The sequence below is a fragment of the Stenotrophomonas sp. YJH_SMC_27 genome (genome assembly GCF_059369815.1).
In genome coordinates this window covers 54,874-111,698 of the sequence record NZ_JCAFTA010000015.1, presented here as the reverse complement: position 1 = coordinate 111,698, position 56,825 = coordinate 54,874, and the positions used below count along the sequence as shown (strand labels likewise).

Sequence of the window (56,825 nt, the reverse complement as noted above, 5' to 3'; positions counted from 1 at the left end):
ATGCGGCCGGGCTGGACCGCCGCGAACTGGCCCGGCGCGGCGCCGGCATCGTGTTGAAGATGGTGTTGGAGGACGGCAGCTTCCACGCGGATCCACACCCAGGCAACATCATCTACCTGCGCGACGGCCGCATCGGCGTGATCGATTTCGGCATGGTCGGCGCGCTGTCCGAGGTGCGCCGCTTCCAGGTCGCGCAGCTGCTGCACGGGCTGGTCGAGCAGGACCCGCAGGGCGTGGCCGACGTGTTGCTGGACTGGGCCGGTGGCGTGGAAGTGGACGAGAACCGGCTGCAGCACGACATCAGCCAGTTCGTCGACCAGTACCGCGGCGTGCCGCTGAAGGACCTGCGTATCGGCCTGATGCTGGGCGATATCACCCAGCTGCTGCGCAGCTACAGTCTGACGTTGCCGGCCGATCTGGCGCTGATGATCAAGGCCTTCCTGACCCTGGAAGGCATGGGCCGCCAGCTCGACCCGGATTTCGACATGGCCAGTGCCGCGCGCCCGTTCCTGGAGCGGGTAGTGCTGCAGCGCTATGCGCCCAGGGCGCTGCTCAAGCGTGGCCGCCGCAGCCTGCTGGGGCTGTTCGACTTCGCCGGTGAGCTGCCGCGCGACCTGCGCAAGCTGGTGCAGGCGGCGCGCCGCGGACGACTGCAGCTGAAGGTCGAAACCACCGCGCTGCAGGGCTTCGGCGAACAGGTGAACCGTGCGGCAAACCGGCTGGTGGTAGGCGTGATCACGGCTGCCCTGATCATCGGCTCGTCGATCGTGATGCACAGCGTCGGCGGGGTTTCCAGCCGCTGGCTGCTGGCGCTGGGCGTGTGCGGCTTCATCGGCGCCGGCTTCTGTGGTGTGTGGATCCTGTTCTCCATATGGAGGAGCGGCAAGCACACATAGTGTGCTTGCCGCAGCGGTTCCCCATCGGAACCGTGGAATCGCTGCGCGATTCCTGTAGGGCCGACCGCTGGTCGGCTGCTTTTGCTTTTGCCTTTGCCGCCCGGCCATTGGCCCAACTGCCGAGCATGGCTCGGCACTACAGATCCCCATCACCTGTTTGTCGTACCCGGCACTTGCAGTTGTGTGCGTTAGTAGTAATACTACTAACCATGGACCTGACCGACACCCAGCAGGCGATCCTGCAGTTGATCGCCGAGCGTATCGAGAGCGAAGGCGCACCGCCCTCGCAGACTGAAATCGCACGTGCGTTCGGCTTCAAGGGCGTGCGCGCGGCCCAGTACCACCTGGAAGCCCTGGAGCAGGCCGGTGCGATCCGTCGCATCCCGGGCCAGGCCCGCGGCATCCGCCTGGTGCAGGCGCCGCCGGTCGAGAAGCTGGCCGAGCCGGGCCTGCCCGACAGTGTGCTGCGCCTGCCGGTGCTGGGCCGGGTTGCGGCCGGCCTCCCGATCGGCGCCGACATCGGCTCGGACGATTTCGTGGTGCTGGACCGGGTGTTCTTCTCGCCAGCGCCGGACTACCTGCTGAAGGTGCAGGGCGATTCGATGATCGACGAGGGCATCTTCGACGGTGACCTGATCGGTGTGCACCGCACCCGCGACGCCCATTCCGGGCAGATCGTGGTGGCCCGCATCGATGACGAGATCACCGTCAAGCTGCTGAAGATCGCCAAGGACCGCATCCGCCTGCTGCCGCGCAATCCCGATTACAAGCCGATCGAGGTGCTGCCGGACCAGGATTTCGCGATCGAGGGCCTCTATTGCGGCCTGCTGCGGCCCAACCGTTGACCCGTTCCATAGCGCATTACCCCGCGGTCTTTTGTGGCGATTCTCTGGTTCCACTGAGGTTGGTACGGATGTCCGATAATTCTTTTCAGAGCGCCGGGCAGAATCTCAGCCTGTGCGATACGTCCGACTTAAAGTGAACCCATGGCAAAGAAGACCCCCAAAGACAGCACCCCCAACGACATGACCTCTGCAAGGACCAATACGATGGACGAGAACAAGAAGCGCGCCTTGGCTGCTGCTCTGGGCCAGATCGAGAAGCAGTTCGGCAAGGGCTCGGTGATGCGCATGGGTGACCGCGTGGTCGAGCCCGTCGAAGCCATCCCGACCGGTTCGCTGATGCTCGACATCGCACTGGGCATTGGCGGTCTGCCGAAGGGCCGTGTCGTTGAGATCTACGGGCCGGAATCCTCGGGCAAGACCACCCTGACCCTGCAGGCCATCGCCGAGTGCCAGAAGATGGGCGGTACCGCAGCTTTCATCGACGCCGAGCACGCGCTTGACCCGATCTATGCCGCCAAGCTGGGCGTGAACGTGGACGACCTGCTGCTGTCGCAGCCGGATACCGGTGAGCAGGCGCTGGAAATCGCCGACATGCTGGTCCGTTCGGGCTCGGTCGACATCCTGGTGGTCGACTCGGTCGCCGCACTGACCCCGAAGGCCGAAATCGAAGGCGAGATGGGTGACCAGCTGCCGGGTCTGCAGGCCCGCCTGATGAGCCAGGCGCTGCGCAAGTTGACCGGCAACATCAAGCGCTCCAACACCCTGGTGATCTTCATCAACCAGCTGCGCATGAAGATCGGCGTGATGATGCCGGGCCAGAGCCCGGAAACCACCACGGGCGGCAACGCGCTGAAGTTCTATGCCTCGGTCCGCCTGGACATCCGCCGTATCGGCGCGATCAAGAAGGGTGACGAGATCATCGGCAACCAGACCAAGATCAAGGTGGTCAAGAACAAGCTGGCGCCTCCGTTCAAGCAGGTCATCACTGAGATCCTGTACGGCGAAGGCATCAGCCGCGAGGGCGAACTGATCGACATGGGCGTGGATGCCAAGCTGGTCGAAAAGGCCGGCGCCTGGTACAGCTACGGTGAAGAACGCATCGGCCAGGGCAAGGACAACGCCCGCGGCTACCTGCGCGACAACCCGACCGTCGCTGCAAAGCTCGAGGCAGAACTGCGCGAGAAGTTCCAGCCGGCCGAAGCGGCCCGCGAGGATGGTGACGACGAAGGCGACGACGAGTAAGGCTTGCTGTGGGGCAGGGCGGCGCCGTCAGTGACGTCGCCCTGTCCCGCAGGTTCGAATCGCCCATGGATGGGCTGGGTGCCACGGATGGCGCCACCCTTGGAGTACCCATGTCCGACGCCGAAGACATTCCGACCGGCCGCAAGCGCCGACCGCGTGAGCAGACTCCCGTGCAGCGGGCGCTGGGCCTTCTGGTCCGCCGCGAACACTCGCGCAAGGAACTCACCCGCAAGCTGACCGCCTGTGGCATTGAAGACGAAGCCGCGCAGGCCGCTGTCGCCAAGCTGACCGAGGCCGGCTGGCAGGACGACACCCGCTTCGCTGAGAACCTGGTGCGGATGCGCGCCAACACCGGCTATGGGCCGATCCATGTCCGCGCCGAGCTTGGCACCCACGGCCTGGACAGTGCCGCGATTGCCGCAGCGATGGACAGCTACGAAGGCGACTGGCAGGAAAATGCTCGCGATCTGGTCCGCAGGCGCTTTGGCGAGGCCGGCCCGCAGGACCTGGCGCAGCGGCGCAAGGCCGCCGATCTGCTGGCCCGACGGGGCTTCGACGGCGACAGCATCCGCCGCGCGACCCGCTACGACCCGGATGACTGAGACTGGCGGCGCCGGGCCTGATACCCTTTAGGTTTTCGGCGGTCCCTCGCGACCCTGGCCAACGCGGCCGGTGGTCCGGGTCCGCCGGCCCGCAGACTGCCAGCCCCCAATGAACGCATCCGCCAAATTCACGACTTCCCAGATCCGCAGCGATTTCCTTGAATTCTTCAAGGGCAAAGGCCACACCATCGTGCCGTCGGCGCCGCTGGTGCCGGGCAACGATCCGACCCTGCTGTTCACCAACTCCGGCATGGTGCAGTTCAAGGACGTGTTCCTCGGCGCGGAAAAGCGCAGCTACGTGCGCGCGGCCGATGTCCAGCGCTGCCTGCGCGCGGGCGGCAAGCACAACGATCTCGACCAGGTTGGCTACACCGCACGCCACCACACCTTCTTCGAGATGCTGGGCAACTGGTCGTTCGGCGATTACTTCAAGAAGGACGCGATCGCCTGGGCCTGGGAGCTGCTGACCCAGGTCTGGAAGCTGCCGGCCGAGCGCCTGCTGGTTACCGTGTACCAGACCGACGACGAAGCCTACGAACTGTGGCGTGACATGGTCGGTGTGCCGGAAGAGCGCATCGTGCGCATCGGCGACAACAAGGGCGCACCGTTCGCCTCGGACAATTTCTGGCAGATGGCCGACACCGGTCCGTGCGGCCCGTGCACCGAGATCTTCTATGACCACGGCGACCACATCGCCGGTGGCCCCCCGGGTTCGCCGGATGAAGACGGCGACCGCTTCATCGAAATCTGGAACCTGGTGTTCATGCAGTTCGACCGCCAGCCCGACGGCACCCTGGTGCCGCTGCCGGCGCCGTGCGTGGATACCGGCATGGGCCTGGAGCGACTGGCGGCGATCCTGCAGCACGTTCACACCAACTACGAGATCGACCTGTTCCAGGCGCTGATCCGCAAGGCCGCCGAGCTGACCGGCACCCCCGACCTGGAAAACAAGTCGCTGCGCGTGATCGCCGATCACATCCGCGCCTGTTCGTTCCTGATCGTCGATGGCGTGCTGCCGTCCAACGAAGGCCGTGGCTACGTGCTGCGCCGTATCATCCGCCGCGCCCTGCGCCACGGCTGGATGCTGGGCGTGCGGCAGCCGTTCTTCAGCAAGCTGGTGCCGACCCTGGTCGAGCAGATGGGCGAGGCCTATCCGGAACTGCCGGCGGCGGTGGACACCGTCACCCGTGCGCTGCAGGCCGAAGAAGAGCGTTTCGCCGAAACCCTCGATGCCGGCATGAAGATCTTCGAGGACGTGGCCGGCAAGGCCAGCAACGGCGTGATCCCGGGCGTTGACGCCTTCCGCCTTTACGACACCTACGGTTTCCCGCTCGACCTGACCCAGGACATCGCCCGCGAGCGCGACCTGACCGTCGACATCGCCGGCTTCGACGCCGCAATGGAGCAGCAGCGCGAGACCGCCCGTGCGGCCGGCAAGTTCGGCGGCGGCGTGACCCTGCCGGCCGAGCTGGTGGCAACGCTCAGCCCGACCCTGTTCCTGGGCTATGACCGCCTGCAGGCCGATGGCCTGACCGTACTGGCCCTGCTCAAGGACGGCCGTCCGGTGCAGTCGGCCGATGCCGGTGATTCGGTCATCGTGATCACCAACCAGACCCCGTTCTACGCCGAATCCGGCGGCCAGGTCGGTGACACGGGCGTGCTTGCCGGCACCGGCGTGCGCCTGGTGGTGGAAGACACCCAGAAGTTCGCTGGCCAGTTCCATGGCCACGTCGGCACCCTGTCCGACGGCGGCCTGAAAGTGGGCGATGTGCTGTCCGGCCAGGTCGATGGCGAGCGCCGCGGCGCCACCATCCTCAACCATTCGGCCACCCATCTGCTGCACGCCGCCCTGCGCGAAGTGCTGGGCACCCACGTGCAGCAGAAGGGCTCGCTGGTCGCGCCGGACCGCCTGCGTTTCGACTTCTCGCACTTCCAGCCGATCAGCGCGGAAGAGCTTGCCGTGATCGAGCGCAAGGTCAACCAGCAGGTACGCGCAAACAACGCGGCCGAAGTCCACAACATGGGCATGCAGGAAGCGCTGGACTTCGGCGCGATGGCCCTGTTCGGCGAGAAGTACGGCGAGCACGTGCGCGTGCTGAAGATGGGTGACTACTCCACCGAGCTGTGCGGTGGTACCCACGTCAACCGTACCGGCGACATCGGCCTGTTCAAGATCACCTCCGAGGGCGGTGTCTCGGCCGGCGTGCGCCGTATCGAGGCGGTCACCGGCCAGGGCGCCCTGGATTACGTGGACGCCGAGGAGGCCCGCCTGGCCGAAGCCGCTGAACTGCTCGGCGGCAGCGCCGCCGACGTGGTCGAGAAGATCCGTGCCCTCGGCCAGCGCCAGAAGCAGCTGGAGCGCGAACTGGAGGCCGTGAAGGCCAAGGTCGCCGCCGGCGCCACGGCCGACCTGTCCGGCCAGGCCGTCGAGGTTGCCGGCGTGAAGGTGCTGGCCGCCCGCCTGGAGGGCTTCGACGCCAAGGCCCTGCGTGACGCCATGGACCGCCTCAAGCAGCAGCTGGGCGACGCGGTGATCGTGCTGGCCGGCGCCCAGGACGGCAAGGCCGCCCTGGTTGCGGGTGTGAACGGCAGCGCAATGGGCAAGGTCAAGGCCGGGGAACTGTTGTCCCATATCGCCAGTCAGATCGGGGGCAAGGGCGGCGGACGCCCGGACCTCGCCCAGGGTGGTGGCGAGGACGGGCCCGCCCTTGCCACCGCGCTGGCTGCGGTCGTCGAATGGGTCAGCCCCCGCCTGTGATGAACCTGGCCGTCCCCCTCCTTGTAGGAGCGGGACGGCTGACGGTACCATTGCGAATCTTTTCCCTTTGTCGTGGTAGCGCTTCTTGACGGAGCGTCAAGCCGGTGGGGGATACCCTTCCACACGGTTCCATGGAGACTTACAAAAATGTTGATCCTGACTCGCCGCGTCGGCGAAACCCTGATGATCGGTGACTCGGTGAGCGTCACCGTGCTTGGCGTCAAGGGTAACCAGGTGCGTATCGGCATCACCGCGCCGAAGGACGTCGCTGTGCATCGCGAAGAGATCTATCAGCGCATCCAGCGTGGTGATGAAGCCGGTGGCACCGGTAGCGAAAATTCTGCCGAATAACGCTTTACCTTCGCACTCGATTAACGTTATGATTCACGCCCCGCTGAGGTGCAACGCACCAGACGCGGAGAAAACCCCGGAGTGATGCCCGAGTGGCCGAAGGGGCTCCCCTGCTAAGGGAGTATAGGGTCAAAAGCTCTATCGAGGGTTCGAATCCCTCTCACTCCGCCAGATATAAAGAAGCGCCTGCAGATCCTCGATCTGCAGGCGTTTTTCTTTATCCGACACCCGCAGCGTGGAGCTGACTATCCTGGCTGATCGGTGCGGGTGGCAGGCATTGGCATGGGCGTCGTCGCTGGTGCCGGAGCGGGCGCACCCGGCAGCTGTGGCGGTTTAATGTGACGAGGTGGAATTTCCCGCCACAGCAACGCAAGCGTGCAGTCGTTGGCACGTTCCCTGCACATTCTTTCGGCCTTCCGCTGCGCGGCGTCCGCAGTCTTCTCACCCAGTGCAAAGCCCAACGCAATCGTGCCGGTCGCTATGGCCGAATAACCTTCGCCGATGGTGCTGGCGGACTGGCCGCAATTGCGCGATCGCGCTGCGCAGTAGTGCAGCGACTGCTGCATCGCAGTGGTGAGGGAAGACTGGTTCATCGAATAGCCGTAGCGGCCATCCTTGTCGTAGGTGATCGCAGACGCAGCATTTGCGGCTGATGAAGCGGACAACAACAGCGCCAGTGAAACCGCATGCTTCCAGTTCATCACGCTCTCCTGTTTTGCCGATGGTGAATCAACCGGTGAATGTGGCGCAACCCCGCAGGGGGCGGGGGAGAACGCCTGCAGGCCATTTGCCCGCAGGCGCGTACCGACGCGTTCGATCGTCAGAGCCTCACCGTCACCCCCACCTGGAAACCACGCCCCGGCAACGGCGCGATGTACTTCAACGGCGAGTTGTGCGGGCGTGCTTCTTCATTGAGCAGATTGCTGCCGTTGACGAACACCTCCATGCCGGCGATGTAGCTGTTGCGTACCGGCAGCTCACGGCTGACCTGCAGGTCGACCAGGTTGAAGGCATCCAGTGGCACTTCCTCGCTGACGTTGCGGCCGAGGTACTTCTGCGTGTCGTAGTAGGTGCTGGACAGCTGCGCCTTCCAACCCTCGCGTTGCCACTGCAGATTGGCGCCGTAGCGGTTGGTCGGCATGTTCGGCAGGTACTCGCCGTCGTTGTGGGCACGCAGCGAATCGGGGTGATCGGCCTTGTTCTTCACCAGGTCGGCGAAGGCGGAGATGTTCAACGTGCCATAGCGGCCAAGGTCCAGGGCCTGCGATGCGTCGATCTCGAAGCCCTTCACCGTGGTGTCGGTCTGCTTCCAGTATTTCAGCGGCAGGCGGTTGGCGGTCTGCACGCCCGAGTAACCCAGGTACAGATAGTTCTCGTACTTCATCCGATACGCGGTGGCCGACAGTTCGAACCCTCCGACATGGAACAGGCCGGTCAGCTCCAGGTTTTTCGCGCGCTCTGGCTCGAGGTTCTGGTTGCCTTCTTCCTGGGTCATCACCGAGTAGTGCGCGTTGCTCGCATACAACTCATTGATCTCCGGTGCGCGCTGCGAGGACGAGTAGCGCACCTTGGCGGCGAACAACGGACCGAGCTCGACATACGATCCCAGGCTGTAGCTGTTGAGCCGGTAGTCGCGGTCCTGCAGTTTCGTGTTGGCGGCATTGCGCGCGGTCTTGAAGCGGCTTGGTTGCAGGTCATGGTCAACGCGCTCGTGGCGCACGCCAGCGTCGAAACTGGCCCAGCCGAAGTCCAGCGTCTCCTTCAGGAACATCGCGTTGCTGCGGGTGTCGACGTCAGGCAGGTAGCGCAGCGAGCCGCTGCCGGTGACATCACGCGACTGGTGGCTGTAACCGAGCAGGCCGCTGAGCGGACCGACACGCTGATGGCTCAACAGCAGTTCGGCCTGGGTGCTCTCGAAATCGTAGTCGTTGGCCCGGGTGGCACCCAGCCGTTCGCCCGAGGTGTTGTCCAGCTTCGAAACACGCAGTTCAGCGCGCTCGAACCACGGCAGCGGGTCGCGCAACAGGGCTTCCAGTGCGTAGCGTTCCTGCTTGATCACCACGCCCACCGGCAATGCGTTGGCGTAGTTGGAACCGAACGACAGGTTCTGCATCGAGAACCCGGGCACGCCGTATTCGCTGTCCTTGGCATCGATGCTGACACCCACGTAACCACGGTCGAAGAACAGGGTCGACCCGAACGCCACCTGCGAATTCCTCGCGTAACTGTTGCCCAACCGGTGATGGTAATCGGGCGTCACATCATTGTTGATCTGCTTCTGTACGTATGACGGCGCGCCGGCGACATAGGCCGGATTGACCGGATTGATATAGGTACGGCGTTGCCAGACCGAAGTCGGGTTGTTGGTGTAGAACGAGAAATCACCATCGGCCCAGTCCGGGTTCTCGGTCATGAACTGGTCGATGTAAGGTTGCGAGGCCTTGTTGTAGGTCTGCTGGACCCGCGCCTCCTTCTGGCAGCTGTCGGCCAGCGCCGAGTTGACGCCGCCGGTGGGCGGGAACAGCGCGGCGTTGCAGACACTGGCTTTGCTGTTGCCGGGGATGTCGTAGTGCGAGATGCGCTGCCGAGAGACCTGCAGGTTGGTCGAGACGTTGCGCTGGTTGTTGAAGTTCATGCGGAAGCCCTGCGCGTCCGCAGCATTGAAGCCCTTGCGCAGGACCAGTTCCATCGACTGGTCCTTGTCTTCCATGCTGCGCGAGATCAGGCCCGGATCGATCTCCACGCTGCCTCCGATCGCATTGCCGCCGTAGCGCACGGTGTCGGAGGACTTGTTGACGGTCACACTGGGTACGAACAGCGGATCGAACGGAATGTTGATGTCGCCGCTGATCGCGTTCATGCCGAGGATGGACTGGCCGTCCTGCAGGATCTGCACGCGGTTGCCGCTGAGGCTGCGGATGACCGGAGCGCCCGCGTTTGGCCCGAAGGCGCTGCTCTGCACGCCGGAGACGTGTTCGAGCAGGCCGCCGAGGGTGCGGTTCTGCGCTTGTGGGTTGTCGACAGTGACCCGGGTGTCGATGCGCGAGGGCTGGGAGGCCTGGACCTGGAGGGTGGGGAGGGTGGGTTCGTCTGCGGCCTGGGTGGTGTGGACGGCGAACAGAATGGCAGCAGCAAGCAGATGGCGACGCATGACACGCTCCGTGAAGATTACGTGAAATGTTATAACGTAACTCTTGCAGGCAACAAGGGCGTTTGGGCTCTAGTCGCGAGGCCGAACGCACGGGAGGCGCGAATGAGGTTGCCGGCCGTTCAGCGCTCTGCCTTGTGCGGGGCGCCGATGCTGTGCACGATCCGGATGCTGCGCCCCACAGCGCTTCACGCAGCATCTTCTTCACGGAAACGGAGCAACGTATGAAGCTGCTGTCCGCTGTGTTGTTGTCTGCGCTTTCGCTGGCCGCCGTTCCGGCGCTGGCCGTGGAGGCTTCGCCCTCACCGCTGCTGGGACGCTGGTCGCTGGACATTGCCACCTCGGCGCTGCCCGAGGCGCAGCGCCCGAAACAGGTGGTGCTGGAATTCAAGGATGCCGGGGGTGGACGCTGGAGTTCGCACGTCGACATCGTGCTGCACGACGGCAGGACCATGAAGTCCGATGGCACGCTGTCCCTCGACGGTACGCCGGGGCCCTTGTCCGGCACCTACGGCGCGGACAAGGCCAACCTGAAACTGCCGGCGCCGAACACCCTGGTGATGCAGCTGGTGGACCACGGCACGCCGGCCTCCACCCGCATCTATACCGTGGCGGCCGACCGTACGACGATGACCGAGACCAAGGCGTTCTACGGTCACGACGGTACGCCGATCCTGCAGACCAATCTGTTCAAGCGGATACCGTAGCGGCGCCGCCTGCACCACGCCCGCACAGCGGGCGTGGTGAATGCAGCAGGCTTATACCGCGGCCGGGTCGCGCTTGCCGGCGTCGATGCCGTACCTGTCGATGGCCTCCTGCATCCGCGAGCGTTCGATGCGGCCTTCGTCAGCCAGTGATTTCAGGGCGGCCAGCACGATGAAGTGGCGATCCACTTCGAAGAAGGTGCGCAGCGATTCACGTGTGTCGGAACGGCCGAAGCCATCGGTGCCGAGTGCGGTGAAGCGGCGGTCGTTGATGAAGGGACGGATCTGGTCGCCTACGATCTTCATGTAGTCGGTGGCGACCACCACCGGGCCTTCATGGCCCTGCAGGCACTGCTGCACGTAGGCTACGCGCGGCTCCTCGGCCGGATGCAGCAGGTTCCAGCGTTCGGCGGCCAGGCCGTCGCGGCGCAGTTCGGTCGGGCTGGTGGCGCTCCATACATCGCTGGCGACGCCGAAGTCCTGCTGCAGCAGTTCTGCCGCGGCTTCCACTTCGCGCAGGATCGAGCCGCTGCCCATCAACTGCACGCGTGGCTGCGAGGCGCTGTCGGCCGCTGCCGGATGCAGCAGATACAGGCCCTTCAGGATGCCCGCTTCCACACCCTCCGGCAGTGCCGGCTGCGGATAGTTCTCGTTGAGCACGGTGATGTAGTAGTAGATGTCTTCCTGGTCGACATACATGCGGCGCAGGCCGTCATGGATGATCACCGCCAGCTCGTAGTTGTAGGTCGGGTCGTAGGACACGCAGCTGGGAATCACCGATGACAGCACGTGGCTGTGGCCGTCATCGTGCTGCAGGCCTTCGCCCATCAGTGTGGTGCGGCCGGAGGTGGCACCCAGCAGGAATCCACGGGTGCGCGCATCGGCGGCGGCCCAGGCCAGGTCACCGACGCGCTGCAGGCCGAACATCGAATAGAAGATGTAGAACGGGATCGTGGCCAGGCCGTGGTTGCTGTAGGCGGTACCGGCCGCGATCCACGAACAGATCGCACCGGATTCGTTGATGCCTTCCTGCAGGATCTGGCCGTCCTTGGCTTCCTTGTAATAGCTCAGCTGGCCGGCGTCCTGCGGGGTGTACAGCTGGCCCAGGTAGGAGTGGATGCCGATCTGGCGGAACAGGCCTTCCATGCCGAAGGTGCGCGATTCATCGGGCACGATCGGAATGACCCGCTTGCCCAGCTCCGGGTCCTTCAGCAGGCGGGTGAGGATGCGCACGAAGCCCATGGTGGTGGACTGGCCGCGATCGCCGCTGCCCTGCAGCTGGGTGTTGAAGATCGACAGCGGCGGCAGCGGCAGCGGATCGACCTTCGCCAGCCGCGCCGGCAGCTGGCCGCCCTGGATGCGGCGGCGCTCGGCGAAGTAGGCCGCCTCGGGGCTGCCCGGCTCCGGTCGCAGATACGGCATGTCCTCCAGCTGCTCGTCGCTGACCGGCAGGTTGAAGCGATCGCGGAAGGCACGCACCGCATCGGCGCTCATCTTCTTCAGCTGGTGGTTGATGTTCTGGCCTTCGCCCGCTTCGCCCATGCCGAAACCCTTGACCGTCTTGGCCAGGATCACCGTCGGCCGGCCGCTGGTGTTCACCGCCTGCTGGTAGGCAGCGAAGACCTTCTGCGGATCATGGCCGCCACGCGCCAGCGCCCAGATATCGTCGTCGCTCATGTGCGCGACCAGTTCCAGCAGCTCGGGGTAGCGGCCGAAGAAATGCTCGCGCACGTAGGCACCGCTCTGCGACTTGAAGGTCTGGTAGTCACCATCCACGCATTCCATCATGCGCTGGCGCAGCAGGCCGCTGTGGTCGCGGGCCAGCAGGTCGTCCCAGCCACTGCCCCAGATCAGCTTGATCACGTTCCAGCCGGCCGCGCGGAAGGTGCCTTCCAGTTCCTGGATGACCTTGGCGTTGCCGCGCACCGGCCCGTCCAGGCGCTGCAGGTTGCAGTTGACCACGAACACGATGTTGTCCAGCCGCTCGCGGCCGGCCAGCGAGATCGCCGCCAGCGATTCGGGCTGATCCATTTCGCCATCGCCGAGGAAGGTCCAGACCTTGCGGCCCTGGTGCTCTTTCAGGCCGCGGTATTCCAGGTAGCGCATGTAGCGCGCCTGGTAGGCAGCGGTCAACGGGCCCAGCCCCATTGACACGGTGGGGAACTGCCAGAACTCCAGCATCAGGCGCGGGTGCGGATATGAGGACAGGCCTTCGCGGCCGGCTTCGCGGCGGAAGTTGTCCATCCGTGCCGGATCGATGCGGCCTTCCACGTACGCGCGGCCGTAGATCCCTGGCGCGGAGTGGCCCTGGATGTAGATCATGTCGCCGTCGAAGGTGTCGGTACGGCCACGAAAGAAATGATCGAAGCCCACGTCGTACAGCACTGCCGCCGACTGGTAGGTGGCGATGTGGCCGCCGACGTTGGAACGCTTGCCGGCACGCAGCACCATCACCATCGCGTTCCAGCGGATCATCGCGTTCAGGCGGCGCTCGATGGCCAGGTCACCCGGGTAGGCCGGCTGGCGCTCGGGCGGGATGGTGTTGACGTAGGCGGTCCAGGCACGGGTATGCAGGTCGCCGTGCTGCCGGGCGTCCAGATCGCTCAGCTGGTCGATCAGGTAGTGCGCGCGCGGCCGGCCGCCGGCCTGCATCACCGCCTCCAGCGATTCACGCCACTCCTGGGTTTCCAGTGGATCGGTATCGAAGGGAATGAGGGCTTGGTTCATGGCTGTCTCCAGAGGGCGCCGGTCGGAGGTCTGCCTGGGCGACAACACCGGCAGGGCGCACAGCACTGGAGCGGGGTCGCAATGGCGGGCGCCGTGACGCGAAGGGCGACCGTGGCGGCCACCGAGAAGACAAGCGTAGGCCTGCCCCCCACGCCTCGATAGGCGGGCGGGGCTTGGGTCTCTGGCAAGCAAGGGTTGGTGCCGCGCGCCGTATCATGGGCCGATGCGCTGGGCGCGGCCGCTGATCAGGCCGGGGACAGCCCCGGCAGGAACACCGGGATGATCGCCACGCCGATGCCCAGCAGGCACCAGGCGACGACGGGCAACCAGCGCGCCAGGCGTTGGGCGGGTTCCGGTGCACGACGACCGCCGATCCACAACAGCAGCGTGAGCACACCTAGCGCATAGGCGAGGACGACGATTACCGGATGCACATGGATGACCCGGCTGGGCGGCCACATCTGCTGCTGGTAGGCGGTGGTGTGGGCGACCAGCAGCAGGAACAGCAGGCTGCTGAGGGTGTTGATGGCGGTGCGGGCGTTCATTGCGGGGCACTCCTTGTGCCGGCTGCCGGGACATTGCAGGGGCCGCATTCTAGCGGCTGCCTGCCGGTCGTTGAAACGCCACTGTCATCGATGGCGGTCACCCTGCGGGGCTTTCCAGCCTCGGGGTGGTTGGCCGGCCGTGAACAGCGTGAGGATCTGGGAGAAAAGCTACGCGCTGCGGCGCCGGCTGCTGCGTGGCTTCTTCCTGCGTCGCGGTTCGGCCAGCGAGGATGCCGAAGACCTGGCGCAGGAGGTCTACCTGCGCCTGCTGCGCAGCACCGGCGAAGATGCCGATGCGGTCGAGAACCCGGAAGCCTACCTGTTCACCGTGGCGGCGAACCTGGCGCGCGAGCATGCGCGCGCGCGGTCGTCGCTGCCGCCGCTGGAAGACGTCGACCTGCTGGCCGAAGTGCTGAAAAGCGAAGAAGACATCGAAGGTGATTTCGAGCGTGCGCAGCGCTGGAACGATATCCGCAGCACCATCGCACGACTGCCGGCAACCACGCGGCGGGTGATGGAGCTGCACTACCGCGACGGACTGGACTGCCCGGCAATCAGCCGGCAGCTGCAGGTGTCGGTGCACATGGTGCGCAAGCACATCGGCAAGGGGCTGGAGGCCTGCAGGAAGGCGCTGGGCGCCAGGGAGCTCACATGAACCGGACCTCATCGCCCGTGGCCGACGACACGATCGCCTGCGAGGCCATGGACTGGTTCCTGGGCAACCGCGAGGGGCCGTTGGATGAGGCCGGGCGCCTCGCGTTCCTGGACTGGATGAAGCGCTCGCCGGAGCATGTGCGCGCCTACTTGCGCGTGCTCTCGTTGCACCAGCAGGTGGGCGAAGCGCTGCAATCGTCGTTGGCTGACGAGGCGCCGCCGCTGCGGGAGGCGACGTCGGCCAAGGTGGTGCCGCTGTTCGGTGGCGTGCACGCGCCGCCGCGCGCTGTGCCGCGGCGCGGTCGTGCGCGCTGGTGGGTGGCAGCTGCCGCAGCCTGTATCACCTTGCTCGGCGCGGGCCTGGTTCCGCAGGTGATGCCCACCGAGCAGCTTTACAGTGCCGGACAGGGCCAACTTCGCGACCTGGTGCTGCCCGACCAGACCCAGGTGCGGCTCAACGCGGACAGCCGCCTGCGGGTACGCATGGGCTGGTTCAGCCGCAAGGTGGAGCTGCTGCAGGGTGAGGCCACGTTCGATATCGCCCGTGACCACCGTCCGTTCGAGGTGCAGGTGAACGGCCTGGAGATCCGGGACATCGGCACGGTGTTCGATGTGTCCCGACGGTTGCAGAGCACGCGCATCGGCGTGGTTTCCGGCGAGGTGGAGATCTGGAGCCAGGGTGCGGACGCCCGGCGTCTTGCGCAACTGGGCGAAGGCCGAGTGGTGCAGGTCGACGCGGGCAGCCATGCGGTCGAGTCCTTGGACCTGCCATTGTCGATGCTGCTGGATTGGCAGCAACGCAAGGTGTCCTTCCTGGATGAGCGGCTGGACGAGGTGGCCGCTGCCTTCAACCGGCACAACCAGGTGCAGGTCCGCGTGCTGGACGAAGGCGCGGCATCGGCACGGTTGTCGGGCAGTCTCGATGCGCATCGCATCGGTGCACTGCAAGCCTTCCTCGAACGCGACCCGCGTTTCGTGGTGAGGCGCGAAGGCGACACCGTGCGGGTTGGCAGTCGCTGAGGCCGACATGGCCGTGGACTGTCAAAAAAAATTCATCGAATCCGCGTTCTCCACTTCGGTGGATGCGGGCTCTTACTTGGGAGAAGCCGCTGCCGAGCCACGCAGCGGCGCCTGCTGCCTTCTCTCTCTTCCAAGGACCCGTGATGCGCAACACGCTCTACCTGTCGATCATCCTCGCCCTGTCTCCCTGCAGCGTGCCGCTGGCCTTCGCCGCCGGTGCCGATGGCCTGGAGGCGCGTGTATCCACGCCGATCGCGGCGCAGCCGTTGGCGCGTGCGCTGGAGCAGTTGTCGCGCAGTTCCGGGGTGCAGTTCCTGTACTCGGCCGGCGGTGATGCCCGCATGGCCGGTGCGGTGCCGCGCGGTGCCACCGTCAGGCAGGCGCTGGACGCGCTGCTGGCCGGTACCGGCCTGGGGTACACCGTGGTGGATGGCAATGTCATCGCCATCGATCCGGCGCCAGCACGCAACCAACCGAAGCCGGCCGCGCCGAAGCCGCGCGAGGCCGAGGCAATGGTGGCGCCGACCCTGGACACGGTGAAGGTGATTGCTGCACATGAGGTCATCGACCAGAAGAAGCGCTCACCGGTGATCAAGGATTCGGTGGTGTACGACGAGATGGACAGCTACGGCGACGAGACCCTGGCCGAGAGCCTGATGGCCGCTCCAGGCCTGAGTGCGGTGGAGGATGCCGGCGAGCCACGTTACGTGACCGTGCGCGGCGTACAGGCCAACCTCAACTACACCACCATCGATGGCATCGCGATTGCCAGCGTGGGAGGCAGTGGCTCCGGCGAGCGAATGAACAACCTGCAGCTGATTCCCAGCGACATCGGCACCCGTACCGACATCTACAAGAGCTTCAGTGCGGAGCAGGCACCGGATGCGATCGGCGGCGTGATCGACATCATCAGCCGCAGTGCTTTCGACCGGTCCGGCAAGTACGTGTTTGCCGATGTGGCGGGCATCTATTCCACCGCCGAGACCAACGTCGAGCGCAGCGCAGGCGGCAACCACGAGACTCTGGGCCACTTCGGCAAGAGCGCCAAGATGGTGTTCTCCAACCAGTTCGGCGCCGACCAGGAGTTCGGCATCGTTGCGGTGGCACGCTACGAGCAGCGTTCACGCAACAGCGTCAAGCGCTGGGTGGAGTCGAACTACTACTACAACGACGCTGGCAAATACCTCACCGACGGTACCACCGGTCCGGACGAGGCCAAGGGCTGGAACGGGCTGCGTGCGCCTGGCAACTTCAGCACCGGCACCTATACCAACTTCATCACCAACTTCGGTGGCTCCGCCAAGCTTGAGTGGAAGCCCTCGGATGATCCGTTCTACGCATCGCTGCTGCTGTACTCGTACCGGTTCTACGAGAACTCGACGATGAACAAGACCGATCTGTACGGCAATGCCAAGTTCCCGATCCGCAACCAGACCGAGGACAGCGGCACCACCCAGATCAACAGCATCTACATCAAGAACCGTCACGACCGCTGGGACCGCAGCAACCGTGGTGCCATCGCCAGTTTCAACTGGGACATGGGCGACCGTTCGCGGCTGACCCTGCGTGGCGGACATACCGAAGAGACCTTCCACAACAACCAGGTCTACTGGGGTGTGCGCGCCTACCCCAGCAATCTGTTCGTCGACTACGAGAACGACAGCCATGGGTTCCCCAACGCGGTGGCGGTGTCCGATTCCAGCCTGCTGACCAGCTCCGCGTTCAAGCTCAATCCGGCGCAGGCCTACGTCTCCCCGCGCGATGCCAAGGAGAGCATCGACAACCTGCGCGCCGATTTCAGCTACAACATCGACGCCGATGCGCGTGGCTTCGGCCTGGCCACCGGCGCCGAGTACCGCCACCTGAAGATCTGGCAGGACATCGACTTCGACTACTTCAAGAGCAGCGCCACGCTCAACGACTACCTGTATCCGGGTTCGACACTGCTGGGCAGCGTGCCCGGCTTCCCGCTGATCGACAACCGCAAGTGGACCGAGGAACTGCTGCCGAAACTGGGCAGCAACAATGCGGCGTATCCGAATGCCAACTTCACCAGCGACTACAAGTACGTGGAGGACATCACCAATGCCTATGTATCCGCGCACTACGCCTGGGACCGGCTGCTGCTGATCGGCGGCCTGCGCTACGACCACACCCGCTTCGATGCCTACAGTCCGTTCAGCGATGATGGCGGCGCTACCTATAGCTCTGCGTTCCGCAACACGAGCGGTGGCTACAACAACCTGCTGCCCTCGTTGAACGCAACCTTCAAGCTCACCGAGGACCAGCGCCTGCGCTTCTCCGCCAGCCGCACGCTGGGCCGGCCGACGCCGAGCAACATCGCCCAGGCCACCAGCACCAGCTGTGGCGATGACGAGGAGGGCAGGGGCTTCTGCACCATCAAGCAGGGCAATGCCGATCTGCAGCCGCGCCGTTCCACCAACATCGACCTTGCATGGGACCTGTACTTCAACGGCAACAACGGCCTGGTCTCGGTGGCGTTGTTCGACAAGGTGATCAAGGACGACATCTACACCCTGACCACCTTCGAGAACGTGGGTGATACCCACTATCGGGTCACCCAGCCGATGAACACCGATGAGTCGAAGCTGCGCGGTGTCGAGTTCGCGGTGGCCAACCGCAACCTGCAGTGGGGCCGCCAGCGCTTCGACATGTACTTCAACGCCACGCGGCTGGAAGGGCAGACCGACTACCGCATCAGTGATGGCACCGCGCGCCGCCTGGATCGCCTGCTGTACCAGCCGGACTGGTCGCTCAATGGTTCGGTGATCTGGCGCATGCCGTGGAGGAGCGCGCAGCTGCGCCTTTCCGGAACCTACCGCAGCCGGATGCTGGTCGACTTCGGTGACACCGAATGGCTGGATTCGTACTACGACCCGTACATGACGTTCAACATGGCCTTCAGCCACAAGGTCGGCAGGCACGTGACGCTGAAGTACGAAGCCAAGAACCTGTTCAACACCCAGCCGACCTACAGCACCGGCCCGAATGGGCGCTTCCGTACCGAGATCGACGACTACGGCCGCTTCTTCTACTTCCACATCATCTACAACTGAGGGCAGCGCCGTGGATACGATCAATCGCAGGCGATTCCTGGCCCTGGCCGGCCTGTCTGCTGCCGGCGCCTGGATGGGCACGGCACACGCGCTGGCCGCGCAGGCCGATGCCACCGCGCTGAACCCGCGCAACCTGCTGGCCAAGCCGCGCTTTGCCAACACGCCCTTCACCCTGGGCGTGGCCTCGGGTGATCCCTCGGCCGATGGCATGGTGCTGTGGACACGGCTGGCGACCGAGCCGCTGGTGTTCGGCGGTGGCATGCCTGCCCGGCCGATGGTGGTCGAGTGGCAGCTGGCAGCAGACGAAGGCATGCGCAGGGTGGTACGCCAGGGTTCGGCAATGGCGCATCCCGAACTTGGCCACGCGGTGCACGTGGAGCTGGACGGGCTGGCGCCCGGACGGCCCTACTGGTACCGCTTCACCGTAGGCGGCCACGCCAGCGCAGTGGGTTGCACGCGCACGCTGCCGGCAGCCACGGCAGCGGTGGATCGCGTTCGCTTCGTGGTGGCCGGTTGCCAGCATTACGAAGAAGGCCACTACACCGCGTGGCGACGCATCGCCGAGGAACCACTCGATTTCGTCTTCCACTACGGTGACTACATCTACGAAGGCGAAAGCCAGCCGGGCCTGCGGAAGATGAACGGACAGCCGTTCACCAACCTGCGCAACCACGTCGGCCCGCAGATCTACACGCTGGATGATTACCGCCGCCGCTACGCCCAGTACAAGAGCGACGCCGACCTGCAGGCCGCGCATGCGGCGGCACCGTGGTTCGTCACCTTTGACGACCATGAAGTGGACAACAACTGGGCCGGCGCCGAAGACCAGGATGACACGCCCAGCGAAGTATTCCTGCTGCGCCGCGCACAGGCGTTCCAGGCCTACTACGAGAACATGCCACTGCGCCGTTCGGCATTCCCGCGCGATGGCCACATGCAGATGTACCGGCGCGCACGCTACGGCACGCTGATGGATCTGCACCTGCTCGACACCCGCCAGTACCGCAGCAAGCAGGTGAGCATGGCGCTGCGTGAGGAAGTGGAATCGCCGGAGCGCAGCATTGTGGGGGCGAAGCAGGAGCGCTGGCTGTTCGACGGCTTGGCCGATGCCGCACCGCGCTGGCACACCATCGCCCACCAGGTGGCGCTGGGCAACTACATGCGCGAGAAGGATGGGGTGGTGCAGTCGTCCGACGATCAGTGGTCGGGCTATCTGGACAGCCGCCGGCGCCTGCTCGACCACATCGAGAAGGTGGGCTTCGGCAACGTGGTGACCGCCTGCGGCGACGCGCATCGCCACTATGCCAGCGATCTGGTGCAGGACCACCGTGACTCGGGCGTGGTCTCCAGCGAGTTCCTCGCCACGTCGATCACCTCCGGCGCCGATGGCCAGGGTGTGGACGCGTATGCCAGGAACCAGCTTGCCCACAGCCCCTACCTGAAGGCGACCACCGACAAGCGTGGCTACGTGCTGTGCGATGTCACCCGCGATGCGTGGATCGGCGACATGAAGACGCTGGATACGGTGATGCGACCGAACGGTACCATGCAGAGCTGGAAGCGCTACGCGGTGGAGCACGGCCGGCCGGGGCTGCAGGAGGCCTGAATCTACCGGTCTGCGCTGTAGAGCCGAGCCCACGCTCGGCTGCTTTTTTCGGGGCAATGCGACCAGGGCGAAAGCAGCCGAGCATGGGCTCGGCTCTACACGGATTCTTCAATCGTGCTCGAACCGCAGCGGCTCGGTGCCCATCGCCGGGTCACTGGTGCCGGGGCGCCCATCCTCGGCGCGGCCGGCCAAACGCAGCACACTCCCACCCGCGCTGACGCGCAGGTCATACCAGCCGGCGGTAGGCGTAGCATCCCACGCCAATGAAGTCTGCGCATGTGCGGGCAGCGCCAATGTCTGTTCGGGCATGTGTCCTGCATAGGCGCCGCCGTGCACGCGCACCTGCTGTGCACTGTCACCCAGATTGCGCAGGCGGAGCCGCAGTTGGTCATCGACGCGATCGATTGAAGCCTGCACGGCAGGACCCGTGGCCGCTCCCTGGAAGTGGCGGTGGAAGCCGTTCGGGCCGAGCAACCACAGGTCATAGCGGCCCTGGGCATCCAGCGGCCAGCGCTCGCGCAGCGGCCTACCGGGCAGCAGCGTGTAGCGGCGTGGCACCGCATCCAGCCGCAGCCGGTCGTAGACATGCAGCACAGCCGCTGCGCCTTCGCAGGACAACGTCAGGTCCACGCCCGCAGCGTCGACCGCAGCGATCGATGCCTGCGGCCGGTAGGGCAGGGCACGCGCCGGGCGTACACCGCTTTCCTGTTTCGCTGGTTTCAGCCCCTCTGGCAGCGTGGGCACGGTGCGTCCCGGCAGGGCGGCGGCACGCGCGGCCACCGCGCTCATGTCCGGCAGGCCGCGCACGAACGGACGGGTATCACGCTGGGCGAAGTCGAACGCGTTGCTCAGATCCCCGCAGACCGCACGGCGCCACGGCGAGATGTCCGGTGCGGCCACGCCGAAGCGACGTTCGATCAGGCGTATGACCGAGGTGTGGTCGTACACCTGCGAATCGACCCAGCCGCCGCGGCTCCACGGCGAAATCACGTACAGCGGCACACGCGGACCGAGACCATACGGGCGCCCGCGCAGTTCGGCGGCATCGTACTTCTCGTCGCCCGGTGCGGGATGACGGTGATACTCGCCCTCGGTACTGACCGACGAGGCACCTGCCCATCCACCGTTCACCGGTGAGGGAGGGGCCGGTGGCGGCATGTGGTCGAAGAATCCGTCGTTCTCGTCGAACATCAGCAGCAGGGCGGTGCGGCTCCACACTTCCGGATCGGCGGTCAGCGCATCCAGCACGCGCGCGGTATAGGCCGCGCCCTGGGCCGGGCTGGACGGGCCGGGATGTTCGCTGCCGGCGGCATCGGCGATGATGAAGCTGACCTGAGGCAGGCGCCCGTCGAGTACGTCCTGGCGCAGCTGTGGCAGGCCACGGGTGCTGACAGCGCGTGCGCGCAGCTGCGGATCATGTCCGGGTGCCGCGCTGTAGGCACGACGGAACGCCTCGAAGCCGGCCAGCGGGTTGTCGGTGAAGTTGTCGGCCATGTCCTGGTAGATCTGCCAGGATACGCCGGCGTTCTGCAGGCGCTCGACATAGCTGGTCCAGCGGTACGACGCCGGATGCCCGCCGTGTTCGGGGAAGTTGTCATGCGAGTTGGCGATCACCGGGCCACCGGCACGGGCCTGTGCATCGTTTTGGCCGGTCCACAGGAACACCCGGTTCGGGTTGGTGCCGGCCTGCATGGCGCAGTGGTACGCATCGCAGATCGTGAAGGCATCGGCCAGCGCGAACTGGAACGGCAGGTCGCTGCGCTGGAAGTAGCCCATCGAGTGGTTCTGCTTGGCCTTCGGCCAGTGCCCCATGCGCCCGTGGTCCCAGGCACGCTGGGCGTCTGGCCAGGTGTGCGGCGTGCCTTCCACCCGCATGTAGCCGAAGTGCGCGGCGGTATCCAGCGGGAACGGTGCGATCGCCCGCGTGCCACTGGCATCGGGTTGCAGCCACAGGCTGCGGGTGCGGCCACCTGCTTGCAGCGCGGCGGCCGGGGCGACGAACCGATCACCGAAGCCACGTACCCCCGGCAGCGTGCCGAAGTAGTGGTCGAACGAACGGTTCTCCTGCATGAACACCACGATGTGCTGCAGGTCTTCGAGGCTGCGCGTCTGCGCGGCAGGGGCGATCGCTGCGGCCCGGGCGATGCTGGGCAGCAGCGGAGAAAGGCCGGCGGCAACGCCGGCCTGCAACAACCGGCGTCGGCCGATATCGGTCACGGGCTCACTCACAGGTCCACGCGGAAGGAGATGCCGACGGTGCGCGGGGCGCCGATGAAGGCGTTGTCGCGGCCGTCCACCCCTGCAAGATACCGCTTGTCGGTGAGATTGCTCACCACCAGGTTGGCACCCATGCCCTTCAGGCGCGGCGACAGCCCCTGCAGGTCGAAGCCGATGTTGGCGTTGAACACGGTGGCCGAGGGCAGCGTGTTGACGTTGGCGGCATCAAGGTAGCGCGTGCCCAGGTAACGGCCGGACAGGCCGAAGTTCCAGTTGGCGCCCTGCCAGTCGGCCGACAGCACCAGGGTGTTCTCCGGCTGGCCGATCACCTTGGCGCCGTCGACGATGCCCAGCTGGGCATCACGCGCGGCACTGCCGCTGCCCAGGTACTTGGAGCGGTTGTAGGTGTAGGCCGCGTTGATCCGCCAGCCGTTGTTCCACCCATAGCCGAACGCGGCTTCCAGGCCGTTGCTTTCCACGCCACCGAAGTTCTCATAGACGCCGTCGGTCTCGCCCAGGTAGTCGATGCCGCTGACGAAGCCCGCCGGCAGGTAGACGATGCGGTTGTCGAACTTGATGTTGTAAAGCGTGACCGAGGCGGTCAGCGGCCAGCGGCTGATGCGCATGCCCACTTCGATGTTGTCGGCGGTCTCCGGTTCGACATTGCGGAAGCGCTGCGGGTCGGTCTCGCCAAGTACGCCTGAAGGAATGGCGGCGAAATTCTGCGAGAAGCCGGCGAACAGCTCCATGCCTTCCACACCCGGTGCCCAGGTGACGCCGGTGGACAACAGTGGATCGGACCTGGAATCGGATTTGACGTGCTCGCTGGCACCGATCACGCGGCGGCGCGACTGGTCGACGAAGAACTGCTTCACGCCCAGGCGGGCACTGAACGGCCCGAAGCGGGCCACGTCCTCGACGTAGTACATCTGTTCGTCAACCTTGTACTTGTCCTCGAACTGCACCCAGTACGGCTGGTGGTCGAAGGCGATATCCTGGCCGACGTTGAGCAGGCGGTGCCAGTCACGGCGTGCCGAACGGTCCAGCTTCTCCACCCACAGGCCGCCACGCAGCGTGTTGTCGACTGCGCCGAAGGTCTGCCGCCATTCGACGTCGGCAGTCACGCCCATGCGGTCGTTGTCGTAGTGGGTGTGGCGGTAGGACTGCGCGCCCAGCACGTTGCCCGCGTAGCAGTTCGGATCGTACTCGGCGGTGAAGCCCAGGCGCGGGGTGCAGCTGGCCAGGCGCTGCGCGGCGCTGCCATCGGGATTGACGAAGAAGATCTGGCCACGGTTGCTGCCGCCGGACACGGTTTTGCCACCCAGATATTCCGATTCGGGGCGGCCCGCACCCTCATCGCTGACCTGCGCCAGGTAGGGTGGAAGCCAGTCGCCACGACCTTGCATGCGGTGCCCGTAGGCGGCCACCGAGGCCTTGAACCCGTTGCCGCCGTCGAAGGCCGCACGCAGGTAACCGAAGGTGTTCTCGCGCAGCGCACGCGAGCCCGAACGGAAGTTCTGGTCCAGATAGGGAATGCCGGTGAGGGTGCCGACCAGGTTGTCGCGATCCGGATGGGTGGCAAAGCCCTTCGGCGAAACACTGGTGTATTCGGGCTCGTCGGCATCGTTGTAGGACAGGTAGCCGGCCAGCGTCCAGCGATCCAGTTCGGTGATGAACTTGCCGGCGATGTGGTTGTTGCTGGCGTGGCCGGTGCCGTCGATCCAGTCGTGCACCTTCGACGAGGAGGCGCTGACCCACGCGCGGGTGTGGCCGCCGAGCAGGCCGGTGTCGTAGCGCACGTAGTACTTGCGCGCCTCGTTGTCACCGGCACCGACCACGAAGCGCAGGCGGCTGTCCTGCAGCGGGTCGCTGGTAAGGAAGTTGAGCGTGCCGCCCAGTGCTTCGTTCGAGCGCGAGGAGATGTCAGCGGTGCCCTGGCTGACTTCCACCGTCTCCAGGTCGAGGGTGTCGATGTAGCGGTTGGCCAGCGAGCCGCCACCGTAACCTGAGCCGCCGTTGGGCAGGCCGTCGATGGTGGTGCCGATCTGCTGGGTATCACGATTGGTGACGAAACCGCGCATGCTGATCTGCGTGCCCCACACCGACGAGCCGGTGGCGTCGGCCTCGCTGACCACCACGCCGGGTACTTCGTTCAGCGCATCGTTGACGCTGCTCATCACCGTCTGCCGGTTCAGTGTTTCTGCGCGCACCGACGTCTTGGCGTAGCTGGTGGCCTGGCCGATCACCTGTACCTGGTCCAGGGTACGGGCATCGCTGCTGTGCGCTTCGCCCGTATCGCCCTGCGGTGCTTCTGCGAGGGCGTCCAGGGCGGGGGCGATCAGCACGGCAAGCAGCGAGATACGGGGAAAACGCGCAAACGTTCGCATTGAAACCGGACCTTCAGGGGAGGGAAGCCCCGGAGTGTCGGCAGCGCCCATGACATCGGCATGACGCGGCGAAGCAGGAACCGTGTTGTGTGACGGCCGGTTCCAATGGCTTCTGCTCAGTACCGCGCGTCCTTGGGTTTCGGGTCGCGCGGCCAGTCCTTGGCCTTGTTGGCGAAGTCCGGGCGTGGCTGGTTGATGAAGTAGCTGGCGATGTCCACCGCATCCTGGTCGGGCATCACCTGCTGGCCCAGTGGCGGTTCACGGGTCACTGCCGGCGGCATGTTGTGTTTGACGAAACCGGCGGCCTTGTACAGGCGCGCCATGCCGGCGCCGATGTTGAAGCTGTGGTCGCCCCATAGCGGCGGGAACGCGATGTCACCGCTGGCGTCGCGCCGGCCTTCACCATTGTCGCCATGGCAGGCAGCGCACTGCACGGCGTACAGCGCCTGGCCACGGATCGGGTCCGGGGTTAGCGTGCTGTCGATGGGCCCCTCACTGGGGGCAGCCACCCTTGCACCCACTGGCACAGGGCTGCTCAGCCACGCCATGTAGTCGAGCATCGCACGCATCTGCGGCGAGTCCTTCGGCAGCGGCTTGCCGTTCATTGAACGCTGCAGGCAGCCGTTGATGCGCTCGGTCAGCCCGATCACCTTGCCCGGACGCGGCATGTAGCGCGGATAGGCGCCGCCGCCGGTGTTGAAGTAGTGATTGCCGAACGGCCGCTTGCCTTCGGCCATGTGGCACGAGTTGCAGTTCAGATCGTTGCCGACGTTGTCCGGCAGCAGCCGTGCGGTCTCGTTGAGGAGGCGGCGGCCGAGCATCACCGACTCGGCATTGCCGAGCCCGGCGATTTCTTCGGCGCTGGGTGCACGGTAGTGGCCGACCACCTTGCCCTGTGCATCGAGGATATCGATCGTGCTGGCCACGGCGGTATCCAGGTCCGGGTACAGATGGCGGTAAGCGAGGGTACCGGCGCCGGCCAGCAGCACGAGGGTGATCGCACTGCCGATCAGCAGGCGGGAGCGTTTGCGCGAACGTTTCATCGTGCGGACTCCTGCGGAACGTAGTGCACTGGCTTGTCGCGCACCACCCGGCGCATGCGTGCCACGTCGACCTCGCTCACTGCGCTGGCCTGGTTGCCCCAGCTGCTGCGGATGAAGGTCAGGATCTGTGCCAGCTGCGCGTTCGGCAGCTGTTCGAAGCCGGGCATGGTGAAGGCCATGCGGTCGTGCGGGGTATGCGGCGTGCGGCCACCGATCAGGGTCACCTGCACCAGCGAGCTGGGATCGTCAGCGAACACGATCGAGTTGCCGGCCAGGGCCGGATAGACGCGCGGCATGCCGCGCCCGTCGGCGCGGTGGCAGGCCTGGCAGTGCTCGGCATAGGCCAGCGAACCGGCCACGCGGTAGTCGCCGCTGCGCAGTGCGGCGGTGGTCGTGTCGCTGCCGGGCGACCACTGTGCGCTGCGTCCTTCGCGGGCGGGCAGCTGCTTCAGGTAGCGGGCCATCGCCAGCAGGTCAGCGTCGGACAGGTACTGCGTGCTGTGCTCGACCACGTCGGCCATGCCACCGAAGGCCGCCGACCGATCGGTGCGTCCGGTGCGCAGGAAGTCCACGATCTCGCCCTCGCTCCAGCTGGCCAGGCCGCTCGCTTCATTGCGCAGGTTCTTCGCATACCAGCCTTCCAGCACCGAGCCGGAAAGGAACTGCCGGCCCCCATCATCGGCCATGACCTTCTCCTGGAAGGCCAGGCCGCGTGGCGTGTGGCAGGCGCCGCAGTGGGCCAGGCCTTCCACCAGTTCGGCGCCGCGCTGCTGGCTGGCATCCAGCGACGGATCCGGGTTGAACGTGCGCGGGCGTGCGAACAGCAGCTGCCACCAGGCCAACGGCCAGCGCATGTTTGCCGGCCACGGGATCGTGCTGTCGGCGTTGTTCTGCTTCACCGGCTGCACCGAGCCCATGAAGTAGGCGTACAGCGCCTTGATCTCGGCGTCGCTGGCGATCACGTACGAGGCGTACGGCATGGCCGGATACAACGGCTGGCCATCGTGACGGATGCCGCGACGTACCGCGCGCTCGAAGTCGGCGTAGTCGTAGGCACCAATGCCGGTGTCCGGATCGGGCGTGATGTTGGTCGAGTAGATCGTGCCCATCGGCGTCTGCATGCCGAGGCCACCGGCGAACGGCTTGCCACCCGGTGCGGTGTGGCAGGCCGCGCAGTCTGCGGCGCGCGACAGGTATTGTCCCTGCGCGATCAATGCCGGATCGTGGATGTCGACCTGCGCGGCCTGTCGCGGTGCGAACCAGTAGGGCGTGGTGCGGGCGACGCCGTAGGCGGCGGCCAGCGTGGCGACCAGGGCAATGGCGAGCTTGAACGAGGTGCGCATGGCGGCACTGTGGGCAATCGTGCCGGCGTATTCATTGATCCGGATCAATGCCGAGGTCAATCGCGCCATTGTGACAACCTGAATCGATCCCGGATTGTCATCAAGCCGTCATCTGCGCGCGATAGATGGTCCACGCCCGCGTCGCTAACCTGCCACGCTGTCGCACCCATCCTCGATTGCCCATGAAGCGCCTGCTGCTGTTGTTGCTGGCGTGCGCCGGCCTGTGGCTGGCTGCATGCTCCTCCTCGCTCAATGCCTCGTCCACCTCGCTCGCCGATCGGCTGATCGCGCCAGGTGGCGTGTCGACCCTGCTCGATCGCCCGCGCATCGCCGCGGCCATCGCCGAATTGCCCAACCGCCACGGCTTTGCGCGGGGCCGCGATGGCGTGCCGATCTTCTGGCGTGTGTTTGATCCGGGCGATTACGGCGCGCGTTACCACTACCTGCCGCAGCGCCACGAGAACGGCCTGCCGCTGGATACCGGTCTGAGCCTGGCGGTACCGCGGCCGTTCCGCGCGCAGGCACCGCGCGGTACCGTGGTGCTGCTGCACGGCTGGATGATGAACGGCGATTCGATGTTGCCGTGGTCGCTACAGTTGGCTGAATCCGGCTACCGCGTGGTCACGCTCGACCTGCGCAATCATGGCCAGTCCGGTGCGGGGCCGTCCGGCTATGGCACTTACGAATCTGACGATGTGGTCGATGTGATCGGCGAGCTGCGCGCACGCGGTGAAGTGACCGGCCCGCTGTACCTGTTCGGCGTATCCTACGGCGCCGCCACGGCAGTGTTCACCGCCGACAAGCTGGGCGATCAGATAGCAGGCGTGGTGGCGATGGAGTCCTTCGCCAACGCCGGCGTGGCCATCCGCACGATGATCCCGCACCTGATGGGGCTGCAGCCGGAAGGCCTGAAGGCGCAGGCGATGGCGTCGTACGCGCGCTGGCGCTACGGCGGCCAGGACATCAACCAGGTGATCGCCGACGCCAGCCGTCGCATCGACGTCGATCTGGACCGCGTCGACGTCGCGCGTGCGCTGGCCGATACCCGCGCCTGCGTGCTGCTGCTGCACGGGCAGGGCGATCAGCACATACCCGTCAGCCAGGGCCGCGAACTGGCCCAGGCCAACCCGCGCGCGCACTACATCGAGATGCGCGGCGAAGACCATATCACCCTGCCGCTGCGGCTGGATCTGCTGGCCGGAGTGGTTGACGACTGGATGGCGCGCGACGAGCACCACCCGCAGAGCGCATGCCCGGCGCCGCAGCTGCCGGCCCAGGCCGAATGGCTGGCACACGGCTGAAAAAGGGGACGGAGGGGATTAAGTCGCTTGCAGCACACCCGTGGCAGATGCGACTTAATCCCCTCCGTCCCCTTTTTTTGTCAGGCCACGCGTCGGGCCAGTGAGCGGGCGGAGGCAGCTACGCCCAGCAGCAGTACGGCTACGCACAGGAAGGCAAAGCCGAGGCTGGTGGCATGCGCCACTGCGCCGATCGCCGCCGGGCCGGCGAGGATGCCGGCGTAACCCAGTGTGGTCACTGCAGTGATGGCGATGCTCTCCGGCATCACCCGCTGCTGGCCGGCCATCGAGAACAGTGCCGGCACGATGTTGGCGCAGCCCAGCCCGACCAGCACGTAGCCGGCCAGCGCCACCGGGAACGAGGGCACCAGCGTGGCCAGGGTGAAGCCTGTTGCGGCGGTGATGCCGCCGAAGACCAGGGTACGGGTGCGGCCGAGGCGCTCGACGATGCCGTCGCCGAACAGACGCATCGCGGTCATCGCCAGGGTGAACAACGCGAAGCCGGCACCGGCCTGGTCGCGTGGCACCTGTCGCACTTCGGCCAGGAACACCGCGCTCCAGTCCAGCATCGAGCCTTCGCCGAGGAACACCACGAAGGCCAGCACGCCGATGAACAGCACCACGCCATGCGGCAGCGCCAGCAGCGGGCCTTCATGCAGGATCCGTTGTGGGCGCCAGTGCGGCGCCGACAGAACCGCAACCAGCAGCAGTACTGCCACTGAGGCCAGCGCGGCCAGCCACAGCGGCGTGCCCAGAATCAGCAGGCCGGTCATGCAGCCGGCGCCGACGAAGCCACCGATGCTGTAGAAGGCGTGGAAGCCGGACATCATTGCGCGCCCGGCGTCGCGCTCTACCGCGACCGCCTGCATGTTCATCGCACAATCCAGTGCACCGACGCCGGCGCCGAACACGAACAGCGCCGCGCCCAGCGCCACCGGCGAGGGCGCCAGCACCAGCAAGGGCAGGGCGCACAGCATCATCGCGCAGGTGATCACCATCACCCGGCGGCAGCCCAGCCGCCCAGTCAGCGCACCCGCCAGCGGCATCGCCAGCAACGAACCCAGCCCCAGGCACAGCAGCACTGCACCAAGGCTGGCATCGGTCAGCCCGGCCTTGGCCTTGGCATAGGGCACCATCGGCGCCCACGCGGCGGTGGCGAATCCGGGAATGAAGAAGGCGGCACGGGTGGCGTGCTGCTGGGCACGTGGGGATGAAGGCGTCATGCGCGATACGAAGCTTCAGGGAATCGTCATGAAAACGTTCCCAAGAAGAATCGGCAAGTGCCAAGGGCGACAACCTTCGACGCATACGTTTGCAATGACGCGAGGACGTCACCAGTGATTAACGCGACTCACGGACAGTGGCTGCACGGTCGGCACCCCGCCGGCCGCTGCCGGAGATCCGTACATGAGCACGACACCGACCATCCTCCTCGTCCATGGATTCTGGGGCGGGGCCGCACACTGGGCCAAGGTGATCCTGGAACTGCATCGCAACGGCCACGACCGGGTGCAGGCGGTGGAATTGCCGCTCACGTCGCTGGCCGACGACGCAGGACGCACCCAGAAAATGATCCGGCAGATCGACGGTCCGGTGCTGCTGGTCGGCCATTCCTACGGCGGCGCAGTGATCAGCCAGGCCGGCAACGAGGCCAATGTGAAGGGCCTGGTCTACATCGCCGCGTTCGCGCCTGATGCCGGCGAGAGTCCCGGTGGCATCACCCAGCAGCACCTGCCGGAGGCGGCGCCGAACCTGGCACCGGACAGCGATGGCTACCTGTGGCTGCGTGCGGACAAGTTCCATGAGAGCTTCTGCCAGGATCTGAGCGAGGACGAGGGCCGGGTGATGGCGGTGACCCAGAAGGCGCCGCTGGCCAGCACGTTCGGTGATACGGTCAGCGATCCAGCGTGGAAGGACAGGCCGAGCTGGTACCAGCTGTCCCGCCACGATCGCATGATCGCACCGGAAAACCAGAAGGCCATGGCCGCAAGAATGCAGCCCAAGCGCCTGCTGGAGCTGGATGCCAGCCATGCCTCGCTGGCCTCGCAGCCGAAGGAAGTGACCGCGCTGATCCTGGAGGCCTGCGCCGCCATCGGTGGGTAACACTCCTCCTGTAGCACGCCTGGCGCAGGCCGGGCTCTACGAAAAGGCCCCCGATGCTCAGCAGCATCGAGGGCCTTGTGGTTACAGCGGCAGGTCGAACACCAGCACTTCGGCATCGTTGCCGTTTTCCAGCGTCAATTGGGCTTCGTCGCTGACCTGCAGTGCATCGCCGGCTTCCAGGGTGATGCCGTTGACCTGCAGCTGGCCACGCGCCACCTGCACATAGGCGCCACGACCGTTGCCAAGCGCGTGGTGCAGCTTCTGGCCACCATCGAGGATGGTGGCGAAGATGCGGGCATCCTGGTGGATGCGCAGCGAACCGTCGGCACCGTCCGGCGAGGCGATCAGGCGCAGCTGGCCGCACTTGGTCTCCGGCGCGAAGTGGGTCTCCTCGTAGGACGGCGTGATGTTCTCGGTGTCCGGGAAGATCCAGATCTGCAGGAAGTGCACGGTCTCGTCGGCCGAGTGGTTGAATTCGCTGTGGGTGACGCCGCTGCCGGCGCTCATGCGCTGCACGTCGCCATAGCGCAGCACCGAACCGGTGCCCATCGAGTCCTTGTGTTCCAGCGCACCGCCCAGCACGTAGGAGATGATTTCCATGTTGCTGTGGCCGTGGGTGCCGAAGCCCTGGCCGCCGATCACCTTGTCTTCGTTGATCACCCGCAGCGGGCCGAAGCTGACGTAGCGGGGGTCGTAGTAGTTGGCGAAGGAGAAGGTATGGCGCGAGGACAGCCAGCCATGCTCGGCCAGGCCACGGGTAGCGCTCTTGCGGATCTGCAGCATGATGGAATCTCCTTGTTCGATGGTTTCGATGGGGCGGGGTGGACCGGTAGCCGCTGTGTTTCCCCGTTGGAGAGAAGTATCCGCTTGCGCCCGGGGTTTTAAAAACGGATAGTTTTGACAGCCACCATCGAAAAATTCGAATGCTCAAGCTCAGCCTCGATGCCCTGCAGATCCTGGATGCCATCGACCGCCGCGGCTCGTTTGCGGGCGCTGGCAAGGCGCTGCACAAGGTGCCCTCGACCATCTCCTACACCGTGGCCAAGCTGGAGGAGGACCTGGGCGTGCAGCTGTTCGACCGGGTTGGCCCGCGCGCCGAGCTGACCGCAGCTGGCCGCGCGCTGCTGGACGAGGGTCGGCACCTGCTGCGTGCAGCCCGCGAGCTGGAACTGCGGGTGCGCCGGGTGGCGTCGGGCTGGGAGACCGAGCTGACGCTGGCGGTGGACTCGGTGTTTCCGACCTGGCTGCTCGGCCCGGACATCGCCGCGTTTCGTGAGGCCGAGGCACCGACCCGGCTGCGATTGATCGGCGAGGCCCTGTCCGGCACCTGGGAGGCCCTGCTGGACCGCCGTGCCGACCTGCTGGTCGGCGCGCCGGGCGAGGGCCCCAGCGGCGGTGGCTACGTCGTCGAGCCGCTGGGTACGGTGGCGTTCGTATTCGCGGTCGCGCCCGAACATCCGTTGGCCAACGTGCCTGGCGTGCTGGGTCGCGAGCAGCTGGTCGAGCACTGCGCGATCGCGGTCTCCGATTCGGCACGACGGCTGCTGCCGCGCACGGTGGGCCTGTTGATGGGGCAGGAGATGCTGACGGTGCCTGACATGGCCAGCAAGCTGAAACTGCAGTGCGAAGGCGTGGGCTTCGGTTTCCTGCCCGAGCCGTGCGCGCGCGCTGCGGTGGCGCGTGGCCAGCTGGTGATCCGCGAGGTGGAGGAGCACAAGCCGGAAGAGACCTTCTGGCTGGCCTGGCGCACCGGCGAGGACGGCGCCGCACTGCGTTGGTGGCGCGAGCGCTTGCGCAGGCCGGAGCTGCTGTCGCAGTGGTGGCAGGCAATGGCCAGAAGGTAGGGGTTTGGCAGGGCTGCGCCCTGCACCCGCCGAAGCAACAGCTATGGCCGAAGCAACAGCAATAGCAACAGCTGGTTTCCTGAGGGATGGCGGGGTGGGTCCGGTTGCGGGAGACGCCGTAAACCCGTCCATGGGGGCTTGGCCGCGGCATCCATGCCGCGGACACTCCCGCAACCGGACCCACCCCGCCTTCGACAGAGTCCCGCTGCTGTTGGTAGGTGTCGACCTTGGTCGACACGGTAGATCCACGCCATGCGTGGATGCTCTTCGATCAATTATCGAAATACTTGAACTCGATGGAGATTCATCCACGCATGGCGTGGATCCATCAGATCGCTGAAATCTGTCAGAGGTGGGGTGGCATGGGCAGGCAGGACCGTTGGCGGCATGGATGCCGCCATCGAGCCCCCATGGATGGGTTTACGGCGTGTCCTGCCTGTCCATGCCGCCCCGCCAACCCACGGAACACCAGCTGTTGCTGTTGCTGTTGCTGTTGCTTCGGCCATAGCTGTTGCTTCGGCGGGTGCAGGGCGCAGCCCTGCCGAAAAACGCACATAAAAAAACAGCAGGCCGAGGCCTGCTGTTTCGGTGTAATGGTGCGCCCGGAGAGATTCGAACTCCCGACCGCCTGGTTCGTAGCCAGGTACTCTATCCAACTGAGCTACGGGCGCCAATTACATAAACTTGTTGTGTTGACTGTGTATGGTGCGCCCGGAGAGATTCGAACTCCCGACCGCCTGGTTCGTAGCCAGGTACTCTATCCAACTGAGCTACGGGCGCGCGGTACACAATCAAATTTTACTGCATTTCCAGCGGCGGATGCCGGAAACCTGTCGAGTGGTGCGCCCGGAGAGATTCGAACTCCCGACCGCCTGGTTCGTAGCCAGGTACTCTATCCAACTGAGCTACGGGCGCCCTGCGACAGGAGCGGAATTATGCGGATGTCGGCGCGGACCGTCAACAGTTTTGTGAAAATTTTCATCCAACTGAATGAAAAAGCTGTCAGCCACGGCGTCCGGCGCCTTCAGCCACGCGAAATGATCGGCGCGCGTGCCCAGTTCCTGCGCGGACAGCACGCGCAGCTGCGCGTCCACATTCGGCAGTTTCGCCAGCAGCGTCTGCATCGATCCGGTGGGGGCCAACCAGTCGTGCTCCATCAGCACCGCCTGCGCGCTGCCATGCACGCGCGCCATCTGCGCATCGAGGTCTTCGTCCATGCCGGACGCGGCGTAGTGGTTGTTCAGGCCCACGCGCGCCCAGTCGGCAATCAGGCCGCGCGCCTCGGTGCCGCCGAAGCCAAGGCGACGGCCATGCAGCACGCCCTGGCGCTGCGCGATCCACGGCAGAAAGCGGTAGACCAGCGGCAGCAGCCATCCGCGTGGTGGCGGGAAGCCACGCCAGAACGGTGAGCCGCTGGCGGCCAGCCACAGCCGGTTGAAGTGCTGCGGATGGCGTCCGGCATGCACGCAGGCCAGCTGCCCGCCAAGGCTGTGGCCGCCGATGATCCAGGGCAGGGTGCCAGCCTCTTCATCCGCTGCAGCCAGAACGGCCTGGCTGCCTGGCAGATCCTGTTCGAGTACCTCGCGATAGCCCCAGTCCAGCGCGCGCGATGGGCGCAGCGAACTGCTGCCGTTGCCGCGCCACTCGTGCAGGTACACCGCCACGCCCTTCGCAGCCAGCGCCTGCGCCAACGGCAGGTAATGGCGCGCGGCCACGCCCAGCGCGGGCAGCCACAGCAGGCGCGCAATGGGGTGCGCGGGCACGCAGGCAATCACTTCGTAGCGATGGCCGTCGTCGCACTGTACGGCGAGGATGCGCGGCGCCAGGTTCATGCGTGTGGTGCCGCGCCGAAGTGATCGAGCACCCGCACCTCGCTGCGACCAGGGGCATGGCTCCGCTGCAGGCCGCGTGCGACGTAATCGATGCCGGCTTCGCAGGCGTTGGCCAGGCTCAGGCCATTGCACAGCTGCGCGGCGATGGCCGCAGCCAGCGTGCAGCCGGTGCCATGTGCATCCAGTGGCAGGCGGGCGTGGATGAATTCTTCGTTGCTGACGCCGTCGAAGTAGCGGTCGATTACGCGGTTGCCTTCCTGCAGGTGGCCACCTTTCAGCAGTACGGCGCCGGCACCGAGATCGAGCAGGGCTGACGCCGCGCGCTCAGCGTCATCGCCATTGCTGATCTTCCGTCCGACCAGCAGTTCTGCTTCCGGTGTGTTGGGGGTGATCAGCGTGGCCAGCGGGATCAGGCGCTCACGCATGGCCTGCAATGCGCTGTCTTCCAGCAGGCGCGCCCCACTGGTGGCGACCATCACCGGGTCCAGCACCACGTGCGGCGGACGATGCTTCTCCAGTGCGTCAGCAACGGCGTTGATCACGCCGGCGTTGGCCAGCATGCCCAGCTTTACCGCGTGAATGTCGAAATCGTCGAAACAGGCATCCAGCTGCGCGCGCAGGAAGTCGATCGGCGGCACATGCACGGCGATGACGCCACGCGTGTTCTGTGCGGTCAGTGCGGTGATTGCGGAGAGGCCGTGCACGCGATGCGCGGCGAAGGTTTTCAGGTCGGCCTGGATGCCCGCCCCTCCACCGGAGTCGGAGCCGGCGATGGTGAGGGCGGAAACGGGGGTGGTCGGGCTCATCCAGCGATTGTGCCGTGGTCCCGCAGGGGAAGGTAGACCCACGCCATGCGTGGATGCGCTTCACCTCAATGCCGCCAGCGCGCCCACTGCTGGTACAGCACATAGCCCAGCCCGGTCAGGCCGGTCAGCAGGGCAGGGGCGAGCAGGGCGTCATATTGCCAACGCATGAACAGCCAGGCGCCGAGGATGCCGCCGGCCAGGAAGCCGCTGATGATGAGGCCGCTGAGGGTCAGGCGTCGTACCTGCAGCGGCAATCCGCGCAGCAGGTGGCCCAGGCCGATGCCGAGGTCGGTGAACATGCCGCTGAGATGGGTGGTGCGTACCACCGCGCCGCTGAAGGTGGTGGCCATCGCGTTCTGCAGGCCGCAGGCCATGGCGGCGGCCAGTGCGCCCCAGATCTGGTGGCGTTCGAACAGCGGAATGGCCACCAGCAGCAGCGCGGACTCCAAGGCCAGCGCCACGCCGTAGCGTCGGCCCAGTTGCAGGGTACTGTCCTGGATCAACAGGCCGCTGAGCATCGCACCCAGTGAGAACGCGATCAGCAGCCCCCACAGATGGCCGACCGCGCGCCAGTCGCCCTGCGCCAGCGCCATGCCCAGCTGGCTGGTGCTGCCGGTCATGTGGCTGACCGCCTGATGCTCGAAGCCGAGGAAGCCGACCACGTTGACCATGCCGGCCACGCACGAGAGCGCGACCGCACCAATCCAGACCCAGGTGGGCAGGCGTATTCCCATCGGCAAGGCCCCTCAGGGCCCGCCGAAGCCGCCGTTGAACTGCAGCTCGCTGAAGGTATTGCTGGAGGGGTCGAACACCGCGCCCCAGAACTGCGTGCCGCCGTCGCAGACGCGGATCGCTTCCCGTGCCGGATTGATGCCGCTGCCATCGGGCAGATGGAAGGCGTTGACGTAGATCAGCCGCTTGCCGGCGCTTTCGATGCCGACGTACTGGCGGTCGAAGTCCAGCACCTTCGGGACCTGTGCCTGCAGCGACGAGAGCTGTGCTTCCAGTTGGTCGATCTGCTGCCGGCTGGGTGCCCAATAGCCGCTGACCCGGCCCGCCTCGCGGCCTGGACTGGGCCGCGAGCAGGTGTCGAGCACCTGCGCGGCGATGATCGGGCGGGTGACCACCCAGGATTGTCCGGTACGTTCGGCGGTCGGCACGCTGGCCGGGCCGCGCGTGGTGGTGCAGGCGCCGAGCGCGGCTGCGAGGGCGATCGCAGCCGTGGGCAGCAGCAGGCGGGTGCAGCGGTTCACAACACCTCCGAAGCGTAATCGGCCAGGCGCGAGCGTTCGCCACGGCGCAGGGTGATGTGCGCACTATGCGGCCAGTTCTTGAAGCGATCCACCGCGTAGGTCAGGCCCGAAGTGGTTTCGGTCAGGTACGGGGTGTCGATCTGCTCGACGTTGCCCAGGCAGACGATCTTGGTGCCGGGGCCAGCACGGGTGATCAGCGTCTTCATCTGCTTGGGGGTGAGGTTCTGCGCCTCGTCCAGGATCAGGTAGCGTGACAGGAACGTGCGGCCGCGCATGAAGTTCATCGAGCGGATCTTGATGCGGCTGGCGAGCAGGTCGTTGGTGGCCTGGCGGCCCCAGGTGCCGCCTTCCTGGTTGTGCGTGAGCACTTCCAGGTTGTCGGTCAGCGCGCCCATCCACGGCGTCATCTTCTCTTCCTCGGTGCCCGGCAGGAAACCGATGTCCTCGCCAACGCTGACCGTGGCGCGGGTCATGATGATCTCGCGGTAGCGCTGCTGGTCCATCGTCTGCGCCAGGCCGGCGGCGAGTGCCAGCAGGGTCTTGCCGGTACCGGCGGTACCCAGCAGGGTGACGAAGTCGATCTCCGGGTCCATCAGTGCGTTGAGGGCGAAATTCTGCTCGCGGTTGCGTGCGCTGATGCCCCACACGGCATGGCTGCCGTGGCGGAAATCATCGACCAGCGACAGCACTACCTTGCCGTCGCCGACTACGCGGCTGACGCGCAGTTCGACTTCGTCTTCGCCGGGCAGGTAGACGTACTGGTTCGGGTACCACTCCTCGCCATCCTGCGCCTGGATCTCGTAATGGCTGCGGCCCTTGTCGCTCCAGCTGCGCAGATCCTCGCCGTGGCGCTTCCAGAAGTCTTCGGGCAGCTCGGTGGCACCGGTGTAGAGCAGGCTGAAATCGTCCAGAGCGCGGTCGTTCTCGTAGTCCTCGGACACGATGCCGGCGATGGCGGCCTTGATCCGCAGGTTGATGTCCTTGGAAACGAACACCACCGGCAGGTCCGGCGTTTCTTCCTTGAGGGCCAGGATCGCGCCGAGGATGGCATTGTCCGGAATGACCTTGCCAAAGCTCTTGCCCGCGTCGAAATGGCTGGTCTGGAAGCGCAGCTTGCCGGCGCTCTGCTTGCCGCGCAGCTGCAGGCCATTGGGACGCTGCAGTGGAATGCCGTCGGCCAGGTTGTCCAGGCCGGATTCCTGCACCAGCTCGTTGAGGAAACGGCTCACCTGGCGAGCGTTGCGGCTGGCTTCGGAGGTGCCCTTCTTGCCGTTGTCCAGCTCCTCGATCACCTGCATGGGCAGGTAGATGTCGTGCTCCTCGAATTTGAACAGCGCGGTGGGATCGTGCATCAGCACGTTGGTATCCAGCACGTAGATGCGCTTGCCTCGGGTCATCGTCGATTCCTGGTTACGGGCAGGGAAAAACCACCACGGCCTGCAGCGGGGCAGGGTGATGGCAGACACGGTAGGCAGTGGGACTCACTTGGACTGGGAGGCCTTCAGTTCGGCGAGAACGGCATCGGCATGGCCGGCAACCTTGACCTTGCGCCAGGACTGCACGATGCGGCTGTCGGGGGAAATCAGGAAGGTGCTGCGTTCGATGCCACGTACCTGCTTGCCGTACATGTTCTTCATCTTGATCACGTCGAAGGCGCTGCACAGCGCTTCGTCGCCATCGCTGACCAGCGGGAAGTTGAAGCCCTGTTTGGCGCAGAAGTTGTCGTGCGACTTCACCGAATCGCGCGAGACGCCCAGTACCACCGCGCCCGCCTTCCTGAACTTCGGCAGCAGGGCGTTGAAGTCGATGCCTTCGGTGGTGCAGCCCGGCGTGCTGTCCTTGGGATAGAAGTACAGCACCAGCCATTGGCCGGCATAGTCGCCGAGGGTGGCGTGGTCGCCGCCGGACAGGGCCAGCGGCAGGGAGAGGGTAGTGCTGTCCAGGGTGTCGCCGTTGTTCATGAGGTCCTTCTGTCGAGCCTGGGTTCTTGCCATTACAGCTACATGAAACGCCACGCGCGCGTGAGAGACGCGCGAAGAATCAGAACTTCATGGGATCCATGATCGCGTCCAGGTTCAGGTGGTCGCAGAACTCAAGGAAATCGTCGCGCAGCGCGGCAATATGCATGTTGGCCGGCACGCCGATGGTGACCTGTGCGCTGAACATTTCCGCACCGGTCTGCATGGCGCGGTAGCGCGTGCTCTGCAGGTTCTCGATGGTGATGCCCTGGCGGTCGAAGAAATCGGCCAGCTGGAACAGGATGCCCGGCTTGTCGGCGGCGATCACCTCGACGATGTAGGGCAGCAGGTTGGACTGCGCCTGCTTGGCGGCGGTGCGGTACCAGACCAGCTTCAGCCCTTCCTCGCGCTCCAGCCGGGTCAGCATCGCCTCCAGCTTGGCCACCGAGTCCCAGGAGCCGGTGGCCAGGGCGGTGACCGAGACGTCGCGGCCGACCGTGGCCAGCCGTGCGTCCACCAGATTGCAGCCGCTGTCGGCGATGCGGCGGGTGACGGGCAGCAGGGGGGACTCCGGATGCGTCGTGTAGGCGTTGATCAGGAGGTGGTTTTCGCTCGGCGCGGGGCGCGGGGTGGTGTCGGTCAAGGCGATTCCGGGTAATGCATGCGTGAGTCTGAATGCCCGCCAGAGGCGGGGATCCACCGGTGTCCAGCATACTTGCCCGTGCTTTCGCGCCGCAAGTAACATTCAGGTCGCCCCCGGCCTTTCGTGGCGGGCGTTTTCCCTTTCCAGCCAAGAGCAGCACGTCCTTGTCCCTTTCCGGCCTCATCACCGCGCTGGCGACCCCGTTCCGGGCCGACGGCGCCCTCGATCCCGACGGTTGGCAGCGCCTGCTGCACCTGCAACTGGAAGGTGGCGTCCATGGCGTTGTCGTTGCCGGCTCGACCGGCGAAGCGGCAACCCTCACCGATGCCGAGTACGACCTGCTGCTGGCCAGCGCGGTCGAACGCATTGGCGGCCGCATCCCGGTCATGGCCGGCACCGGCCTGTCCGGTACTGCCAAAACCATCGAACAGACCCGTCGTGCGGCCGCGCTTGGCGCCAGCCATGCACTGGTGGTCACCCCGCCTTACGTAAGGCCGACCCAGGCCGGCCTGATTGCCCATTATCGTGCGGTCGCCGACCAGGGCGGGTTGCCGGTCGTGCTGTACAACGTGCCCGGCCGTACCGGTTGCGACATGCAGCCGGAGACCGTGGCCGAACTGGCCAGCCACCCCAACATCGTCGGCATCAAGGAGGCGGTGGGCGACACCGGCCGGGTGCAGGCGCTGCTGGCGCTGCGCAGCCCGAAGTTCGCGGTCCTCAGTGGCGATGACGGCACCGCCGCGCGCTCGATCCGGGCCGGCATCGATGGCCTGATCTCCGTGGGCTCCAACGTGCTTCCGGGTGCCTACCGCCGGATGTGCGAACTGGCCGCCGCGCACGACCATGCAGCCACCGAATCCTGGGACGCGCGCCTGCAGCCGTTCCACGATTTCTGCGGCGTTGAACCGAACCCGATTCCGGTCAAGGCGCTGCTGCGCCGCATCGGTGTCGGCCATGACCTGCGCCTGCCGCTGCTGCCGCTGTCGGCGCCGCACCATGCGGCCGCCGACCACCTTGCCGGCGACATCGCCGCCCTCGAAGCCCTTTCCAGCCACTGACCTTCCGTCTTGGTCTGACCCAGGAGATTCACATGCGTCAATCCGTTTCCACCGTCCGCGTGCTGTCCTATGCCCTGCTTGCTGTGGCGGTCGCTGCCGGCACCACCGGCTGCTTCAAGCGCGGCGTCAAGGGCGACTACGCCCTGGCCCCGGAAATGCGTCCGCTGGAAGTGCCGCCGGACCTGAACCTGCCGGCCACCACCGGCGACAACAAGGTGCCGACCCTTTCCTCGGCGACCAAGCCGGCGGCCCCGGTGGCTGCGGCCCCGGCCGTGGGCAACACGGGTTTCACCATCGCCGGTGGCAAGGATGAGGCCTTCGCCAAGGTCGGCACCGCGCTGGAAGGCGTGGAAGGCGTGACCATCGCCAGCCGCGCGCAGCTGCTGGGCTCGTATGACGTGGCCTACGAAGGCAGCAACTTCCTGGTCCGCGTGGTGGCCGTCGATGCCGGCGCCTACATCTCCGCGGTGGACCCGCGCGGCCTGCCGGCCACGGCCGAAGCGCCGGTAAAGCTGATCGCCGCGCTCAAGGCGAAGCTGGCGCAGTAAGGGCTGGTCGGGTGGATGCGGGCCTTGGTCCGCACCTGCCTTGGGTAGCGCCGGGCCATGCCCGGCGAGCTTGAAGCGCGGCCCAGGATCCGCCGGGCATGGCCCGGCGCTACCGGAAATGGAAAAGGGCGCCCAAGGCGCCCTTTTTCGTTGTCGCAGCAGGCGCTTCTCAGCGTTCCAGCAGCTTCAGCTTGTCCGGCTTGCCATCCCATTCGCCGGCGTCGGCAGGCGGGTCCTTGCGCACGGTCAGCACCGGCCACTCCTTCGCCAGCTCGGCGTTGAGGGCGACGAAGCTCTCCTGGCCGGCAGGAACATCGTCCTCCGGGAAGATCGCGTTGACCGGGCATTCCGGTTCGCACAGGGTGCAGTCGATGCACTCATCCGGATCGATCACCAGGAAGTTCGGGCCTTCGTGGAAGCAATCCACGGGGCACACTTCCACGCAATCGGTGTGTTTGCACTTGATGCAGTTTTCGGTGACGACAAAGGGCATGGGCTGGGGGCGGATCGATTCCTGAACCCGCCAATTCTAGAACAGGTTGGCCCCCAGTGTCGGCGCGGGGCGGAAATCGGGCGCCTGGCAGGCGCGGCCGTGGCGGACATTGGCGGCAGGGCAAGGCCTGTGCGACGCTGCGGGTCAGCCGGCTGCGTCGGATGGCCGGCCTCCCTTCCCAACAGGTTCATCCATGTCCCAGCGCCAACCCGGCATCGCCTCCCACGGCGGCGAAAACACGGCATTCATCGTCCTCATCAGCTGCGTGGCCACCCTCGGTGGATTCCTGTTCGGCTTCGATAGTGGTGTCATCAATGGCACGGTCGACGGCCTTCGCCAGGCCTTCAACTCCAGCGAGGCGGCGCTTGGTTTCGAAGTCGCTTCGATGCTGCTGGGGTGTGCGGTCGGTGCCTTCCTGGCAGGCTGGCTGGGGGATCGCCTGGGCCGCCGAGGCGTGCTGATCGTGTCGGCGCTGATGTTCCTGGTTTCGGCGCTGGGCGCCGGTGCCGCTCACGCTTCCTGGCTGTTCATCGCCGCGCGCGTGCTGGGCGGTTTCGCGGTGGGCGCGGCCAGCGTGATGTCGCCGGCCTACATCGCCGAGGTGGCCTCGGCGCGCTATCGCGGGCGCTTGGCCACGGTGCAGCAGATGGCGATCATCTGCGGCCTGTTCGCCGCCTTCCTCAGCAATTACCTGCTGGCCCGTGCCGCTGGGGCGTCGACCGAGCCGCTATGGCTGGGCCATGAGGCCTGGCGCTGGATGTTCTGGATGCAGGCGCTGCCATCGGGGCTGTTCCTGCTGCTGTTGCTGGTGATTCCCGAAAGCCCGCGCTTCCTGGTCGTGAAGGGGCGCCCGGAGCAGGCGAGGGCGGTGTTGGCGCGGCTGTACGGCGAGGCCGCAGCCACGGCCAAGCAGGCCGAGATCGAGGCGAGCCTGGCCCAGGACCAGCACAAGCCACGCTTCGCCGACCTGCGTGACAAGGTCACCGGCAGGCTGCGCCCGATCCTCTGGGTCGGCATCGGCCTGGCGATGTTCCAGCAGCTGGTCGGCATCAACGTGGTGTTCTACTACGGCGCGGTGCTGTGGCAGGCGGTGGGGTTCTCGGAAAGCGACGCGCTGCTGATCAATGTATTGTCCGGTGCGCTGAGCATCGGTGCCTGCCTGCTGACGGTGCTGCTGATCGACCGCATCGGACGCAAGCCGCTGCTGTGGATCGGCTCGGTCGGCATGTCGGTAGCGCTGGTACTGATGGTGGTCGCGTTCGCCAGTGGCAGTCTCGCCGACGGTCGCCTGCAACTGTCCGACGGCATGGGCCGGCTGGCGCTGGTGGCGGCCAACGCCTATGTGGTGTTCTTCAACATGTCCTGGGGCCCGGTGATGTGGGTGATGCTGGGTGAAATGTTCCCCAACCAGATCCGCGGCCCGGCATTGGCCGTCGCCGGTGCGGCGCAGTGGACGTCGAATTTCGCGATCACCGTGACGTTCCCGATGCTGCTGGCGGGCATCGGCCTGGCCGGGGCCTACGGGATCTATACGGTGGCGGCCATCCTCTCGATCTTCTTCGTGGTCCGCTACGTGCGCGAGACCAAGGGCAAGGAGCTGGAGCAGATGGAAGGCTGACGCTGCCCGGCTTCGGTTGCATTCCGTTGGCGCCTCGGTGTCATCGAGGGCGAAGGCGGGGCAGCCCAATCCGGGACACGCCGTGAACCCATCCATGGGGGCTCGATGGCGCCATCCATGGCGCCAACGGTCCCGGCTTGAGCTGCCCCGCCTTCGCGTCAGGCATTGCGGTTCTGGCGGACGCAGGTCTGCGCGTCGGGATTGAATTGGCTGCGGAGGAGCGAGGCTGTTCGTGCCGCCGTCGCGGGAAACTGTCAGGGTGGCCCACCCACTCCCACGCAGGAACAGGAAGGCGCTACTGCGACCAGGCTGACCGATGCCGATGCAAACCCCGGAAAACAGAAAAGCCCGCACAAGGCGGGCTTTTTCGGTTCCTGCTGCGGCGACTGGCGCTCCCTAGGGGACTCGAACCCCTGTTTTAGCCTTGAGAGGGCCACGTCCTAACCACTAGACGAAGGGAGCGTAACTGTGTCGCTGCCGAGGCAGGAGCGCTAGTATATGCACCTCGATGCCATTGGGCAATCCCGAAACTTCAACCGGAAGCGCCAACATCATTTCCCCTGCTACATCACCGTTCAGCCTGCGCGTCATCCCGCGCGACCAGCACACGATCTCCCGCAAGGACATCAGCCCGAACGCCCTGCGCGTGCTTTATCGCCTGCGCGATGCCGGCTTCGGCGCCTACCTTGTCGGCGGCGCGGTGCGCGATCTGCTGGTCAATGGCCAACCCAAGGATTTCGACGTGGCCACCGACGCCACGCCCGAACAGGTCAAGCAGCTGTTCCGCAACTGCCGACTGATCGGCCGCCGGTTCCGCCTCGCCCACGTTGTGTTCGGCCGCGAAATCATCGAAGTCGCCACCTTCCGCGCCAACAGCGATGACGGCAGCGGCGACCGCGAGATGGAAAACGGCATGCTCGTGCGCGACAACGTGTACGGGACCATCGAAGACGACGCCATCCGCCGCGACTTCACCTGCAACGCCCTGTACTACGCCATCGAGGACTTCTCGGTGCGCGACTACACCGGTGGCTTCGAGGACGTGCAGGCGCGCCTGATGAAGCTGATCGGCGACCCGGTGCAGCGCTACCAGGAAGACCCGGTACGCATGCTGCGAGCGGTGCGCCTGGCGGCCAAGCTCGGCTTCCAGATCGAGGAGGGTACTGCCGCGCCGATCCCGCACCTGGCCGGCCTGCTCAACGAAGCCGCGCCAGCGCGCCTGTTCGAGGAAGTGCTCAAGCTGTTCCTGTCCGGACACGGCGTGGCCAGCTTCGAAGGCCTTGAGCGTTACGGCCTGCTCGACGTGCTGTTCCCGGAAAGCGCCAAGGCGCTGAAAGCCAACCGCACCGGCGCGCTGCGCCGCATGCTGGTCGAGGGCCTGGCCAATACCGATGCGCGGGTGGCCAACGACGAACCGGTCTCGCCGGCGTTCCTGTTCGCGCTGCTGCTGTGGCCGGCGTTCTGCCGTGCACAGGCGACCCTGCTCAAGCAGGGCGTGGCACCGGAAGAGGCGCAGCGCCGCGCCGCCGACCGCGTCACCGTGCAGCAGTTGAGCACCATCGCGCTGCCGCGCCGCTTCTCGCTGCCGATGCAGGAAATCTGGCTGCTGCAGTCGCGCTTCAGCTCGCGCCAGCGCAAGCGCGTGTTCCGCACCCTGACCCATCCGCGCTTCCGTGCCGCGTTCGATTTCCTCAGCCTGCGCCAGGTGGCGTCGTCCGAGCACGCCGCCGATGTCGAGTTCTGGCGCGAAGCGCAGGCGCAGTCCGGGCGTGAGCTGGAGTCGTCGCTGGATGCGATGCACAGCGAAGAAGGCGATGACGAGAGCGGAGCGCCGCGCAAGCGCCGCCGTCGCCGCCGTCGTCCGGGTGCCCCGGCCGGTGCAGCGGGCGAGTAGGCGATGACCCCTGCCTGGATCGGCCTCGGCGCCAACCTCGGCGACGCGGCCGCCACCGTCGGCGCGGCGATTGCCGCGCTGGACGGCCTGCCCGGGACCCGGCTGCGCCAGGCCTCGCGGCTTTACGCAACGCCGGCCTGGGGCAATGAAGACCAGCTGCCGTTCGTCAATGCGGTGGCCTCGGTCGAAACCATCTTGCCGGCCGATGAGCTGCTGCAGGCCATGCTGGCGCTGGAGCAGCGCTTCGGTCGCGTGCGCGATCCGGCAGTGCACTGGGGCCCGCGCGCGCTGGACCTGGACCTGTTGTTGTACGGCGTGCAGGAGCTCGACCAGCCCGGGCTGAAGGTGCCACACCCGTACATGCACGAACGGGCCTTCGTGTTGGTGCCGCTGGCCGAAATCGCGCCGGATCTGGCCATTCCCGGCCACGGCCGCGTGCGGGACGCAGTGGTGCGGGTGGACGCCTGCGGGATTGCCCCGATAGGGTGATAATGCCCGGGTTATCTCCCCCGGTTATCAGCACATGAGCACCCACGCAGACAGCAAGCCCTGGACCGTTCCCGCCCTGGCCGAGGCCAAGCGCAATGGCCAGAAGCTGGTCATGTTGACCGCCTACGACGCCGGCTTCGCCCGCACTTTCGACGCCAATGGCGTTGACCTGATCCTGATCGGCGATTCGCTGGGCATGGTGGTGCAGGGCCATGATTCGACCCTGCCGGTGACCGTGGCCGACATGGTCTACCACACCCGCGCCGTGGCCCGCGTGCTGCAGCGTGCGCTGCTGGTGGCGGACCTGCCCTTCGGCGCCGATGCCACCCCGGAGCGCGCGCTGGATGCCTCGCTGCAGCTGCTGCAGGCCGGTGCCGAGATGGTCAAGATCGAAGGTGCCGGCTTCAAGGTCGACATCATCCGCTACCTGGTCGAGCGCGAGATTCCGGTCTGCGCGCACCTGGGCCTGACCCCGCAATCGGTGCTGCGCCTGGGCGGCTTCAAGATCCAGGGCCGCGGCGATGCCGCGCGCCAGCTGGTGGAAGATGCCAGGGCCGTGGCCGCTGCCGGCGCCAGCATCATGGTGCTTGAGTGCGTGCCGACCCCGGTTGCCGCCGAGGTGACCGCTGCGGTGGAGGTGCCGACCATCGGCATCGGTGCCGGCCCGCACTGCGATGGCCAGGTGCTGGTGCTGCACGATTTCCTCGGCCTGGACAGCGGTCATCGCCGCCCCAAGTTCGTCAAGGATTTCCTTGCCGAAGGCGGCTCGGTGGCCGGTGCCACCCGTGCCTTTGCCGACGCCGTGCGCGACGGCAGTTTCCCCGACGAACAGCACGCCTACGCCCAATGATCCAGACCTTCAACGAGCTCGGCGCGCTGCGCGGGCAGATCGCCCAGTGGAAGCGCGAGGGCCTGCGCGTGGCGCTGGTGCCGACCATGGGCAACCTGCATGGCGGCCATCATTCGCTGGTGACCCTGGCCCGCCAGTACGCCGACAAGGTGGTGGCAAGCATCTTCGTCAACCCGACCCAGTTCGGGCCGAACGAGGATTTCAGCCGCTACCCGCGCACGCCCGAGGCCGATGTGGCCGGGCTGGAACAGGTCGGCTGCGATGCGGTGTGGCTGCCCAGCGTGGAGGCGATGTATCCGCTGGGCGTGGACAAGACCACGCGCATGCACGCGCCGGGTGTCAGTGAAGTGCTTGAAGGTGCCAGTCGCCCGGGTCACTTTGACGGCGTGTGCACGGTGGTAGCGCGCCTGTTCCTGCAGGTGCAGCCTGACGTGGCCGTGTTCGGCCGCAAGGACTACCAGCAGCTGGCTGTCATCAGGCAGATGGTGGCCGAACTGTCGTTCCCGATCCAGATCGTCGGTGCCGAGATCGTGCGTGACGAGGATGGCCTGGCCAAGAGTTCGCGCAACCAGTACCTGAGCGCGGAACAGCGCCCGGTCGCGACCGCCATTCACCGCACCCTGCTGGGCATGCGCGAGGGCTACGTGGCCGGTCACCCGCGCGAACGCATCGAGGCCGATGCCACCGCCGCACTGCAGGCGGCCGGTTTCCAGGTCGACTATGCGGTGCTGCGCACCCCGGAGCTGGCCGAGCCGACGTTCGATGGCGGTGGCCGCGTAGCGCTGATCGCCGCGCGCCTGGGTACGACCCGGCTGATCGACAACCTGGAATTCTGAGTTCCGGCGGCGCCGCGCGATGCATGGGGTCAGATGCCTTTTCCAGGGGAAAGGGTTCTGACCCCCGGTTTCACCGCCTACCTGAACAGGTTGCCGGCCGTGATGCCCCGCGCTGTGCGGGTGCTAGAATCCGCTCTTTCCTTTGCCGTTGCAGCGCCCCCATGCACCTGTCCCTGCTCAAGACCAAGATCCATCGCGCCACCGTCACCCATTCCGAGCTGAACTACGAAGGCTCGATCGCCATCGATGACAACCTGCTGGCTGCCACCGGCATCCGCGAGTTCGAGCAGGTGCACATCTGGGACGTGACCAACGGTGCGCGCTTCTCGACCTATGCCATCCGCGCCGAAGCCGGCAGCGGCGTTGTCTCGCTCAACGGTGGCGCCGCGCGCCACGTGCAGGTCGGTGACATCATCATCATCGCCGCGTTCGCCAGCATGACCGAGCAGGAAGCCGACAGCTTCAAGCCGAAGCTGGTGTACGTTGATGGCAAGAACCAGATCACCCACACCAACGACACGATCCCGACCCAGGCCGCATGACAACGAACAACGGATTCGACTCGCTGCATTCCCACGCCCAGCGCCTGAAGGGCGCAAGCATTCCCAGCCTGCTCGCCGCCGAACCCGGCCGCGTGCAGGATCTGGCGCTGCGGGTCGGTCCGTTGTACGTCAACTTCGCGCGGCAGAAATACGATGCCGCCGCGCTGCAGGCGTTGCTGGCGCTGGCTGCCGAACGTGATGTCGGCGGCGCCATCACGCGCCTGTTCCGTGGCGAGCAGGTCAATCTGACCGAGGGTCGCGCCGCACTGCACACCGCATTGCGCGGCGACGTGGTCGATGCACCGGTTGCCGCTGAGGCCTATGCCACCGCGCGCGAGATCCGCCAGCGCATGGGCGTGCTGGTGCGCGCGCTGGAAGACAGCGGCGTAACCGACGTGGTCAGTGTCGGCATCGGTGGTTCCGACCTCGGTCCGCGCCTGGTCGTCGATGCGCTGCGTCCGGTCAGCGGTGCGCGCCTGCGCGTGCATTTCGTGTCGAACGTGGACGGCGCCGCCATGCAGCGCACGCTGGCCACGCTGGATCCGGCGAAGACCGCGGGCATCCTGATTTCCAAGACCTTCGGCACGCAGGAAACCCTGCTCAACGGCCAGATCCTGCACGACTGGCTGGGGGGCAGTGAGCGCCTGTATGCCGTCAGCGCCAATCCGGAACGCGCGGCCAAGGCTTTCGCGATCGCCGCCGATCACGTGCTGCCGATGTGGGACTGGGTCGGTGGCCGTTATTCGCTGTGGTCGGCCGTGGGTTTCCCGATCGCGCTGGCCATCGGTTTCGAGCGCTTCGAGCAGCTGCTGGAAGGCGCCGCGCAGATGGATGCGCATGCGCTGGATGCACCGCTGGAGCGCAACCTGCCGGTGCTGCACGGCCTGACCGACATCTGGAACCGCAACCTGCTGGGCCATGCCACGCACGCGGTGATGACCTACGACCAGCGCCTGGCGCTGCTGCCGGCCTACCTGCAGCAGCTGGTGATGGAAAGCCTGGGCAAGCGCGTACAGCGTGACGGACAGCCGGTCACCACCGACACCGTGCCGGTGTGGTGGGGCGGGGCGGGCACCGACGTGCAGCACAGCTTCTTCCAGGCGCTGCACCAGGGCACCAGCATCGTTCCGGCCGACTTCATCGGCTGCGTGCACAGCGACGATCCCTACACGATCAATCATCAGGCCCTGCTGGCCAACCTGCTGGCGCAGACCGAAGCACTGGCCAATGGCCAGAGCAGCGACGACCCGCACCGCGATTACCCCGGGGGCCGCCCGAGCACGCTGATCCTGCTCGACGCACTGACCCCGCAGGCGCTGGGCGCACTGATCGCCATGTACGAACACGCTGTGTACGTGCAGTCGGTGATCTGGAACATCAATGCCTTCGACCAGTTCGGTGTCGAGCTTGGCAAGCAGCTGGCCAGTGGCCTGTTGCCGGCGCTGCAGGGTGAGGGTGTGGCGATTGCCGATCCGATGACCCGCGAGATACTGGCGCAGCTGAAGCGCTGAGCCCGGTCGTGGATGCGCCGGCGACAGGCCGGCCATCCCGTGCCTTCCGTTCCTGCCATTCCGGGGCCCTGCGGCGTTGCCCATGCAACGTATTCGCGTGCCTGCGGCAGCGCAGCTTGACTACGCATGGCGTGCCAATGCAGTGTGCATGGGCGGCTGTACCTGTCATCCAGTATCGCTCGCAGCATGATGTTGATGCCAGGGACTGGCCGTATCCGAAGGGACGTGGAATCGATTCATGTCCTCAACGCCTCATGTTGTGAATGACAGGAGATTGCGAATGGATCTGAATGACGACGTTGTGTCCGGCTGGCTCAATGGCTCGGACGATGTGGATGGGTGCGCCAACCCTGCGGGTTCGCTGTTCATCTACGGTGCGGCAGCCACCGAAGCGGCCCTCACCGGGGCTTCGGACACCATGATCACCGGTGGCACCAACGAGTGCACCACCACGGTATCGGTGATCAACCACTGCCTGTGTTGCTGATGTAGCCCGTGCCGGCACGCAGAGGCATGCAGCTGCGTGCCGGCGACTGGAACAGACTCTTGAATCTCGCAGGGGGCGTAATGACCGCTTCTCCGGCTGCGGCCGCGTTTGCGCGCATCACCGAACATTTCCTTGCCCAGGCGCGCGCTGCGCTGGCTGCCGGCCTGCATGATCCCGCCATTGCCCTGCAGCCCGGCGAACGTGCGCTGCTGCATTCGCAGGGCGAGGCGGCGCTGCATGAGCATGCCCAGCTCAAGCTCAACCGCGTGCTCCTGCTGGAGCTGCACGCCGCTGCACGCAGCGGTGACATCGGCCCGCTTGACAGTGCTGGTGCGCTGGACGAATTCGTTGCCCTGGCCACGAGCGAGGGCTTCCGCGCGCATCTGCAGCAACGTTATCCGGTACTGCTGCCGCGCCTGACGCGCATGCTCGAAGGACAATGCGCGGCCGTGGTGGAGCTCGCTGCACGCATCGGCAGTGATCGTGTTGCGTTGGCCGAGTTGCTGGGTGCGCCGGCGGGCACGCTGCATGCCGTTGCATTGGGCCGCGGTGACCTGCACGGTGGCGGCCGCACCGTGGCACGGCTGCAGTTCGAAGGCGGCACGGTGATGTACAAGCCACGCTCATTGCGCATCGATGCCACGCTCGATGGCCTGTTGTCCGCGGTCTTCGGTGATGCCCCTGACCGCGTGCGCGTGCCGAAGGTGATCGATCGTGGCAGCCACGGCTGGGCTGCATTCGCCGCGCATCGCTATTGTTCCGGCGAGGCTGAACTGCGGTGCTATTACCGCGGCCTCGGCCACTGGCTGGCCATCCTGCGCCTGATCGGTGGCACCGACATCCATCTGGAGAATCTGATCGCGGTCGGGCCGGTGCCGGTGGTGGTCGACGCCGAAAGCGTGTTCTGCCGGGTAATCGAAATCGAGCCATCAGGGCTTGGCGATGCGTACGACACCGCCGTCAAGCTGATGCGCAATTCAGTGCTGCGTACCGGAATCGTGCCGTTCCGTACTGCCGGCCTGGGCATGGAGGGCGTGGACCTGTCTGCAGCCGGCGCGCTGCCCGGCGAGCAGCCACGGGTGCAGGTGCCGGTGATCGTCGACGACGGGACGGAACCGGCCCGGTTGGGCATGGTCGAGGCCGAGGTCTCCATTGCGCAGAACCATCCCAGCGCACAGCCCGATGTGTCGTTGTACTGGGACCACATCAGCGAGGGCTTCATCGACGCCAGTGGGCGTCTGCGCGCGCTGGACGCGAACGGCGAACTGATGCCGCTGCTGACGGCCTTCGAAGGCTGCCAGGTGCGGGATGTACGGCGGCCGACAATGGCCTACGCCGAGCTCGGGCGGATGCTCTGGCATCCAGCATCGCTTCACAACGAAGCTCGGGCGGTTGAGCGCGCGATCGACCTGCTGGTGCGGAATGCGGCGGTGTCGCCCGCTGCGCCATCGGACCTGGAAACCGTACGCGGAGAGGTCGATGACCTGCGCCACGGTGACATTCCGATCTTCGCATCGCAGCTGGACGCGGCGCGTATCCACTCCGTCGTCGCCAACTGGCGCGCGATGCGGATCGACCTGGAAGACGTGACGATCCGCAGCACGCTGGTCGCCACCGACCTGAACCAGCATGCACTGGCCCGAGCCGAGGCCCGGTCCGGCTACAGCTATGCAGCACGGCATCCGCGCGCAGACGATCTGGACGCACGCCGTCGCACGCTGGCCACGCGCGCGGTGGAAAGCCTGCTGCGGCTGGCGGTGCACGGCGAAGACGGCTCGATGACCTGGATCACACCTGAAGTGACGCGTACCGGATGGACCGTCCAGCCGGTGCAGCCAGACCTGTACTTCGGGCTGGGCGGCATCGCTTTCGCACTGGCAGCCTATCGCCACGAAGTGGAGCAGGGGCGTGCCGATCCGGTGGCCGGGCTGGATCCGGCCATCGAGGGCGCCCTTGCGGTGTTCCAGACCCTGTGCGAGCGGCACCCCGCCGAAATTGACGGTGGATTCGTCGGAACCGGTTCGCAAATGTGGGCATTGCTGGCATTGCACGACCTGTTGCAGCGACCGGCGCTGCTGGCGCTGGCAGAGCGCTGCGCGGAAGCCGCGGAGCATCGCGGTTTCCAGCAGGCGGCAAAGTTCGAACTGATTGATGGTGTGTCCGGCATGATCCTGCCGTTGCTGGCGCTGGCTGAAGCCACCGGCAACGCACGCTGGCTGGAACTGGCGGCCGCAGCGGGACGCCGCATGCAGGACGCTGCGATTGTCGACGCAGACGGTACGCGCTGGCCGACGCCACAGTTCAGCGAGCCGATCGGTGGTTTTGGCCACGGTGCGATGGGCATGGGCTGGGCGCTGGCACGACTGGCCCGCTCCGAGGCTGGCAGCGGGCCCGAGCGGGCCGCATGGCGGCGGCTGGCCGAAGGAGCATTTGCATTCCAGGCAGCCCTGTTCGAGCCACATACCGGGCACTGGCGGGACATCCACCTGCAGGATGGGCAGAAGAACTTCCCGACCTGGTGCCACGGCAGCGTGGGCATCGGCCTGGCGGCGGCGGACCTGTATGCCCGCACCGGTGATGCCGCGCAATTGCGCGACATGCGTCGCGCCGTGGCCGATGCGCGCGGCAAATGGGGGTTCAGCCACACCCTGTGCCATGGCGATGTGTCCACCCGGGAACTGCTGGTGCTGGCCGCTGCGCTGGATCCGGCAGGGTGTCCCTATCCGCAGGACGAGGCCGCCATCGAGATCATTTCTTCGATCGAGGAGCACCAGGGGATGGTTGGCGGCCTCACCCGCGCGGCCTTTACCCCGGGCCTGATGATCGGCCTGGCGGGTTCGATCTACGGCTTCCTGCGCATGCATCCGGCCTGCGTACTGCCATCGCCGCTGCTGCAGGAGACGATGGCCACGCGGGCCGATGCGTGTGCGGTGCGCTCCAGCGCCGCGCAGGACCGGCCGGCGCTGGTCGAGGCCTGAGCCGGACCGGTCCGTCAGCGATCAACGGCTCGGATCGCGTTCCGGGCTCGGCCGCTTTGCCAGCTTGCGCTGCAGCGAACGCCGGTGCATGCCGAGCAGGCGCGCCGCTGCGGACACGTTGCCGCCGGTCTCGTGCATCGCCTGCTGGATGTGTTCCCACTGCAGGCGGCTGATCGGCGTCATCGCGTCCGGCACTTCCATTTCGCCATCGTCGGCCGGGCCGTCGTCCTCTTCACCGAGGGCGCGCAGGATCATCGGCACCGTGGCCGGCTTCGGCAGGTAATCATCCGCGCCCAGCTTGATCGCCTCCACTGCGGTGGCGATGCTGGCATAGCCGGTCACCAGCAGGATGCGCATGTCCGCGCGCAGTGCGCGCAGCGGCTGGATCAGCGCCAGGCCGGAATCGCTGCCCAGCTTCAGGTCGATCAGCGCGAACGCCGGCGGATGCTGGCGGGCCAGTGCCAGGGCACTGGCGGCATCCTGTGCGGTCTGTGTTTCCAGGCCCTTGCGGGCCAGGCTGCGCTGCAGGGTGCGCAGGTACAGCTCGTCGTCGTCGACCAGCAGACCAAGGGTTGAGGCGCTCATGGGGTTTCCTCGCGTGGGGCCAGCGGCAGGCGGAAGCCGACGCGGCTGCCGGCCCCCTGGGCCGGGCGCATCCACATCTCGCCGTCGAGGCGTTCGATGGTGGCATGGGACAGGGCCAGGCCGACGCCCATGCCCTCGCTCTTGCTGCTGCCGAACAGCTTGCCCGGCAGCACGGCGGCACGGGCGTCGAAACCATGGCCGTAGTCGCGTACTTCGCCGATCAGGTCGTCGCCCTCGATGCGCAGGTCCAGGTCCACGCGCGGCCGGCCGGCCTTCTCGCCGGCATCGGCGGCATTGTTGAGCAGGACCATCAACAGATGGCCTACGCCCGGGTCGAGCGGCAGCCGCAGCGGCGCATCGTCATTGCGGTGCAGGTCGATGGTCGGCCGCACCAGGCGCCACTGTTCCAGTACCTGCTGGGCGCTGGAGTGGCTGCGGCCCGGTGCGTCGGCCGAGGCCGGTGCGGCGAGCGCCAGCACGCGTTCCCGGCACTGCACCAGCAGTTCGCGCAGGGTCTCCATGTCTTCGCGCACTTCGGGCTCTTCGCTGCGCTCGGCGACGTCATCGGCAAGCAGGGTCATGGTCGCCAGCGGCGTGTTCAGTTCATGCGCCACGGAGGCGGCATGGGTGGCCAGGGCGACGATGCCTTCGTTGCGGGCGAAGCGTTCCCTGAGTGCCGACAGTTCCAGTTCGCGCTGTCGCAGCGCCAGCGCCAGGCGGGTGGAGAAGGTCAGCACGACCGCTGCGGAAATGAGGAAGTTGGCGACCACGCCCCAACGGTTGAGGTCCTGCGCGCGGAAATAGCCGTCCGGCAGCGGCTGGCCGAAGATGCCGCTGGCGGCGTAGCCGAGCAGGCAGGCCAGGGCCACTGCCAGTGCCCAGCGCAGGGGCAGGGCGAAGGCGGCCAGCGCGATCAGGATCAGGAACAGTGAACTGAACGGGTTGGCCATGCCGCCGCTCCAGCCCACCATCCAGGTCAGGATGATCACGTCCACCAGGATATGGCCGAATGCGGTCAGCGGGGCGGTGTCGGCCGCTTCCGGGCGCAGCTGGGTGTAGATGTTGAACAAGGTGAGCACGGCCACGCCGGCCCATAGTGGCAGCTGGGGCAACGGCAGGCCCAGCACCCAGCTGGCGACCAGGATGGTGGCGGCCTGGCCGCCTACGGCAAGCCAGCGCAGGCTGCACAGGGTACGGAGGAACGGGGCGTCGGGACCGGTCATTCATGCTCATCGTATGCGTTCACGGGCGCGCGTGCCTGCGACAATCGGCCGCAGCCGTGCCGCCGGCTGAATGCGAGTCACCCCGAATGCGGGAGCGGGCGGTAGAATGCGCCCATGCACGACGCCGTGACCCGCCCTACGCCTCCCTCCGATGCCACCTCCTGGCCCCGCCGCCAGACCCATGCCGTGCAGATCGGCGGGGTCACCGTAGGCGGAGGCAAGCCGGTAGTGGTGCAGTCGATGACCAACACCGACACCTCCGACGTGGCTTCCAGCGTCAAGCAGGTGGCCGAGTTGTGGCGCGCGGGTTCGGAAATGGTGCGGTTGACCGTCAACACCGTGGAAGCGGCTGCGGCGATCCCGCGCATCGTCGACAAGCTGGCGATGATGGGTATCGACGTGCCGCTGATCGGTGACTTCCATTACAACGGCCACCAGCTGCTGACCGCCGAACCGGCGTGTGCCGAAGCGCTGGCAAAGTACCGCATCAACCCCGGCAACGTCGGCTTCGGCAAGAAGAAGGACCTGCAGTTCGCGCAGTTGATCGAGTTTGCGATCCGCTACAACAAGCCGGTGCGCATCGGCGCCAACTGGGGCTCGCTGGACCAGGCCCTGGCGGCGAAGCTGATGGACGAGAACAGCCTGCGCGAACAGCCCTGGGATGCCGGCCGCGTGCTGCGCGAAGCGCTGATCCGCTCGGCCCTGGATTCGGCCGAGCAGGCGGTGGAACTCGGCCTGCCGCGCGACCGCATCGTGCTGTCGGCCAAGGTCAGCGGCGTGCAGGAGCTGATCGCGGTATACCGCGACCTGGCCCAGCGCTCGGATTTCGCCCTGCACCTGGGCCTGACCGAAGCCGGTATCGGCAGCAAGGGCATCGTCGCGTCGGCGGCGGCGCTGGGCGTGCTGCTGCAGGAAGGCATCGGTGACACCATCCGCATCTCGCTGACCCCGGAACCGGGCCAGTCGCGCACGCAGGAAGTGATCGTCGCCCAGGAACTGCTGCAGACCACCGGCCAACGCGCCTTCACGCCGCTGGTCACGGCCTGCCCGGGCTGCGGCCGCACCACCTCGGAGTTCTTCCAGGAGCTGGCCAAGGTCGTGCAGAACCACGTGCGCGAGAAGATGCCGCTGTGGAAGATCCACCACCCGGGGGCGGAGAACATGACCCTGGCGGTGATGGGCTGCATCGTGAACGGGCCGGGCGAGTCGCGCCATGCCAACATCGGCATCTCGCTGCCGGGCACGGGCGAAACACCCGCAGCGCCGGTGTTTGTCGATGGCGAGAAGAAGGTGACCCTGCGCGGCGACAACATCGCCCAGGAGTTCGTCGCCCTGATCGACGACTACGTCGAACACACGTATGTCCGAAGCGCCGGATAAGCCTGCGATCCTCGCTGCACCGGAGTCCGCCTCCGGTTTCCGCCACTGGATGGCGCGCAATGCCTGGCGCCTGGTCCTGCTGTTCGGCGGCGTGCTGCTGCCGCTGGCTGGCTTCGTCGCCCTGGCGGACGAGGTGCACGAGTTTGAATCGTTCCATTTCGACGCGCCGCTGCTGTGGCAGATGCATGGCCTGCACTCGCCACTGCTGGACCGCTTCTTCGTGCTCATTTCCAAACTGGGCTATGAGTGGTTCCTGATCCCGGCCGACGTGCTGATCATCGGCGTGCTGCTGGGCTACCGGCGCTGGCGCGAGGCCACCTTCGTGGCGGTCAGTTTCGTCGGCTCGGCGCTGCTGAACATGGGCAGCAAGCACTTCTTCCAGCGCCAGCGCCCCAGCCTGTGGGAATCGATCGCGCCGGAATCGACGTTCAGCTTTCCCAGCGGCCACGCGATGGGCTCGATGACCCTGGCGGTGACCCTGGTACTGCTGGCCTGGAACACCCGCTGGCGCTGGCCGGTGCTGCTGCTGGCACCGGCATTCAGCCTGCTGGTCAGCGTCTCCCGGGTCTATCTGGGGGTGCATTACCCCTCCGATATCCTGGCCGGATGGTGTGCCGCGCTGGTTTGGGTGGTAGGGTGCTATCTGGTCATGTTCAGTCGCCGGCACCCTTGGCGGCATCATGGCACGCGGCCAGCGAAGGCCAGCGAAGCATCATCACAGGGGGATTGACGTGGATGCCCCGCGCGGGACGTCTACGTGATAGATCAGTTGTTTCGTTGCAGCAGGTTCTGCAAGACAGGGGGCAAGCACAACGCGCGGTACTGTGATGCGCAAGGCAGATTGCCGGGGCCGCATTCCGAACGCGCTTGCAGGGTATCGGCACCCTGCCTAGCTTGACCTGCAATGGCCGCATTCGAAGAGGTACGTGAATGACGATTCGAGTCTACCTGGTGGATGACCACGCGCTGGTCCGCACCGGGATGAAGATGATTCTGTCGGGGGAAACCGACATCGAGGTGGTGGGCGAAGCCGAGACCGGCGAAGACGCGCTGCGTGAAGTCCGCCAGCTGCTGCCGGATGTGGTGCTGTGTGACCTGCACCTGCCGGGTGTGAGCGGCATGGAAGTGACCGAGCGCATCGTGCGCAGCCACCGCAACACCCGCGTAGTGATCGTGTCGGTGCTGGAAGATGGCCCGCTGCCGAAGCGGCTGCTCGAAGCCGGCGCGGCCGGATATATCGGCAAGGGTTGTGATGCGCAGGAACTGCTGCGCGCGGTGCGTGACGTGGCAGGTGGGCGCCGCTACCTGGGCACCAGCATCGCGCAGAATCTGGCACTGTCGACGGTGGAAGGCAACGGTTCGCCGTTCGACAGCCTGTCGCCGCGCGAGCTGGAAGTGGCGTTGCTGCTGACCCAGGGCCTGCGCCAGGAA

48 protein-coding genes and 5 tRNA genes (2 of these 53 only partly in view) are annotated in these 56,825 nt (G+C 66.3%); 29 read left to right on the top strand and 24 right to left on the bottom strand.

Features of this window, described 5'->3' with window-relative positions:
* From ubiB to AC5P7R_RS18980, 7 genes are all read left to right on the top strand, one after another.
* Positions 1-896 carry the 3' portion of a 2-polyprenylphenol 6-hydroxylase gene (gene ubiB / locus AC5P7R_RS19010; protein ID WP_227852145.1) on the top strand. It extends 787 nt beyond the left edge of the window, so only the last 896 of its 1,683 coding nucleotides appear in the window; its start codon lies off the left edge, out of view; its stop codon occupies positions 894-896.
* A 209-nt stretch (positions 897-1,105) separates the two neighbouring features.
* Positions 1,106-1,741: a transcriptional repressor LexA gene (gene lexA / locus AC5P7R_RS19005; RefSeq protein ID WP_005412936.1), complete on the top strand. Its 636-nt coding sequence runs from the start codon at positions 1,106-1,108 to the stop codon at positions 1,739-1,741.
* 204 nt (positions 1,742-1,945) lie between these two features.
* Entirely contained in the window at positions 1,946-2,983 is a 1,038-nt protein-coding gene (gene recA, locus AC5P7R_RS19000) for a recombinase RecA (protein ID WP_026346904.1), read from the top strand.
* 110 nt (positions 2,984-3,093) lie between these two features.
* Positions 3,094-3,585, top strand: a complete 492-nt coding sequence (recX, locus tag AC5P7R_RS18995; RefSeq protein WP_478436378.1) for a recombination regulator RecX — start codon at positions 3,094-3,096, stop codon at positions 3,583-3,585.
* Between the two features lie 109 nt (positions 3,586-3,694).
* Positions 3,695-6,343, top strand: a complete 2,649-nt coding sequence (alaS, locus tag AC5P7R_RS18990) for an alanine--tRNA ligase (protein WP_495214137.1) — start codon at positions 3,695-3,697, stop codon at positions 6,341-6,343.
* A gap of 147 nt (positions 6,344-6,490) precedes the next feature.
* The gene (csrA, locus tag AC5P7R_RS18985) at positions 6,491-6,694 is read left to right on the top strand and encodes a carbon storage regulator CsrA (RefSeq protein WP_004152909.1); all 204 of its coding nucleotides are present in this window, start codon (positions 6,491-6,493) and stop codon (positions 6,692-6,694) included.
* Between the two features lie 78 nt (positions 6,695-6,772).
* Positions 6,773-6,865 (top strand) — tRNA-Ser (locus tag AC5P7R_RS18980).
* A gap of 74 nt (positions 6,866-6,939) precedes the next feature.
* On the opposite strand, the gene AC5P7R_RS18975 is transcribed toward AC5P7R_RS18980, so the two are convergent.
* Both AC5P7R_RS18975 and AC5P7R_RS18970 read right to left on the bottom strand, forming a co-directional pair.
* A complete protein-coding gene (locus AC5P7R_RS18975) occupies positions 6,940-7,395 on the bottom strand; it encodes a DUF4189 domain-containing protein (protein WP_227852147.1) in 456 nt (151 codons plus the stop codon).
* Between the two features lie 119 nt (positions 7,396-7,514).
* Positions 7,515-9,845 carry a TonB-dependent receptor gene (locus tag AC5P7R_RS18970; protein ID WP_495214136.1) on the bottom strand — a complete coding sequence of 777 codons (2,331 nt, stop codon included), beginning with the start codon at positions 9,843-9,845 and terminating at the stop codon, positions 7,515-7,517.
* Between the two features lie 221 nt (positions 9,846-10,066).
* Here AC5P7R_RS18970 and AC5P7R_RS18965 point away from each other — a divergent pair, with 221 nt between their 5' ends.
* The gene (locus AC5P7R_RS18965; protein WP_019658860.1) at positions 10,067-10,549 is read left to right on the top strand and encodes a hypothetical protein; all 483 of its coding nucleotides are present in this window, start codon (positions 10,067-10,069) and stop codon (positions 10,547-10,549) included.
* 51 nt (positions 10,550-10,600) lie between these two features.
* Here AC5P7R_RS18965 and aceE read toward each other — a convergent pair whose 3' ends face one another.
* Entirely contained in the window at positions 10,601-13,273 is a 2,673-nt protein-coding gene (aceE, locus tag AC5P7R_RS18960) for a pyruvate dehydrogenase (acetyl-transferring), homodimeric type (RefSeq protein WP_478436382.1), read from the bottom strand.
* Between the two features lie 245 nt (positions 13,274-13,518).
* Positions 13,519-13,818, bottom strand: a complete 300-nt coding sequence (locus AC5P7R_RS18955; RefSeq protein WP_478436384.1) for a hypothetical protein — start codon at positions 13,816-13,818, stop codon at positions 13,519-13,521.
* Between the two features lie 139 nt (positions 13,819-13,957).
* Between AC5P7R_RS18955 and AC5P7R_RS18950 the strand changes: the two genes are divergently transcribed.
* The 4 genes from AC5P7R_RS18950 to AC5P7R_RS18935 all read left to right on the top strand — a co-directional run bounded on the left by AC5P7R_RS18950 (position 13,958) and on the right by AC5P7R_RS18935 (position 20,175).
* Complete coding sequence (locus AC5P7R_RS18950; RefSeq protein WP_478436385.1) at positions 13,958-14,473, top strand: RNA polymerase sigma factor; 516 nt, start codon at positions 13,958-13,960, stop codon at positions 14,471-14,473.
* Positions 14,470-15,492, top strand: a complete 1,023-nt coding sequence (locus AC5P7R_RS18945) for a FecR family protein (protein WP_478436386.1) — start codon at positions 14,470-14,472, stop codon at positions 15,490-15,492. Before AC5P7R_RS18950 ends, AC5P7R_RS18945 begins: the two co-directional genes overlap by 4 nt.
* A gap of 143 nt (positions 15,493-15,635) precedes the next feature.
* On the top strand, positions 15,636-18,569 hold the full coding sequence (locus AC5P7R_RS18940; protein ID WP_478436388.1) for a TonB-dependent receptor: 2,934 nt from the start codon (positions 15,636-15,638) through the stop codon (positions 18,567-18,569).
* A 10-nt stretch (positions 18,570-18,579) separates the two neighbouring features.
* Positions 18,580-20,175: an alkaline phosphatase D family protein gene (locus AC5P7R_RS18935; RefSeq protein ID WP_478436390.1), complete on the top strand. Its 1,596-nt coding sequence runs from the start codon at positions 18,580-18,582 to the stop codon at positions 20,173-20,175.
* 108 nt (positions 20,176-20,283) lie between these two features.
* Here AC5P7R_RS18935 and AC5P7R_RS18930 read toward each other — a convergent pair whose 3' ends face one another.
* From AC5P7R_RS18930 to AC5P7R_RS18915, 4 genes are all read right to left on the bottom strand, one after another.
* A complete protein-coding gene (locus AC5P7R_RS18930) occupies positions 20,284-22,392 on the bottom strand; it encodes a phosphocholine-specific phospholipase C (protein ID WP_478436391.1) in 2,109 nt (702 codons plus the stop codon).
* A gap of 8 nt (positions 22,393-22,400) precedes the next feature.
* The gene (locus tag AC5P7R_RS18925; RefSeq protein WP_478436393.1) at positions 22,401-24,779 is read right to left on the bottom strand and encodes a TonB-dependent receptor; all 2,379 of its coding nucleotides are present in this window, start codon (positions 24,777-24,779) and stop codon (positions 22,401-22,403) included.
* 116 nt (positions 24,780-24,895) lie between these two features.
* The gene (locus AC5P7R_RS18920; RefSeq protein WP_021202531.1) at positions 24,896-25,822 is read right to left on the bottom strand and encodes a c-type cytochrome; all 927 of its coding nucleotides are present in this window, start codon (positions 25,820-25,822) and stop codon (positions 24,896-24,898) included.
* On the bottom strand, positions 25,819-27,165 hold the full coding sequence (locus tag AC5P7R_RS18915; RefSeq protein ID WP_478405870.1) for a c-type cytochrome: 1,347 nt from the start codon (positions 27,163-27,165) through the stop codon (positions 25,819-25,821). The genes AC5P7R_RS18920 and AC5P7R_RS18915 overlap by 4 nt, the downstream gene beginning before the upstream one ends.
* A 182-nt stretch (positions 27,166-27,347) precedes the next feature.
* On the opposite strand from AC5P7R_RS18915, the gene AC5P7R_RS18910 reads away from it, so the two are divergent.
* Positions 27,348-28,466 (top strand): alpha/beta hydrolase, encoded by a 1,119-nt coding sequence (locus AC5P7R_RS18910; protein ID WP_021202529.1) that lies wholly within the window; start codon positions 27,348-27,350, stop codon positions 28,464-28,466.
* A gap of 80 nt (positions 28,467-28,546) precedes the next feature.
* On the opposite strand, the gene AC5P7R_RS18905 is transcribed toward AC5P7R_RS18910, so the two are convergent.
* Positions 28,547-29,686, bottom strand: coding sequence for an MFS transporter (locus AC5P7R_RS18905; protein WP_478419436.1), 1,140 nt, complete (start codon positions 29,684-29,686; stop codon positions 28,547-28,549).
* Between the two features lie 184 nt (positions 29,687-29,870).
* Between AC5P7R_RS18905 and AC5P7R_RS18900 the strand changes: the two genes are divergently transcribed.
* Positions 29,871-30,566 carry an alpha/beta hydrolase gene (locus AC5P7R_RS18900; protein ID WP_021202527.1) on the top strand — a complete coding sequence of 232 codons (696 nt, stop codon included), beginning with the start codon at positions 29,871-29,873 and terminating at the stop codon, positions 30,564-30,566.
* Positions 30,567-30,647: 81 nt separating this feature from the next.
* Here the strand turns inward: AC5P7R_RS18900 and AC5P7R_RS18895 are convergent, their stop codons facing one another.
* Entirely contained in the window at positions 30,648-31,349 is a 702-nt protein-coding gene (locus AC5P7R_RS18895; protein ID WP_478419438.1) for a pirin family protein, read from the bottom strand.
* A 140-nt stretch (positions 31,350-31,489) separates the two neighbouring features.
* Between AC5P7R_RS18895 and AC5P7R_RS18890 the strand changes: the two genes are divergently transcribed.
* Positions 31,490-32,410 carry a LysR family transcriptional regulator gene (locus AC5P7R_RS18890; RefSeq protein ID WP_021202525.1) on the top strand — a complete coding sequence of 307 codons (921 nt, stop codon included), beginning with the start codon at positions 31,490-31,492 and terminating at the stop codon, positions 32,408-32,410.
* Positions 32,411-33,004: 594 nt separating this feature from the next.
* Here the strand turns inward: AC5P7R_RS18890 and AC5P7R_RS18885 are convergent.
* From AC5P7R_RS18885 to AC5P7R_RS18840, 10 genes are all read right to left on the bottom strand, one after another.
* Positions 33,005-33,081, bottom strand: a tRNA-Arg gene (locus tag AC5P7R_RS18885).
* A 32-nt stretch (positions 33,082-33,113) separates the two neighbouring features.
* A tRNA-Arg gene (locus AC5P7R_RS18880) sits at positions 33,114-33,190 on the bottom strand.
* Between the two features lie 58 nt (positions 33,191-33,248).
* Positions 33,249-33,325 (bottom strand) — tRNA-Arg (locus AC5P7R_RS18875).
* Positions 33,316-34,242, bottom strand: a complete 927-nt coding sequence (locus AC5P7R_RS18870) for an alpha/beta hydrolase family protein (RefSeq protein WP_111103711.1) — start codon at positions 34,240-34,242, stop codon at positions 33,316-33,318. Before AC5P7R_RS18870 ends, AC5P7R_RS18875 begins: the two co-directional genes overlap by 10 nt.
* Positions 34,239-35,048: a bifunctional hydroxymethylpyrimidine kinase/phosphomethylpyrimidine kinase gene (gene thiD / locus AC5P7R_RS18865; RefSeq protein WP_180833044.1), complete on the bottom strand. Its 810-nt coding sequence runs from the start codon at positions 35,046-35,048 to the stop codon at positions 34,239-34,241. Before thiD ends, AC5P7R_RS18870 begins: the two co-directional genes overlap by 4 nt.
* A 65-nt stretch (positions 35,049-35,113) precedes the next feature.
* Positions 35,114-35,782, bottom strand: coding sequence for a YoaK family protein (locus AC5P7R_RS18860; RefSeq protein WP_019661173.1), 669 nt, complete (start codon positions 35,780-35,782; stop codon positions 35,114-35,116).
* A 12-nt stretch (positions 35,783-35,794) separates the two neighbouring features.
* A complete protein-coding gene (locus AC5P7R_RS18855) occupies positions 35,795-36,301 on the bottom strand; it encodes a hypothetical protein (RefSeq protein WP_019661174.1) in 507 nt (168 codons plus the stop codon).
* Positions 36,298-37,698, bottom strand: a complete 1,401-nt coding sequence (locus tag AC5P7R_RS18850) for a PhoH family protein (RefSeq protein ID WP_019661175.1) — start codon at positions 37,696-37,698, stop codon at positions 36,298-36,300. The genes AC5P7R_RS18855 and AC5P7R_RS18850 overlap by 4 nt, the downstream gene beginning before the upstream one ends.
* 84 nt (positions 37,699-37,782) lie before the next feature.
* Positions 37,783-38,262 carry a peroxiredoxin gene (locus AC5P7R_RS18845; RefSeq protein ID WP_019661176.1) on the bottom strand — a complete coding sequence of 160 codons (480 nt, stop codon included), beginning with the start codon at positions 38,260-38,262 and terminating at the stop codon, positions 37,783-37,785.
* A gap of 79 nt (positions 38,263-38,341) precedes the next feature.
* Positions 38,342-38,902: a glycine cleavage system transcriptional repressor gene (locus AC5P7R_RS18840; RefSeq protein ID WP_019661177.1), complete on the bottom strand. Its 561-nt coding sequence runs from the start codon at positions 38,900-38,902 to the stop codon at positions 38,342-38,344.
* Between the two features lie 164 nt (positions 38,903-39,066).
* On the opposite strand from AC5P7R_RS18840, the gene dapA reads away from it, so the two are divergent.
* Both dapA and AC5P7R_RS18830 read left to right on the top strand, forming a co-directional pair.
* Complete coding sequence (gene dapA / locus AC5P7R_RS18835) at positions 39,067-39,960, top strand: 4-hydroxy-tetrahydrodipicolinate synthase (protein WP_019661178.1); 894 nt, start codon at positions 39,067-39,069, stop codon at positions 39,958-39,960.
* A 32-nt stretch (positions 39,961-39,992) separates the two neighbouring features.
* On the top strand, positions 39,993-40,508 hold the full coding sequence (locus AC5P7R_RS18830; protein ID WP_019661179.1) for a hypothetical protein: 516 nt from the start codon (positions 39,993-39,995) through the stop codon (positions 40,506-40,508).
* Between the two features lie 169 nt (positions 40,509-40,677).
* Here AC5P7R_RS18830 and fdxA read toward each other — a convergent pair whose 3' ends face one another.
* Positions 40,678-41,001: a ferredoxin FdxA gene (gene fdxA / locus AC5P7R_RS18825; protein ID WP_004153066.1), complete on the bottom strand. Its 324-nt coding sequence runs from the start codon at positions 40,999-41,001 to the stop codon at positions 40,678-40,680.
* A 193-nt stretch (positions 41,002-41,194) separates the two neighbouring features.
* On the opposite strand from fdxA, the gene AC5P7R_RS18820 reads away from it, so the two are divergent.
* Positions 41,195-42,619, top strand: coding sequence for a sugar porter family MFS transporter (locus tag AC5P7R_RS18820; RefSeq protein ID WP_478436395.1), 1,425 nt, complete (start codon positions 41,195-41,197; stop codon positions 42,617-42,619).
* 387 nt (positions 42,620-43,006) lie between these two features.
* Here AC5P7R_RS18820 and AC5P7R_RS18815 read toward each other — a convergent pair.
* Positions 43,007-43,081: transfer RNA gene (locus AC5P7R_RS18815), tRNA-Glu, on the bottom strand.
* A 52-nt stretch (positions 43,082-43,133) separates the two neighbouring features.
* On the opposite strand from AC5P7R_RS18815, the gene pcnB reads away from it, so the two are divergent.
* From pcnB to AC5P7R_RS18775, 8 genes are all read left to right on the top strand, one after another.
* Entirely contained in the window at positions 43,134-44,513 is a 1,380-nt protein-coding gene (gene pcnB / locus AC5P7R_RS18810) for a polynucleotide adenylyltransferase PcnB (protein WP_111098753.1), read from the top strand.
* A 3-nt stretch (positions 44,514-44,516) separates the two neighbouring features.
* Positions 44,517-45,002, top strand: a complete 486-nt coding sequence (gene folK / locus AC5P7R_RS18805) for a 2-amino-4-hydroxy-6-hydroxymethyldihydropteridine diphosphokinase (RefSeq protein ID WP_111103702.1) — start codon at positions 44,517-44,519, stop codon at positions 45,000-45,002.
* 34 nt (positions 45,003-45,036) lie between these two features.
* The gene (panB, locus tag AC5P7R_RS18800) at positions 45,037-45,852 is read left to right on the top strand and encodes a 3-methyl-2-oxobutanoate hydroxymethyltransferase (protein ID WP_111103699.1); all 816 of its coding nucleotides are present in this window, start codon (positions 45,037-45,039) and stop codon (positions 45,850-45,852) included.
* Positions 45,849-46,688: a pantoate--beta-alanine ligase gene (gene panC, locus AC5P7R_RS18795; RefSeq protein ID WP_207049301.1), complete on the top strand. Its 840-nt coding sequence runs from the start codon at positions 45,849-45,851 to the stop codon at positions 46,686-46,688. The genes panB and panC overlap by 4 nt, the downstream gene beginning before the upstream one ends.
* A 161-nt stretch (positions 46,689-46,849) precedes the next feature.
* Entirely contained in the window at positions 46,850-47,230 is a 381-nt protein-coding gene (gene panD / locus AC5P7R_RS18790; protein ID WP_005409061.1) for an aspartate 1-decarboxylase, read from the top strand.
* Entirely contained in the window at positions 47,227-48,741 is a 1,515-nt protein-coding gene (pgi, locus tag AC5P7R_RS18785) for a glucose-6-phosphate isomerase (protein ID WP_459389567.1), read from the top strand. The genes panD and pgi overlap by 4 nt, the downstream gene beginning before the upstream one ends.
* Positions 48,742-49,021: 280 nt before the next feature.
* Positions 49,022-49,228, top strand: a complete 207-nt coding sequence (locus tag AC5P7R_RS18780; RefSeq protein ID WP_010484314.1) for a DUF6229 family protein — start codon at positions 49,022-49,024, stop codon at positions 49,226-49,228.
* A gap of 80 nt (positions 49,229-49,308) precedes the next feature.
* Complete coding sequence (locus AC5P7R_RS18775; protein ID WP_494533805.1) at positions 49,309-52,206, top strand: type 2 lanthipeptide synthetase LanM family protein; 2,898 nt, start codon at positions 49,309-49,311, stop codon at positions 52,204-52,206.
* 21 nt (positions 52,207-52,227) lie between these two features.
* Here the strand turns inward: AC5P7R_RS18775 and AC5P7R_RS18770 are convergent, their stop codons facing one another.
* Entirely contained in the window at positions 52,228-52,791 is a 564-nt protein-coding gene (locus tag AC5P7R_RS18770) for a response regulator transcription factor (protein WP_005409063.1), read from the bottom strand.
* A complete protein-coding gene (locus AC5P7R_RS18765; protein WP_308305744.1) occupies positions 52,788-54,014 on the bottom strand; it encodes an ATP-binding protein in 1,227 nt (408 codons plus the stop codon). The genes AC5P7R_RS18770 and AC5P7R_RS18765 overlap by 4 nt, the downstream gene beginning before the upstream one ends.
* Before the next feature lie 114 nt (positions 54,015-54,128).
* Between AC5P7R_RS18765 and ispG the strand changes: the two genes are divergently transcribed.
* The 3 genes from ispG to AC5P7R_RS18750 form a co-directional block, all read left to right on the top strand.
* Positions 54,129-55,394 (top strand): flavodoxin-dependent (E)-4-hydroxy-3-methylbut-2-enyl-diphosphate synthase, encoded by a 1,266-nt coding sequence (ispG, locus tag AC5P7R_RS18760; RefSeq protein WP_019661189.1) that lies wholly within the window; start codon positions 54,129-54,131, stop codon positions 55,392-55,394.
* Positions 55,375-56,124, top strand: coding sequence for a phosphatase PAP2 family protein (locus AC5P7R_RS18755; protein ID WP_058980273.1), 750 nt, complete (start codon positions 55,375-55,377; stop codon positions 56,122-56,124). Before ispG ends, AC5P7R_RS18755 begins: the two co-directional genes overlap by 20 nt.
* 200 nt (positions 56,125-56,324) lie before the next feature.
* Positions 56,325-56,825, top strand: the 5' portion of a protein-coding gene (locus AC5P7R_RS18750) for a response regulator (RefSeq protein WP_004153112.1). Its footprint extends 147 nt past the window's final position; 501 of the gene's 648 nt are visible here — the first part of the coding sequence; the start codon lies at positions 56,325-56,327; the stop codon falls past the right edge of the window.

Excerpts from the sequence above, each read along its gene's own strand:
- lexA (WP_005412936.1), top strand. The coding sequence starts at position 1,106 with ATGGACCTGACCGACACCCAGCAGGCGATCCTGCAGTTGATCGCCGAG.
- recA (WP_026346904.1), top strand. The coding sequence starts at position 1,946 with ATGGACGAGAACAAGAAGCGCGCCTTGGCTGCTGCTCTGGGCCAGATC.
- recX (WP_478436378.1), top strand. The coding sequence starts at position 3,094 with ATGTCCGACGCCGAAGACATTCCGACCGGCCGCAAGCGCCGACCGCGT.
- alaS (WP_495214137.1), top strand. The coding sequence starts at position 3,695 with ATGAACGCATCCGCCAAATTCACGACTTCCCAGATCCGCAGCGATTTC.
- csrA (WP_004152909.1), top strand. The coding sequence starts at position 6,491 with ATGTTGATCCTGACTCGCCGCGTCGGCGAAACCCTGATGATCGGTGAC.
- AC5P7R_RS18975 (WP_227852147.1), bottom strand. The coding sequence starts at position 7,395 with ATGAACTGGAAGCATGCGGTTTCACTGGCGCTGTTGTTGTCCGCTTCA.
- AC5P7R_RS18970 (WP_495214136.1), bottom strand. The coding sequence starts at position 9,845 with ATGCGTCGCCATCTGCTTGCTGCTGCCATTCTGTTCGCCGTCCACACC.
- AC5P7R_RS18965 (WP_019658860.1), top strand. The coding sequence starts at position 10,067 with ATGAAGCTGCTGTCCGCTGTGTTGTTGTCTGCGCTTTCGCTGGCCGCC.
- aceE (WP_478436382.1), bottom strand. The coding sequence starts at position 13,273 with ATGAACCAAGCCCTCATTCCCTTCGATACCGATCCACTGGAAACCCAG.
- AC5P7R_RS18955 (WP_478436384.1), bottom strand. The coding sequence starts at position 13,818 with ATGAACGCCCGCACCGCCATCAACACCCTCAGCAGCCTGCTGTTCCTG.
- AC5P7R_RS18945 (WP_478436386.1), top strand. The coding sequence starts at position 14,470 with ATGAACCGGACCTCATCGCCCGTGGCCGACGACACGATCGCCTGCGAG.
- AC5P7R_RS18940 (WP_478436388.1), top strand. The coding sequence starts at position 15,636 with ATGCGCAACACGCTCTACCTGTCGATCATCCTCGCCCTGTCTCCCTGC.
- AC5P7R_RS18925 (WP_478436393.1), bottom strand. The coding sequence starts at position 24,779 with ATGCGAACGTTTGCGCGTTTTCCCCGTATCTCGCTGCTTGCCGTGCTG.
- AC5P7R_RS18920 (WP_021202531.1), bottom strand. The coding sequence starts at position 25,822 with ATGAAACGTTCGCGCAAACGCTCCCGCCTGCTGATCGGCAGTGCGATC.
- AC5P7R_RS18915 (WP_478405870.1), bottom strand. The coding sequence starts at position 27,165 with ATGCGCACCTCGTTCAAGCTCGCCATTGCCCTGGTCGCCACGCTGGCC.
- AC5P7R_RS18910 (WP_021202529.1), top strand. The coding sequence starts at position 27,348 with ATGAAGCGCCTGCTGCTGTTGTTGCTGGCGTGCGCCGGCCTGTGGCTG.
- AC5P7R_RS18905 (WP_478419436.1), bottom strand. The coding sequence starts at position 29,686 with ATGACGCCTTCATCCCCACGTGCCCAGCAGCACGCCACCCGTGCCGCC.
- AC5P7R_RS18900 (WP_021202527.1), top strand. The coding sequence starts at position 29,871 with ATGAGCACGACACCGACCATCCTCCTCGTCCATGGATTCTGGGGCGGG.
- AC5P7R_RS18895 (WP_478419438.1), bottom strand. The coding sequence starts at position 31,349 with ATGCTGCAGATCCGCAAGAGCGCTACCCGTGGCCTGGCCGAGCATGGC.
- AC5P7R_RS18890 (WP_021202525.1), top strand. The coding sequence starts at position 31,490 with ATGCTCAAGCTCAGCCTCGATGCCCTGCAGATCCTGGATGCCATCGAC.
- AC5P7R_RS18870 (WP_111103711.1), bottom strand. The coding sequence starts at position 34,242 with ATGAACCTGGCGCCGCGCATCCTCGCCGTACAGTGCGACGACGGCCAT.
- thiD (WP_180833044.1), bottom strand. The coding sequence starts at position 35,048 with ATGAGCCCGACCACCCCCGTTTCCGCCCTCACCATCGCCGGCTCCGAC.
- AC5P7R_RS18860 (WP_019661173.1), bottom strand. The coding sequence starts at position 35,782 with ATGGGAATACGCCTGCCCACCTGGGTCTGGATTGGTGCGGTCGCGCTC.
- AC5P7R_RS18850 (WP_019661175.1), bottom strand. The coding sequence starts at position 37,698 with ATGACCCGAGGCAAGCGCATCTACGTGCTGGATACCAACGTGCTGATG.
- AC5P7R_RS18845 (WP_019661176.1), bottom strand. The coding sequence starts at position 38,262 with ATGAACAACGGCGACACCCTGGACAGCACTACCCTCTCCCTGCCGCTG.
- AC5P7R_RS18830 (WP_019661179.1), top strand. The coding sequence starts at position 39,993 with ATGCGTCAATCCGTTTCCACCGTCCGCGTGCTGTCCTATGCCCTGCTT.
- fdxA (WP_004153066.1), bottom strand. The coding sequence starts at position 41,001 with ATGCCCTTTGTCGTCACCGAAAACTGCATCAAGTGCAAACACACCGAT.
- AC5P7R_RS18820 (WP_478436395.1), top strand. The coding sequence starts at position 41,195 with ATGTCCCAGCGCCAACCCGGCATCGCCTCCCACGGCGGCGAAAACACG.
- folK (WP_111103702.1), top strand. The coding sequence starts at position 44,517 with ATGACCCCTGCCTGGATCGGCCTCGGCGCCAACCTCGGCGACGCGGCC.
- panB (WP_111103699.1), top strand. The coding sequence starts at position 45,037 with ATGAGCACCCACGCAGACAGCAAGCCCTGGACCGTTCCCGCCCTGGCC.
- panC (WP_207049301.1), top strand. The coding sequence starts at position 45,849 with ATGATCCAGACCTTCAACGAGCTCGGCGCGCTGCGCGGGCAGATCGCC.
- panD (WP_005409061.1), top strand. The coding sequence starts at position 46,850 with ATGCACCTGTCCCTGCTCAAGACCAAGATCCATCGCGCCACCGTCACC.
- pgi (WP_459389567.1), top strand. The coding sequence starts at position 47,227 with ATGACAACGAACAACGGATTCGACTCGCTGCATTCCCACGCCCAGCGC.
- AC5P7R_RS18780 (WP_010484314.1), top strand. The coding sequence starts at position 49,022 with ATGGATCTGAATGACGACGTTGTGTCCGGCTGGCTCAATGGCTCGGAC.
- AC5P7R_RS18775 (WP_494533805.1), top strand. The coding sequence starts at position 49,309 with ATGACCGCTTCTCCGGCTGCGGCCGCGTTTGCGCGCATCACCGAACAT.
- AC5P7R_RS18770 (WP_005409063.1), bottom strand. The coding sequence starts at position 52,791 with ATGAGCGCCTCAACCCTTGGTCTGCTGGTCGACGACGACGAGCTGTAC.
- AC5P7R_RS18765 (WP_308305744.1), bottom strand. The coding sequence starts at position 54,014 with ATGACCGGTCCCGACGCCCCGTTCCTCCGTACCCTGTGCAGCCTGCGC.
- ispG (WP_019661189.1), top strand. The coding sequence starts at position 54,129 with ATGCACGACGCCGTGACCCGCCCTACGCCTCCCTCCGATGCCACCTCC.
- AC5P7R_RS18755 (WP_058980273.1), top strand. The coding sequence starts at position 55,375 with ATGTCCGAAGCGCCGGATAAGCCTGCGATCCTCGCTGCACCGGAGTCC.